The sequence below is a fragment of the Pseudomonas sp. OTU750018 genome (assembly GCF_011636575.1).
In the GTDB taxonomy this organism is placed as follows: domain Bacteria; phylum Pseudomonadota; class Gammaproteobacteria; order Pseudomonadales; family Pseudomonadaceae; genus Aquipseudomonas; species Aquipseudomonas peli.
This window is the reverse complement of record NZ_JAAPAU010000001.1, coordinates 392,341-449,694: the sequence shown is the minus strand read 5'-3', so window position 1 is coordinate 449,694 and position 57,354 is coordinate 392,341. Positions and strand designations below refer to the sequence as shown.

Genomic DNA, 57,354 nt, shown 5'->3' with positions numbered 1-57,354 from the left:
GGCAGAGTCTGGTTTGCCGTTGCAGTTGGTGATCGAGGAAACCCCGCTGGGCACCGGTGGTGCTGTGCTGAACGCCTTACTTCAAGTGCCGCCTGATGGGCGTTATCTGGTGCTTAACGCGGACACTTTCCTTGATCCCTACGCGTATCGCCTTGCACTGGACAGCGAGCGAGACGTTCTGGTCGGCGTGCAGGTCGAGGATCGCTCGCGCTATGGCAGTTTGGATTGCTCTGCGCTGGGCGAAGTACTTGGTTTCGAGGAAAAAGGTCAGGCGGGACCTGGTTTGATCAATGCCGGCGTCTATGGTTTTACGGCTGGCGCGCTAGAGAATATGCCTGTCACAAGTTGTTCTATGGAGCATGACCTACTGCCGTCACTTATGCGTCAGCACAGGCTGTATGTATGTGAGTACAGCGGAGCGTTCGTGGACATAGGTACACCTGATTCTCTGGATGCGTTCAAGTCTAAATTGCGCGGGAGTGCCGTCTGATGAGCGTGCTGGTCAAGGAACTCACGATCGACATGCAGCAGACGATTCTTGATGCCATCAAATGCATTGAGTCCGGGAATCTGCAGATCGCCTTTGTCGTTGCCGCGGATATGCGTCTGCTCGGTGTTGTGACCAATGGCGATGTACGCCGTTACCTGTTGCAGGGTGGCTTGACCAATCAGCCCGTCACAGCCTGTATGAACCGTGAGTTTCGTAGCGTATCGGTTACCACCCCGCGTGAAGACTTGTTGAAAGCGTTCGATCTCGGGCATAACGCTTTGCCAGGTCTGGATGCCGAAGGGCGCCTTGTTGAGGTCTACACCCGCCAGATGGCAGCCAGCGCAGAGGTGCCTGTACTGGCACGTGCGCGTGCTCCGGTGCGGATGAGTTTTTGTGGTGGCGGTGCTGATCTGACCTACTTTTTTATCGACCACCCAGCTGCTGTGCTCAGCTGCACAGTGGGGCTCTACGCTCACGCAACCCTGGTCCCCCGTGACGATAGACAGATCCATATTTTTTCCGAAGATCTGGGGCGTGAAGAACACTTCAATTCGCTGCCAGCACTGCTGTCGACTGCAGAGAAGAGCTTGCTGGCAACCATCGTTTCGGTGATCAAGCCCAAGTACGGTTTTGATCTGTACCTGCGTTCAGACTTTCCAGTGGGGTCTGGATTGGGAGGGTCTTCTGCGGCCACCATCGCTAGCATCGCGGCGTTCAATGAGTTGCGCCAGGATCGTTGGAACACTTATGAGATTGCCGAACTCGCTTTCCAGGCCGAGCGCCTGTGCTTCGGCATTGCCGGTGGTTGGCAGGATCAGTACGCCTCAGCCTTTGGTGGCTTCAACCTGATTGAGTTCGAGAACCAGCGCAACCTGGTTCACCCGATTCGCTTGGAAGAAGCTATCCGCAATGAGCTGGAGTCATGCCTGGTGCTGTGTGACACCGGTATTTCCCATGACTCGGGGCGTTTGCATGAGCTGCAACGTGAAGAGATAGAGGCCGAGTCGTCACAAACTGAGCTGCTCAGCGCCAGTGTGGCGCTATGTCGACGTATGCACCGTTACCTGATGCGTGGCGAGCTGCGTGATTTTGGCCTGTGTCTCGATGAAGCCTGGCAGTTGAAGAAGCGCTTCTCCTCTGCGATCAGCCATGGTCGTCTGGATGCGATCTACGCCGCGGCGCTAGCGGCCGGCGCATTGGGCGGCAAGTTGCTTGGCGCGGGTGGGGGAGGCTTCTTTCTGTTCTACGTACAGCCACAGTATCGGCAGCGGGTTGTGCATGCAGTGCGTGCACTGGGCTGTCAGACCCAGAACTTCCGCTTTGAATCCAGCGGCGTAACTTCATGGCGAACAAAAATCCAATGACTCCTATTTTTCTTGACGGTATTGCGCTGGGCGGCGAGCGCGTCTTTGTGATTGCCGAGGCCGGAAACAATCACAATGGTTCGCTGGCGCTGGCCAAGCGCCTGGTGGATGCAGCGCTCGATGCAGGAGCCGACTGCGTCAAGTTCCAGCTGCGCAACCGTGAGGCGCTGTACCGGCGCAAGGCTGATGGCTCGAGGGCCGAAGACCTCGGCGTAGAGTACATCCAGGACCTGCTGGACAAGGTTGAGCTGAGCGTCGAAGAGCATCGTGAGGTGCGTGAGTACTGTAAACAGAAGGGCATCATTTATCTGTGCACACCCTGGGATGAGCCCAGTGTCGACGTGTTGGCGGATTTTGATGTCGCCGCCCTGAAGATCGCCTCGGCCGATCTGTGTAACCCCTACCTGATTGCCAAGGCCGCAAGCCTGGGCAAACCCCTGATTCTGTCTACCGGCATGTCCTTTGAGCACGAAATCGTTCGGGCCATTGAGCAGTTGAATGCGCTTGGTACGCCATTCGCGCTGCTGCATTGCAACAGCGCCTATCCGGCCCCCGAGTCCGATATCCAGCTTGGCTACTTACGCCGGCTGCAGGAACTGCATGATCTGGTTGGCTACTCCGGCCATGAGCGTGGCATCGCCATTACCCTCGGCGCAGTTGCCCTGGGCGCCAAGCTGGTGGAGCGGCACATCACCCTGGATAGGGGGATGGAAGGGCCGGATCACCTCGCCAGCCTGGAGCCGAGCGAGTTTCGCCAACTGGTCGACGGCATCCGTCAGCTGGAACTGGCATTGCCCTGGCAAGGCCCGGGTCGCCATGCCAGCCAGGGCGAGTTGCTCAATCGCGAGAATCTCGGCAAGAGCGTGATCGCTGCATGCGACATCGCCCGTGGCACGGTCATGGAAGCGTCGATGCTGCGCATCGCCAGCCCTGGCCAGGGTCTGCCGCCGTATCGTTTGCCGGAGCTACTGGGCAAGCCGGCCGGGCGCGATATCGCTCTGGGGGATTTTCTCTTCGATAGCGACCTGAACGAGCAGGCTCAGGAGCAGCGGCTGGCGTTCGACCTGCCGATTCGCTGGGGTGTGCCGGTGCGCTATCACGACTTCCGAGATTACCGTCGGCGGATCAGCCCGGACCTGTTCGAGTTCCACCTGTCCTACCGCGACCTCAGCCTCAAGCCGCAGCCGTTTCTCGCCGAGGTCGACTGTTCGCGCCTGGTGGTGCATGCGCCGGAGTTATTCGAGAACAGCGAGCTGCTGGATCTGGCGTCGGATGATCCTGCGTATCGCCAGCGCTCGATCGACAATCTGCGGCGGGTGGTGGACGCCACGCTGGAAATCGGCGAATTCTTCCCCAATGCAGATGCGCGTTTGATCGTGGCCAACATCGGTGGTTTTTCCGCTGACGAGCCGCGCCCGCTGGCCATGCGCCCGGAACTCTACGAGCGCTTCCACGAGGCCTGCCGTCAGGTGGATTTCGCCGGCACCGAGCTGATTCCGCAGAACATGGCGCCGTTCCCCTGGCACTTCGGTGGTCAGCGTCATCAGAACATCTTCATGATGCCCGAGGAACTGGCCGCTCAGGCGCGTGACCATGGTCTGCGCCTGTGTCTGGACCTGTCGCACCTGCAGATGACCTGTTTCCACTTCGGCCTCGACTTCCAGCAAGCGCTGGCCCTGTTGCTGCCGCATTCCGCGCACCTGCACGTGGCCGATGCCAAGGGCACCAACGGTGAGGGCGTGCTGATGGGCACCGGCGACATCGATTGGCCGGCCACTTGGGCGCAGATTCGCCAGCACCCGCAGGTCAGCTTCATTCCCGAGGTTTGGCAGGGGCATAAGGATCATGGCGCAGGATTCTGGTCGGCTTTGCGTTACCTGCAATCATTGCGAGGCAGCAGCCATGTATAGCGAAACATTTATTCAGCGCCTTGATCGTTTGCTGGCCGAGCCACTCGATGAAGTGCGTGAGCGCCAGACGCAAGCCCTGGATCGCTTGCTGGGCGGGCTGGATCAGCCATTCATCCTTTTCGGTGCCGGCAACCTGGGGCGCAAGGCGTTGGCCGTACTGCAGGCAATGGGCGTCAAGCCAGAGGCCTTTATCGACAACAACCCCGTGCTGTGGGGGACGCAGATCGAGCAGGTGCCGGTGTTTGCACCAGCAGCGCTGGCCCAGCAATGGCAGGGGCCACTGCCAGGTGTAATCGCAACTATCTGGTGTGGCGAGGCGAGCGACCGTATGGTCGACCGACTGGACCCGCTACGCGCTCTAGGGTTCGAGCGCATCGCTCTGTTCGGCCATCTGGCCTGGCGTTACCCGCAAAGCTTCCTGCCGCATTACTCCCTGGATTTGCCAGAGAAGGTGCTGGCCGATGCCGAGCGCATTCGTACGGCATTTGGTCTGCTGGGGGACGATGAGTCACGACAGTTGTTTATCGATCACGTCGAATGGCGGCTGTTTCTCGATTACGACCTATTACCGCCAGCTGCGCCACAGTCGATCTATTTCGACCGCTATTTCAGCAACGAGAACGTCGACGAGGTGGTCTACGACATCGGTGCCTTCAACGGTGACTCGGTGTTGGGCTATCTGGAAAGTGGTCGCCCCTTTCGCGAAATTCACTCGTTTGAGCCTTCGTCGAGCAACTACCAGGCACTGGTCAAGACTTTGCAGCGTCTGCAAGGGCACGGCAGCTTTCAGGCTCACCAAATGGCGGTAGGCGATGCTTGTGGCGAGGTGCTGATCGAGGCTCAGGGCGGTCCGGCCGCGCGCGTGGGCAGTGGTAGCGAGCGGGTCACGGTGACCACACTGGATACGCTTTGCGGACGCATCGTACCGCCCACATTCATCAAAATCGATATCGAAGGTTTCGAGCCGCAATGTCTCGAAGGGGGACGCAAGCTGATCAGTGAGCGACAGCCGCTGATTGCGGTGTGCGTCTACCACGAGCAGAACCACCTATGGACGATCTTGCTGCAACTTCACGCCTATCAACCTGGCTACCACTTCCGTCTTGGCCCGCATCTGGCCGAGGGCTGGGATCTGGTGCTCTATGCCGTTCCCCATAACCGACTTCCCCTGCATTCCGCTGCCGAGTAATTCCCATGCGCGTTGCCGATTACATCTTCGAATTCATCGCCAACCAGGGCGTCGGGCATGTGTTCTTCCTGCCGGGTGGCGGGGCCATGCACCTCAACAACGCCTTGCTGCGTCAACCACGTCTGACTGCCGTGAGCATGCTCCACGAGCAGGGCGCCGCGATCGCCGCCGAAGGCTATGCGCGTACCAGCGGTAAATTCGGTGCCTGCCTGGTCACTTCCGGCCCCGGCGCGACCAATGCCATAACCGGCCTGGCTGGTGCCTGGTTCGAGTCGACACCGGCGCTGTTCGTTTCCGGACAGGTCAAGCGTGCCGACCTCAAGGGTGACAGCGGCCTGCGTCAGCTCGGCACCCAGGAGCTGGATATCGTCAGTGTGGTCACGCCACTGACCAAGTATGCGGTGTGCCTGCTCGATCCGCTGCGGGTGCGCTATGAGCTGGAGAAGGCGCTGCACTTGATGCTCAACGGGCGCAAGGGCCCGGTATGGCTCGATGTGCCGCTGGATGTGCAGGCTACCGAGATCGCGCCGGAGCAGTTGGTCGGCTTTACCCCTGAAGCGGATGAACAGTCGCCAGTGCCGGACGAAGCCGCCGTGCACAGACTGGTGCAACGCCTGCGTCAGGCCAAACGCCCTGTGCTGCTAGTGGGCAATGGCGTGCATGCTGCCGGCGGCGAAATCGCCATGCGCGAGCTGATCGAGACGCTGGGACTGCCGACGCTGACCACCTGGATCGGCGCGGATCTGCTCGAATACGAACACCCACTTTACGTCGGCCGCTGTGGCACTGTGGCGCAGCGTGGCGCCAATTTCAGCGTGCAGAACGCCGACCTGGTTTTGGCCATCGGTTGCCGCATGGATTTTTCCATTACCGGCTTCAATCGCAGCCACTTCGCGCGTCAGGCCGAGATCGTGGTGGTGGACATTGATCCGGCAGAAATTGCCAAACTGGGCGACATGCCTGACGAGCGCTTCGTCTGCGATGCGCGCGTGTTCATGCAGCAACTTCTTGCCGCCAACGGCTCGCAGGCGCTGGATTGCCAGAGCTGGCGCGATCGTTGCCAGGCTTGGAAGGCTGCATACCCGGTCGTGTTGCCCGAGTACCGCAAGCCCAGCGACTATGTGAACACCTACGTGTTCAGCGAAACTCTGTCTGAGGCCATGGCCGAAGGCGATCAGATTATCCCCGGCAGTTCCGGCGCCGCATTGGACACCTTCTGGCTGTCGGTGCGCCTCAAGCGCGGTCAGCGCGCGGTGGCGACTGGTGGGCTGGGCTCGATGGGCTATGGCCTGCCGGCCTCCATTGGCGGCTGCCTGGGCAGCGGCAGTAGACGCACCATCTCGGTGGATGGCGACGGCGGTTTCGTGATGAACATCCAGGAGCTGGAGGTGGTGCGCCGCCTGCGCCTGCCAATCAAATACTTCGTGCTCAACAACAATGGCTATGCCTCGATCCGCGCTTCGCAGGGTGGCTACTTCAAGCAGACCATCGGTTGCGACCCGGACTCCGGGCTGACCCTGCCGGACATTTCCGCCCTGGCTGCAGCCTTCGGCCTGCCGGTACGGCGCATCGACGGCAAGGCCAACCTGCGTCAGGCCATTGATGAGGCACTGGCGCTGGAAGGCCCGGTACTGTGCGAGGTGATGGTCGAGTCCGACCAGGCCATCGGCCCGCGCATCACCTCGAAGATCGGCCAGAACGGCGCCATGGTTTCCAGCCCGCTGGAAGACCTCTTCCCCTTCTTGGAACGCGACGAGTTGCGCGCCAACATGCTGATTCCGTTGGTGGACGACTGAAGATGAGTGATTACCTGAGCCAATACGCCGACGCCGGTCTTTACACCATGCAGGGCCGCCTGGGCGCGCCGGAGGCGGGGCGCTTCCAGTCCTTCCCGCGTCAGGGCTGGCGCCTGGAAATCGCTCGCGCCGCCGAGATCGGCCTGCGCGGTATCGAATGGATTTATGACCTATTCGGCGAAGGCGCCAACCCGCTGGAAACGGCCGAAGGGCGTGAGGAGCTCCGTGGCTTGCTCGCCCAGCACGGGGTCGCCGTGGTGTCGATCTGCGCCGACTATTTCATGGATCGTCCGCTGTTGCGTTGCAGTCAGGCCGAGAACGCCGAACTGCTCGAGCGCCTGCACTGGCTGCTGAGCATCTGCCCGGAAATGGGTGTGGGGCGCGTGGTATTGCCTTTCGTCGACGCTTCGCGCATCCGTGATGAGACTGAGCGCGATCAGGTGGTGGCTGATCTGCGCCAGGTGTTGCCGCAGGCCGAGCGCCATGGCGTTGAACTGCACCTGGAAACCGACTTGGCGCCGCAGGCGTTTCGTGAGCTGCTCGACCTGCTCGATCACCCGCTGGTCAAGGTCAACTACGATGCTGGCAACAGCGCCTCGCTGGGCTATCGCCCGGCGGATGAATTCGCTGCCTATGGCGCGCGCGTCGGCAGCGTGCACATCAAGGATCGCCGCCTGGGTGCCACGACCGTACCGTTGGGGCAGGGCGATACCGACTTTCCCAGCTTGCGCGAGCAACTGATCCAGTACGACTACCGCGGCGACTTCGTCCTGCAGGTCGCCCGTGGCGAGGCCGGTGACGAACCGCGCTGGCTCGCCAGCATGGCAGCGCTGGCGGCCGACTGGCTGCGCGGTACAGCCCTCAACGAGAGAAAGACATCGTGAAGATTCTGTTCTGTGGCCTGGGCGGCATTGGTCAGCGCCACTTGCGCAACCTGCGTCAACTGCTCGGTGATGAGCTGCAGGTGCATGCCTATCGTGTGCGTGGTCAGCGCATCAAGCTGCGCGACAACCTGACCGTCGACGAAGGCGCCGACCTCGAACGCGACTATGCCATCGTCGTGCATCACGACCTGGCCGGGGCGCTGGCCGAAAAGCCGGCTGCCGCCTTCATCTGTAACCCTAATTCGCTGCATGTTCCGGTGGCGCTCGAGTGCGTGCGAGCGGGGGTGCCGGTATTCATGGAAAAACCGCTGGCCAGCGATCTTGCCGGCATCGACCAGTTGCTGGCCGAGGTGGAGCAGCGCCGTCTGCCGTTCCATGTCGGCTACAACTTCCGCTTCCACCCCGGTTTACAGCGCCTCAAGGCGCTGCTCGAGAGCGGTTTCTTCGGTCGTCTGCTGAGCGTGCGTTCGGAGATCGGCGAGTACCTGCCTAACTGGCACCGCTATGAGGACTACCGGCAGATGTACGCTGCGCGCGCCGATCAGGGCGGCGGTGTGGTTCTGTCGCAGATTCACGAAATGGACCTGATCTACTGGTTCTTCGGCCTGCCGCGCAGCATCGTCACCCATGGCGGCCAGCTCAGCCACCTGGATATCGACGTCGAGGACACCGCCTCGTCACTGATGCGCTGTGACAACGCCATGGGCAGCTTCCCCATCCTGCTGCATCAGGATTACCTGCAGCGCCCGCCGGTGCGCTGCTTCAAGATCGTCGGCGACGCCGGCTACGCCGAGATCGACCTGCTGGCCAACCGCTTGCGGGTTTACGGCGCCGAGGGCGAGTTGAGCGAGGAAAACGACTTCCCCGGTTTCGTGCGCAACGATATGTTCTTGGCTCAGGCGCGGCATTTCCTCGAATGCGTGAACGGCTCGGCTACTCCGCAGGTGAGCCTGCACGATGGCCTGCAGAGCCTGCGCCTGGCGTTGGCTGCTTTGCGCTCGCTTAAGGAGGGCAGGGAAGTGGCGCTGAGCGAGGTGAACGTGCATGGCTAGCGTAGAAAGCCTGTTCCGTCTGGACGGTCGCGTGGCCGTCATTACGGGTGGTGCCGGCCTGCTGGGGTACCAGCATGCCGCGACCATCGCCGGGCTTGGCGGCATCCCGGTGCTGCTGGATATCAACGCCGAAGCCCTGGCCGCTAATGCCGCTAGGCTGGCCGAAGAAACTGGCTGCCAGGCTCCGAGCTACGTGGTCGACATCACCGAGCTGCAGGCACTTGAGACCGTTGGGCAGCAGCTCTTGGCCGAGTATGGGCGGGTGGACATCCTGATCAACAATGCCGCACGCAACCCCAAGGTGGAGAGTGCCGGCGATAAGGACTTCTCCCGTCTGGAGCACTTCCCCTGGGAGCAATGGCAACTCGACCTCAACGTCGGGCTGGGTGGTGCATTTAACTGCGCCAAGGTCTTCGGTGCGCAGATGGCGCGGCAGGGGCGTGGGGTGATCGTCAATATCGCCTCCGACCTGGGCGTCATCGCGCCGGATCAACGGCTGTACCGGGTGGATGGACGTGAGGCCGAGCAGCAGCCGGTCAAGCCGGTGACTTACTCGGTGGTCAAACATGGACTGATTGGTTTGACCAAGTACCTGGCCACCTACTGGTGCGAACAGGGCGTGCGTTGCAATGCGCTCTCGCCTGGTGGCGTCTACGCCGGGCAGAACGATGTGTTCGTCAGCAAACTGACGCAACTGATCCCGCTGGGCCGCATGGCCGAGGCCGACGAGTACCGGGGCGCCATCGCCTTCCTCTGCTCCGATGCGTCCACCTACATGAACGGCGCCAATCTGGTGATGGATGGAGGACGTAGCACATGGTGAGTTGCGAGTTGATCGCCCGGCATTGCATTTGCTGTGGTGGCAATCAGCTGCAGCGTTCGCCAGCGGTGTTGATGCCCTTCGTCGCGCACCGGGTTTTTGGTCACGAGCCCGTGGAGATAACCGAGGAGTGGGGCTTGCGCGATTTACGACCGGGCATGGCCTATACCCTATGCAACTCTTTACAGTGCCAGCATTGCGGAGTGTTGTTTCTCGATTATCGCTTTACCGATGAGCAAATGGCGGCTCTATACCATGGCTATCGGGACGAGGCGTATACCCGCCAACGTGATCATTACGAGCCGGGTTATGCCGTTATTGCCAGCCACTATCATCAACGTGAGGCTTACATCGGTGATGTTGAGTCATGGCTGGCTCCGCACTTGCCCGAGCGCCCAATCGTGCTTGACTGGGGCGGCGGTAGTGGGTCGAACACGCCCTTTCTTCAGCAGAGCAACGCGTTATATGTTCACGATATTTCTTCGGTAGAGCTCATGCCGGGTGTTGAACGGATAAGCGCTTCGCAACTCGCTGCAGGGTGTTACGACTTGGTCGTCTGCAGTCAGGTACTGGAGCACGTACCGTTTCCATTGGCCTTGATCAAGCAGATTCTTCCCGCGTTGGATGAACAGACACTGGTTTATCTGGAAGTGCCGTATGAAGCTCTCATGCGTGGGCATCCAGGTAGCCTGGGCCTTGCCGCTCTCAAACGTCATTGGCATGAACATATCAATTTCTTCACCCCACAGGCTTTGCATTGCCTGCTCGAGAGTGCGGAATTGGTACTGGTCGATAGCCATTTGCTGACGGTGGAGCTGGGGTGGCGGCAAAGCCAGGTGATCGGTGTACTGGCGAGGCGCGCCTGAAATGCAAGAGTTAGCCTTTTCACCTGATTCGGCACAGATCCGTGCTGATCTGCAAAACATTCCTGAAACTCTCGGTCTGCACGAGGCGTTAGACGGTAAACACTTGCTGCTCACCGGCGCCACCGGGTTCTTTGGGCGGTGGTTATTGGCTCTCCTGGCGCAGCTCAATGGGCAGGGGATGCGGGTCGATGTCTCAGCGTTGTCGCGCAATCCGTCGCGCTTTCTCGCACTACAGCCGTATTTTCGTGACTTACCTTGGCTGCACTGGGAGCAGGGGGACGTGCGTGACCTGCAGATACCCATGCAAAGAGCGCCGGATATGATCTTGCATGCCGCAGCTGATACTTCCGCTGCGGCGCATGCACGCCCCTTGGAACTTTTCGATAGCATCATCGGCGGGGCACGGAGGGTGCTTGAGCTGGGGGCGCAAAGTGGCGTGGATCGCATTCTACTCATTGGTTCAGGCGCCCAGTACGGTGTCATGTCTGCTTCTCAGCTAGTGGGCGAGGACTATTCGGGGGCTTGTGAAAGCTCATGCGTCAGTAGTGCCTATGGCGAGGCCAAGCGTGCCCAGGAAGTACTGGGAGCGATTTATGCAAAGGATCATGGACTTGATGTAGTCATGGCACGTTGTTTCGCATTTTCTGGTCCGGGGCTGCCGCTCGATGGGCACTTTGCAATCGGCAATTTTGTCCGCGATGCATTGTGTGCCGATGCAATCGTTCTGAAGTCTGCTGGGCAGGCCGTGCGTAGCTACCTGCATGGAGCCGACTTGGCTTGCTGGCTATTGGTTCTATTGCTGCGCGGCCAGTCAGGGCAGGTCTATAACGTGGGTTCCGACCAGGCCATCAGCATCGCTGACCTGGCAAGGCGTGTGGTGGCCAGAATCGCGCCAGACAAGTCGATAAAGATTCTGGGCAATGCTGACACTTGCGGACGATCGTTCTACGTGCCTGATGTCAGTCGAGCACGTGGTCTGGGATTAGACGTGTGGACGTCGTTGGATGCGTCCATAGACAGCATGGCTGCATGGGCTCGAGCCCATGGTTATGGTGAATCGACCGTAGATTGATAAGCCTTGCCGGATGGCAGGGATATGAAGAGGTAAGCGTAATGGAGTGGGCAGGCATAGCAGGCGGACGGTGTCCTGGGGCGCCTTGGCGGATTGGCGTCGCTGGTAGCTCAGTGGGTGATCCACAGCGGATATCCCTGCTCAACGAAAAAGACTGGCAGAGGCTCAGTGAGCTATTGCCTTGGTCGCAATTGCGCGAATACGGCGATGCCAATGGTTTGTTGTTCGAGCCTTTGCAGGCCGTTGATACACAGGGCTTCGACGCTTTGTTACAGGTCGTGCTCACTCGTGAATCTGAACCGAAAGTCTGTTTCGAGTCGCCGCTACGTCGTTACCTGTTGTTGCTGGATGCCGGACAGCGCTGTGAAGCAGTTTATGAGCACCACTTTGCACGCATCTTCATGCCGGGCTGCAACCCCCTCAGCGACGAGCGCCAGATTTGTCTGAACCCGTCTATTGAGATGGCTGAGCAGCCCGCGTCGCGTCCATTCGCTACCGAACAGGTAGCCGTTTATGGCCGAGAGGGCATAGATGATGTCAGCAAAGCGCATTTCGCCTATTGCGAGGGCGCTGAGCGCGTCTCGGGCTGGCTGTCCGATTGTTGGCTGGATTGTTTGCGTAATGGCATGGTGCCTGTGCACGTGGCGGACTGGCCGGTGCCTGTCTGGATCCCGGAAAACAGCTATGTGGACGGCAGGCGCTTTCCTGATCGCGATACGCTTGAGTTGTTTCTCGACACCATGGCGCCTGAGGATTATCGCGCGATGGTGGAGGCGATGCGGCACTTTTGGGCGAGTTCGGATAGCTATCCATACTCCATTGACGCCTGGATCAATGCTCTGACGGCGGCTGTTGCCGCTGATGCGATTCAGGTCAGGGGAGGCACTCCATTGATCAGTGTCATCATCCCTTCATACAACTATGGACGTTTCGTTGGGCAGACCGTCGCTTCGGTTTTGTCTCAGGGCGTCCAGTCTCTAGAGGTTCTGGTCCTGGATAACGCCTCCTCAGACGAGACATCCGAGGTGATGAAGTCTTTTGCGACTGATCCGCGAGTTCGCTTCATGCGCAACCGTCGGAATATTGGCCCGAGTCACAATGTACTCAATGGGATGCGTATTGCGACCGGGCAATTCATGACAGTACTCATGGCCGATGACATATTGCTCAGCGGTCATTTTCTTCGATTGTTGCCGTTGTTGCAGGAACACCCTGAGTCTGCGCTTGGCTACGCGCCTGTAAATTACATCGACGACCAGGCCGCACCATTGGCTTCGCCACGCCATCCGGGGCACCGGCTCACGGATTATGTGGGTGACCGAAACGAAGTCGCTGATTTATTGGTATACGACAACTACATCACGCCTTCTGCCACCATCATTAGGCGTCAGGCGTTGTTGTCAGGCTGGTCTTGGAATCCCAGGCTGAAGGGAGCCGGTGACTGGGATATGGCCGTACAGCTAGCGGAGCGTAACCCGGATTTCATATTCACTCATATTCCGGGTGTTGGGTATCGTGTCCACTCCGAACAACATTCCACGGAGTTTTATGCCTCCACCGCTCCACTCGAAGACCACATTCTCATTGTCGAGGGTGTATTCGAGCGCGGCGCCGAACGTCAGTTAAGCGGGCGAGAACTGGATGTCGCGGCGCATCTTCGCGGACGGCTTGGCCAGTACCCCAATGAAAAGCATTCGCCGTTGGGTGCGCGCGTGCAGTCTCTGTGTGTGCGGCTCGAAGCACTGGCCGCGCTTGGCGAGCGCGCTCTGTTCTCCATCATCCTCACCACCTACAACCGCCCCGATCTGCTCAAGGACGCCTTGGCCAGTGTCGGCAGCCAGACCCTGCGCGATTTTGAAGTCATCCTGATCAACGATAATGGGGAGCCGGTTGAGCACCTGCTGGCGGTCTACGACTTCCCCATCACCTATATCCGTCAGGGGCGCAATCAGGGCCTATCGGCCGCGCGTAACGCCGGTCTCAAACAGGCGCGCGGACGCTATGTCGTCTATCTCGACGACGACGATATATACCTGCCCAATCACCTGACCGTGCTGGCTGAGGCCTTTGAACAGCATCCGGGCAGCGTTATCTATACCGGCGTCGAGTACGTTAACGAAAAGCTAGAGAACGGCCAGCGCATCGAACTAGGCCGTGGCCAGCCGTTCAAGCACGAGGTGTTTGATCGCGACCGTCTGTTTACGCAGAACTACATCCCGGTCAATACCTGGGCGCACCCGCGCAGCATGCTAGGTGAAGTCGGCGAATTTGATACTGGGCTGGCTGCGTTCGAAGACTGGGACATGCTCCTTCGTCTGGCCACGCGCTACCCCTTTGTCCATGTGCCGGTTGTGACCAGTGAAGTACATACGCGTGAGCAGAGTACTAGTGACGATCACATGCTGGGCCGGGAGCGGAAGAACTTCCCGGCGCTTTATCAACTGCTATATCAGCGTTATCCCGGCTCTGGCAGTGAGGTATTGACGCATGAACGTGGGGATATGCTGCAGCGTCTGGGCGTATCGGTTGAAGTACGCCCCAAAATACCTACTCTGCAGCGTTGGCTGTCGGAGCGTATTCCGACCGAGACGGAAAATCGCCTGATTAATGAATACCTTCAGGATCAAAATGGCGGCCCGCTAATCGGCATCATCGTGCTTGATCTTGAAGGGCAATCGCCGCCTTTGATGCAAACCCTAAAGAGCCTGATCGGCGAGCGCTGCCTGTATGCCACTCTGAAGATCGTGGTACTGACCAGTAGCGCTGATGTACCGAAAACCTCTGCGGCGGATAAGTTGCACTTCGTTCGACTGAGCGATGAAACCCTGGCGTCTCAGATTAACCGCGTAGTGAATGAGAGCGATTTTGCCTGGTTCATGCTGGCCCACGCCGGCGATGAGTTCACCCCCAGTGGCCTGATGGTCGCCGGGCTCGAGCTGGCGGCAAACCCGGAGTGCCGTGCAATTTATGGTGACCAATTGCAGCGCTTGCCTGATGGCAGCCTGGGTGGCGCCTTTCTGCCAGGGTTCAACCTCGATCTACTGCTCAGTTTCCCGCTGGTCATGGCGCGTCATTGGCTGTATCGCCGAGATATGTTCCTCGCTGCCGGTGCCTTCGACGCCGAGTTTCCCGAGGCATTTGAGTTCGAGCTGTTGACCCGGCTCATCGAGCAGGAAGGGTTGGTTGGTCTCGGGCATGTCGATGAACCACTGCTGATCACGGATGCGCCTGCGCTGCAGGATAACCCGGATGAGCGGCGCGTTATTGAGCGTCATCTAGCTCAGCGTGGCTATCAGGCTCGGGTTGTTCCGGGGTTGCCTGCGCGTTATCGCATTGATTACGGCCATTCGAATACACCGCTGGTATCGATCATTATTGCGGTCGACACGTCCCTTGTCTGTCTACAGCGTTGCCTGGACAGTGTGCTCGAGAAAACCCGCTACGGGCATTACGAGATCCTGTTCGGCGCCCATCAAGCGATGGATGCGGATACTCAGGTGTGGCTGCAGGGTATTGCTGATCTGGCAGATGCCCGGCTCCGGGTTGTTGCAGCTGCGGATATTACCCAGGCCCAGCATCAGGCTGCCCTGGCAGCTCAAGGCGAGTACTTGCTGTTGTTGTCTGGTGAGGCGGTCGCGGTGAGTGACAGTTGGCTGGACGAGTTGCTCAATCATGCGCAGCGTCCTGAAGTCGGTGTCGTCGGCGGCAAACTGCTGAGCGGTGATGGGCGTATTGATCAAGCTGGCTTGCTGCTCGGGCTGCGCGGTCCTGCAGGTCGTGCTTTTGCCGGTGAGGCAATGGACAGCGCGGGTTACCTCCAGCGTCTGCAGGTCGATCAGAACTACAGCGCCGTCAGCGATGCCTGCCTGATGGTCCGCGCTGAGATCTATCATCAAGTCGGCGGGTTGGATACCACGCTGAGTGCCTACCGTGATGTCGATTTCTGCCTTCGGGTGCGTTCAGCGGGTTACCTGACCGTATGGGCTGCTCATGCGGTGTTAATGCATGACCATGTATACCAAGAGGCTGACGTGGCTGAGCAGGATGCTCTCTACGAGCGTCACCTGCCCGATATTGCACGTGATCCTGCTTACAACCGTAATCTGGCGCTAAGCGGGCGCGGTTTTGATTTAGAAGCTGACGCCGGTTTGACCTGGCGTCCACTAAGTTGGCGCCCACTGCCAGTGGTACTGGCGCATCCGGCGGACCCCTTTGGCTGCGGTAACTACCGTGTGATCAAACCGTTCTCGGCGCTTAAAGAGCACGGAATGGTTGATGGCATGATGTCTATTGGGCTGTTGCAGGTGCCGGATCTGGAACGTCTTGATCCTGACGTGATTGTGCTGCAACGACAAATAGGTGATGAGCGGCTGGATGCGATGCGGCGGATCAAAAAGTTCTCGCGCGCTTTCACCATTTATGAGTTGGACGATTACCTGCCCAACCTGCCACTCAAAAGCGTGCATCGTCCGCAGATGCCAAAAGACATACTTAAGTCGCTGCGCAAGGGGCTGAGCTTTGTTGACCGCTTCACGGTATCCACTGCGCCGTTGGCTGAGGCCTTTGCCGGCTTGCATGGGGACATTCGGGTGGTTGAGAACCGCTTGCCGGTGGATTGGTGGAGCGGGCTCTCATCCAAGCGGCAACGCGGCAGGAAACCTCGCGTTGGTTGGGCGGGTGGTGTCAGTCATACCGGTGATCTTGAACTGATCACTGACGTGGTCAAAGAGCTGGCAGGTGAAGTCGAATGGGTGTTTATGGGGATGTGCCCGGACCGAATTCGCCCTTATGTACAGGAGTTGCATGCCGGCGTTGCAATTGATCTGTACCCAGCCGCATTGGCCCGGCTGGATCTGGATCTGGCTTTGGCACCAGTCGAGCAGAACCTGTTCAACGAATGCAAAAGCAACCTGCGTCTTCTTGAGTACGGCGCGTGTGGTTTCCCGGTGGTTTGCAGTGACTTGGTGTGCTACCAGGGCGCATTGCCGGTAACTCGGGTGAAAAACCGTTTCAAGGATTGGGTCGACGCCATTCGTATGCACATCAGTGATCTGGAGGCGAGTGCCAGGATGGGCGATGAGCTACGTCGTCAGGTACAGGATGGCTGGATGCTGGATAGGGCAAATATTGAGGCTTGGAGAGCTTCATGGTTGCCCGATTGATGCCGACAACATGTTGTCGGTTTGTGTGATGCATTAATAAAGCTGTTTTGGTGTGTGAAAAAATTTGGTATTTGCCGTCGGGATGTCGGCAGATACCAAATTTTTCTCGGTGTTGCCACTTAAGTAATTGTTCTATCTGCGGAAAAAAAAATAGAACGAGTTGCTAAAGCTGTTCCTAAGGCCGCCGATATAAAGATCGAATGCGAACTTTATGGGGCGTCTGAGCAAAGCAGGCCCGAAGCTCGCAGGCTCAGACAAACTCAGTAGCACGGTCCTTTGGAGGCAAACACCATGGCCCTTACAGTCAACACAAACGTAGCGTCACTCAACACCCAGCGTAACCTCAACAGCTCATCCAAAGGCCTGGACACTTCGCTGCAGCGCCTGTCCACTGGCTTCCGCATCAACAGCGCCAAGGATGACGCCGCCGGCTTGCAGATTTCCAACCGTCTGACCAGCCAGATCAACGGTCTGAACGTTGCGACCCGTAACTCCAACGACGGCATCTCCCTGGCGCAAACCGCTGAAGGTGCACTGCAGCAGTCGACTGGCATTCTGCAACGTATTCGTGACTTGGCTCTGCAGTCGGCCAACGGTTCCAACGGTGCTACCGAACGTGCCGCTCTGCAAGGCGAAGTGTCGCAGTTGCAACAAGAACTGAACCGTATTTCTGAAACCACCAGCTTCGGTGGTCGCAAGATTCTTGATGGTTCTTTCGGTTCGCAAAGCTTCCAGGTGGGTGCAAACGCCTACGAAACAATCAGCGTTTCGATCGGTTCTGCAGCCACTGATCGTATCGGTATCAACCGCTTTACCACTGATGGTGCAGCCGCAGCTGCTACTGCGTCGGGTGCTGCGTTCAGCGCCACCTCGGGTAGTGCCTACGGTGATGCGTCCTTCAATATCAACTCCAAACTGTCCGACGGTGATGTAGCCATTGCTGGTACAGCCAGCGGCTCGGCGAGTGAAGTGGCTCGTGCCATCAACGCTAAGAGCGACGAAACCGGCGTAACTGCCAACGCTCGTACCGTTGCCACATTGGGTGGTATCACTGCTTCGGGTACTGTTTCCTTCGACCTGTCTGGCCTGACCAGTAAGTCGCTTGAAACTGACTCAGCTACTGTTTCTGCCGTTGTAAACGATCTGACCGACCTGTCTTCCCTGGCCGATGCGATCAACCGTGAAACCGGTAAAACGGGCATCTCGGCTGTTTCCAAAGGCAGCACCATCGAGCTGGTCAGCTCCCGTGGCGATGCGATCAGCATCAGCAACTACGCGGGTTCAGGCGGTGCGAGCCTGACGACTAAGAGTTTTGACGGTGAGACCGATGTAGGTACTGCAGCTACCATTGCTGTTGGTGGCGGCGCGCGGGCTGACGGTCAAGTTCAGCTTGAAGCAGCTGATGCCTTCAGTGTGAACGGTCTGAGTGGTGGTTTGGGCGCTGATGGTTTCAGTGAGCTGGATGCGGTCAACACCATCGACATCAGTACAGCGACGGGTGCTCAGGATGCGCTGGGTATCATCAACGGTGCGATCTCTAACATCGATAGCCAGCGTGCCCAGCTTGGTGCTGTTCAGAACCGTTTCGAGAACACCATCTCGAACCTGCAGAACATTTCTGAGAACTCCTCTGCAGCTCGCAGCCGGATTCGTGACACTGACTTCGCTGCTGAAACTTCGGAACTGACCAAAAATCAGATCCTGCAGCAGGCTGGTACTGCGATCTTGGCCCAGGCTAACCAGTTGCCACAGGCTGTGCTCAGCCTGCTCGGCTAAGGGTAAACGCGCTAGACTGCGGGGAGAAGGGCTTAGCTCTTCTCCCCGTTCCCTCATTCTGAGGAGAAAGTTATGGACATTAGTTCAATTCAGGTTTCGTCGGCATCCACCGCTGTTGCTTCTAAAGCAGAGCGTACGCCCAGTCCATCTGCCAAGGTTGGTGCCGATGGTGTTGAGCGTAAGCCTTCTGAAGACGCTACAACTGGAAGCGCTACACAGTTAGAGAGCGGCCCTGCGGCTTCTCGTGAAGAGGTTGAAGCGGCAGTTGCGACGATTCAGGACTTTGTCCAATCAGTTCGTCGCAGTCTCAATTTCTCCCTTGAAGAAGGTAGTGGGCGTGTCGTGGTTAAAGTGACCGATGCAGGGTCGGGTGATGTGATCCGGCAAATCCCTTCTGAAGAAGCGCTGCAGTTGGCAGAGAATCTTTCGGAGGTCCGTAGTTTGTTATTCAAAGCTGAGGCCTAGCCAACAAGGTTGGCACAGCTTTTGACTGTTAACGCTTATGTAGCGTGATTGCAGTCATTATTTTGGCGAGGTGAAGCATGGTCGGGATTACGGGCATTGGCTCAGGAATCAAAATCGACGAAATCGTCACAGCGTTGGTCAATGCCGAAAGAGCACCCAAGACCAACCAGCTGGACCGTCTCGAGAAAACCACCGTTGCACGCATCTCAGCCATGGGCTCGCTGACCAGCGCGCTCAATACCTTCAAAACTGCCGTCGACTCGCTGAATAAGCCTTCATTATTCGAGTCGCGAACGGCGAGTTCCTCCAATACCAGCGCTCTTAAAGTTACCGCATCTACTACCGCCCCTGCAGGCAATTACAACGTGCAGGTCAAGCAGTTGGCGACCAGCAGCAAGGTAGCGTTGCAGTCGGTCACGGGTGGTAATACCGCTACATTCAACAGCGGTTCACTGACTATTTCTACGGGCAGTTCTAGCTTCGGTGTCAACATTACCTCTGGCAATAACACCCTGGCGGGTATGCGCGATGCAATCAACGAGGCGGGTAAAAGCAGTGGTGTGAGTGCAACCATCATCACGGATGATTCGGGCTCGCGGCTGGTGCTGAACTCAACCAAAAGTGGTGCAGGCAATGATATTCAGGTCGTAGCCAGCGAAGACAATGTCACCACTGGAGCCAACGCGTTGACCTCTCAGGCGTTTGCTCCGACGGTCGACCCCGGCAATGCCGATGCCTTCCTTAAACCTAATTCCACTACGGGTGCTGGTGGTGTGATCACCAAGGCTCAGTCGGCCAAGATATCGATTGATGGTTTGGAGCTGGTGCGCAATACCAACCGCATTGAAGACGCTCTAGAAGGGGTGACGCTGGATCTGACTGCAGCGCAGAGCGCCACTGATTTAGCCGATGGTAAAACCATCAGTGTCACTGTTGGCGTCGATAAAGGCGCAGTGAAAAGCAACCTGCAAAAGTTTGTCGACGCTTATAACGCGTTGATCAGTACAACGTCGCAATTGACTGCTGTCGTTCCAGTCGATGGCGGTAAGCCGGTAACCGGCCCTCTGCTCGGTGATTCGTCCATACGAAATGTGTTGTCCAGCCTGCGTAACGAAATGGTCAATATCACCGGCGAAGGCGGTGTTAAAGCGCTTGGAGGTTTGGGCATTACCTCTGATTGGAAAACCGGTCAGCTCAAGATTGATGACACGACGTTAACCAAGCAGCTGGATAGTAATTTCGATCAAGTGGCCGGTTATCTTGCCGGTGACAATGGCCTGATGGGGCGTCTATCCAACTCTGTTGGCGCTTATGTGGGCGCTACAGGTGTACTTAAGCAACGTACTGATGCGTTGCAAGTCACCAAGCTTGGTGTCGATGAGCAGCGCAAAGCATTGGCTGTTCGAGTCGAGAGTCTGCAAACGCGTCTTTATGCCCAATACAACGCTATGGATTCCCTTGTAGGGCGTCTGCAGAAAACCAGCGAGAGCCTGGCCAACCAACTTGCCAGCCTGCCAGGCTTCGTTAAAAAGGATTAGTAATGAGCAAGAAACCGATCGACACCTATAAACAGGTCAATACCAGTCATGATGTTTCGCCCTATCGCACCGTTCAGTTGTTGCTTGAGGGGGCACTGCAGCGCGTGATGTTGGCTAAGCATGCGCAGGTTGAGGGCGATGCCGAGATTCGCGGTATGGCTGTTGGCAGCACCATCACTATCCTGGGTGTATTGCAGGCCAGCTTGGACAAAGAGCTGGGTGGTGAGATTGCCGAGAACTTGGATTCACTCTACGACTATATGACGCGTCGTTTGGCGGGCGTAGCAGTCGACAGTACGCCGCGTACGCTGGATGAGGTTCAGGCGCTGCTTGAGCAAATCAAGAGCGCATGGGACGCCATCGGTCCAGAGGTTGAGCCAGCTGTAGGAAACTGATTTCGTTGCTAAAGCTTTGTTCTGCAGCGCCGATACCCAAGGTATTCAGTAAACAGAACAGCGAGAACAACGATGAACGCTATGGCGGCTCTCAAGCAGTATCAAACCGTCAACACTCAGGCTCAGGCTGTTGAAGCCAGCCCACATCGCTTGATTCAGATGTTGATGGAAGGTGGGCTGACGCGTTTGGCGCAAGCGCGTGGTGCGATGGAGCGCAACCAGGTCGCCCTCAAGGGCGAGCTGATCAGCAAGGCCATTGGTATTATTGGCGGCTTGCGTGAAGGTCTTAACCATGAGCAAGGCGGTGAAGTCGCTGCCAATCTCGATAGTCTGTACGAATACATGGCCACACGCTTGGTGGATGCCAATGTGCAGAATGAGATCGCGCCGCTTGATGAAGTTGCAGGCCTGCTGCGTAATGTAAAAGCTGGCTGGGATGCTATCGCTGAGTGATGCTGTTTCCCGCCTGAGGAATTGTTTATGAGTTCATCCGTGCAGCGTCTTGAAGAAACCGGTAGCGCATTGCGCACTGCGTTGGCCAGTCAGGATTGGGCCGCCATTGGCGAGTTAGACCTACAGTGCCGCCTGGCTGTTGACGAAGCGATGGTTGAATCTGCGAACGATGAAGAAACCCTGCGTGCGCGCATGCAGGAGTTGCTGGATCTTTATCGCGAGCTGGTGAATGTGTGCCAAGCCGAACAGCAGCGCTTGGCCCATGAGCTCGTTCAGCTGAACCAGTCGCAACAAGGTGCCAAGGTCTATCAGCTATTTGGTTGATTGGCTGTCTTCGGTCGATGCTGTCCAGTATCGACCTTCTGGTAACGCTTCATCTTCTCTACATTTCCCCTATGTTGTTGCTCACGCTGAGTTTGCTTGGCGAGTCCAATAAAAAAGCACGCCATTAAATTGACTATTAACAAAAAATTGACTTAACTACTGGCCAATTGCCGGCGCTGGGTTGAGCGATGTTTGTGCGGCGGGCGCGTTTTTCACTCCAGGATCAGTAAATAAATTATGTGGCGTGAAACCAAAATCCTCCTGATTGACGATAACAGCGAGCGCCGTCGCGACTTGACGGTGATCTTGAATTTTCTCGGTGAAGATCATCTGGCGTGTGACAGTCAAAACTGGCGTCAATGCGTCGCGGAATTGGGGTCTAGTCGTGAAGTACTCAGCGTCTTGCTTGGTGAAGTGAAAGCCAAAGGTGGCGTGCTAGAGATGCTGAAACAGCTGGCCGTCTGGGATGAGTTCCTGCCGACGCTGCTGATTAACGATCAGGTCGCTGCCGAGTGGCCAGAAGAACAGCGCCGCTGCGTACTGGCGACGCTGGAAATGCCGATGAGCTACAACAAGCTACTCGACTCGTTGCACCGCGCCCAGGTTTACCGCGAGATGTACGACCAGGCTCGTGAGCGTGGCCGTCAGCGTGAGACCAACCTGTTCCGCAGCTTGGTTGGTACCAGTCGGGCCATCCAGCAAGTGCGACAGATGATGCAGCAGGTGGCCGATACCGAGGCCAGCGTGCTGATCCTTGGCGAATCGGGCACGGGCAAGGAAGTGGTCGCGCGTAACTTGCATTACCACTCCAAGCGTCGGGAAGCGCCTTTTGTACCGGTTAACTGCGGTGCAATTCCTGCCGAGTTGCTTGAGAGCGAACTGTTCGGTCACGAGAAGGGCGCATTCACCGGTGCTATCACCAGCCGTGCCGGGCGCTTTGAGCTGGCCAATGGCGGCACCTTGTTCCTCGATGAAATCGGTGACATGCCGCTGCCGATGCAGGTGAAGCTGCTGCGCGTATTGCAGGAGCGCACTTTCGAGCGCGTCGGCAGCAACAAGACCCAGAGCGCCGATGTGCGGATCATTGCGGCCACGCACAAGAACCTCGAGAAAATGATCGAGGACGGCAGCTTCCGTGAGGACCTGTATTACCGCCTCAACGTCTTCCCGATCGAGATGGCCCCGCTGCGTGAGCGTATCGAGGACATCCCGCTGCTGATGAATGAGCTCATCTCGCGCATGGAGTTCGAGAAGCGCGGCTCCATCCGCTTCAACTCGGCGGCTATTATGTCGCTGTGCCGGCATGACTGGGCGGGTAACGTGCGCGAGCTCGCCAACCTGGTCGAGCGCATGGCGATCATGCATCCCTATGGCGTGATTGGCGTGGGCGAGCTGCCGAAGAAATTTCGCCATGTCGACGATGAAGACGAGAACATGGTGGCCAGCTTGCGTGATGAGCTGGATGAGCGCGCGACTATCCTGGCCGGTCTGCCGGGTGTGGATTCGATGGCCATGCTGCCGCCGGAAGGCCTGGATCTGAAGGATTACCTGGGCAACCTTGAGCAGGGCTTGATTCAACAGGCGCTCGACGATGCCAGTGGTGTGGTGGCGCGTGCTGCCGAGCGTTTACGTATTCGGCGCACCACCCTGGTCGAGAAAATGCGCAAGTACGGCATGAGCCGACGTGATGATGAGGGGCTGGACGACTGACCTTTCTGCGTCAGGCAATCGTCAGTGACTTGGCGCAGTCCCCCTAATAAAGCCGAAGGTTTGACGAAACCTTCGGCTTTGTTTTTTATAGTATTGATTTAAAAGGATATTTTTTCAGGCACGGGTATTGCTAACTCTCTTGCAACTGACTGTCTTATGACGGCTCGCTGCGCGAGAGAGAACCATGAACGCTAACGCCCAACGCCCTGAAGAGTCCGAAGCGCCCGCTCCCGTGGAGCAGGCCAGCCGTGCCGGGCTCGAACAGGCTTTTGCCTTGTTCAACCAGATGTCGACTCAGCTCAGCACCAGCTACAGCATGCTGGAGGCGCGGGTAACTGAGCTTAAGGGCCAGTTGGCGCTGGTAAGTGCTCAGCGTATGCAAGAGCTGGCCGAGAAAGAGCGTCTGGCTCATCGCCTGCAGAGCCTGCTGGATCTGCTGCCCGGCGGGGTGATCGTGATCGATGGCCAGGGCGTGGTGCGTGAAGCCAACCCGGTGGCGCGTAACCTGCTCGGCCAACCGCTGGTGGGCATGCTTTGGCGCCAGGTTATCGCGCGTAACTTTGCCCCGCGCGAGGATGACGGTCACGAAATCTCCCTGAAGGATGGCCGGCGTTTGTCGATTGCCACCCGTTCCTTGCATGCCGAGCCTGGTCAGCTGGTGCTATTAACCGACCTGACAGAAACCCGGCGCTTGCAGGATCAGCTGTCTCGCCACGAGCGTCTGTCTGCCCTTGGCCGCATGGTTGCCTCTCTGGCGCATCAGATTCGTACGCCCCTCTCTGCCGCATTGCTCTATGCCAGTCATCTGACTGAACAGGTACTGCCGGTTGAGCAGCAGCAGCGTTTTGCTGGCCGCCTGAAAGAGCGTCTGCATGAGCTGGAGCATCAGGTGCGTGACATGCTGATCTTCGCCCGTGGCGAACTGCCGTTGCCGGATCGCTTGGCGCCCAAGGCACTGTTCGAGGCTCTGCGCAGCGCCGCCGAACCCCACGTGTTGGATATGCAGGTGCGCTGGCAGTGCGACAGCCGCGCGGGCGAGCTGCTGTGCAACCGCGACACTTTGGTTGGCACCGTGCTCAATTTGATCGAAAACGCGATTCAGGCCGGCGGCCGTGAGGCGCGCTTGAAGATTCATCTGTATCAGCGCGGCGAAACGCTGCGCCTGTGCATCAGCGACAACGGTCCTGGCATCGACAGCGCTACGCTGGCGCGGCTTGGCGAACCCTTCTTTACCACCAAAACCACCGGCACCGGGCTTGGCCTGGCCGTGGTCAAGGCAGTGGCGCGTGCCCATCAAGGCGATGTGCAGCTGCGTTCGCGGCCGGGGCGTGGCACCTGCGCCATTCTCACCCTGCCGCTGCTTGGTGCTACGCACCCTTTGATTCAGGAGTAACCATCCATGGCGAGCAAAATTCTACTGGTCGAAGATGACCGCGCGTTGCGCGAAGCCCTGGCCGATACCCTGGCGCTGGGTGGGCATGATTACCGCGCGGTGGATTGCGCCGAAGCGGCGCTGCTGGCGATCGCCGAAGAACCTTTCGGCCTGGTGGTCAGCGACGTAAACATGCCCGGCATGGATGGCCATCAGTTGCTCGCGCAGATTCGTCAGCGTCAGCCGCAACTGCCGGTGCTGCTGATGACTGCGTTTGGCGCGGTGGAGCGGGCGGTGGATGCCATGCGCCAGGGCGCAGCGGATTACCTGGTCAAACCCTTTGAGCCAAAGGCGTTACTGACGCTGGTGGATCGGCATGCACTGGGGCGTATTTCTGTCAGCGAGCAGGATGGTCCCGTTGCCGAAGAACCGGCCAGCGTGCAACTGCTGGCGTTGGCCACACGGGTGGCGCAAAGCGATTCCACGGTGTTGATCACGGGCGAATCCGGTACGGGTAAAGAGGTGCTGGCGCGTTTTATCCACCAGCAATCGCCACGCGGCAACAAACCCTTCATTGCGATCAATTGCGCAGCGATTCCGGACAACATGCTCGAGGCCACGCTGTTTGGTCACGAGAAGGGCGCCTTTACCGGCGCCATTGCCTGCGCGCCAGGCAAGTTTGAGTTGGCCGAGGGCGGCACCATTCTGCTCGACGAGATTTCCGAGATGCCACTGGGTCTGCAGGCCAAGTTGCTGCGCGTGCTGCAAGAGCGCGAGGTGGAGCGGGTTGGCGCGCGTAAGCCGATCACCCTGGACATCCGCGTGCTGGCCACCAGTAACCGTGACCTGGCCGCAGAAGTGGCGGCGGGGCGTTTCCGTGAAGACCTTTACTATCGCCTGTCGGTCTTTCCGCTGGCCTGGCGACCTCTGCGTGAGCGGCCGGCGGATATCGTGCCGCTGGCTGAGCGTCTGCTGGCCAAGTACGTTAAGAAAATGAACCACGCGCCGATTCGGCTTTCCCCGCAGGCGCAGGTGAGCCTGATGAGTCATAGTTGGCCGGGCAATGTGCGCGAGCTAGATAACGCCATCCAGCGTGCGTTGATTCTGCAGCAAGGCGGTCTGATTCAGCCGCAGGACCTCTGTCTGCTGGCGCCGATTGGTTCGGCCGTTACGCCGCCCGCGCAACCGCTGTTGTCGGTGGTGGTCAATAGCTCACCTGCGCAGCAGGACACCTCGCCGGCTGAAGCTGGCGCATTGGGCGATGATCTGCGTCGGCATGAATTTCAGATGATCATCGATACCCTGCGTGCCGAGCGTGGTCGTCGCAAGGAAGCCGCTGAGCGCCTGGGCATCAGCCCACGTACCTTGCGCTACAAGCTGGCGCAGATGCGTGATGCCGGGATGGATGTGGAAGGTTATTTGTTTGCCAGCTGAGCCGCTGTGGATGGGCTCTAAGCGCTGTACTTGAATCGGGGTAGGCCGTACATCGGACTACCCCGTTTGCGTTGGCAGATCAGTCTTTCCACGGTTCTGGCGCGCCCAGTAGGCGGCCCATTGCGCCGTACAGCCCCAGCTCCTTGAGCACTGCCAGCTCGCCCTCGGTTTCCACCATTTCGGCAATCAACGGCAGGTCAATGCTGTTGGTGGCGCGGAACACCGCTTCGATAAACATGCGTTTGTCGCTTTCCTGATCGATGGCGCGGATGTAGGTGCCGTCGAGTTTCAGGTAGGCCAGGCCCAGGTGGGTCAGGTTACCGATCAGGCTGAAACGTCCGCCGAAGTGCTGCAGGCCGAGGCTAAAGCCGGTGTCGCGGATGCCCTGACTAAGCGCTTCCAGCTCGGCCGCAGGCGGCAGGTGACGCTCGTCCACTTCCAGGGTCAGCAGGCTGGCCTGCTGCGGGTGCTGTCTGAGTATTTCGAACATGCGCTTGAGTGTTTCACTGTCACGCAGGGTCGCGGCCGACAGGCTCAAGGCCAGCGGCGCTGCATGCTGGCCGAGGTGCGCCAGGCTGTGTTCAAGCATGGCCAGGTCAAAACGCGCGGTCCAACCCAGGCGTTCAATCCATGGTAGGAAGCGACCGGCGGCAATCGCTTCACCTTGCGGGTCAAGCAGGCGCGCCAGCACCTTATGGTGCAGCAGCTGATTACGGTCGGCACATTGCGTGACCGGCTGGAAATACAGCTGCAGCTTGCGCTTGTTGAGTGCTTCGTCGATCCAGATGCGCCAGTCGTGCAATCCCTGAGTCGGTTGTGCGTTGTAATCATCCAGACGTACCCAGTCGCGGCTCGGATCGTTCTGCGCTTGCGCCAGGGCCTGATCAGCGCGGCTGATGACTTGGCCGGGTTCTTCGCCTGGGCGGAAGGCGGCAATGCCCATGTGCGCTACCGGTGTGCAGTCGCTGGCACCGGTCTGGCGCAGGCTTTCCAGGCCTGCATGCAGTTCGCCGGCCAGCAGATCGGCCTCTTCACGGCCAATGCCCGGTGCCAGCAAGCTGAATTCGCCTCCGCGGCTGCGTGAGGCCAACCAACTGGCGCGCTGAGGCTGATGAAGCAGGCGTTTGAGCAGCTCACCGATGGCAGCAATCAACGCGTCCGTTTGCTGGCCACCGAAGCGTTGGTTCAGCCCACTGAGATCATTGACGCGCAACAGAACGAGATAGCCATCGGCATTCTGGTCGTTGACGACCAGCTGATGGGCCAGGCGTATATCGAACAGGCGGCGATTGGCCAGGCCGGTGATGCTGTCCTGATAGGCCTCTTCACGCAGTTTTTCACTGCGCGCGGCTTCTTCGGCGAACAGAGTTTTTAGTTTTTCCACCATCTGGTTCATGGCGGTGACGACGCGTTTGAGCTCGGGTGTGCGCGGTACTTTGGGCAGGGTAAGAAACTCACGACGGGAAATGGCTTGGGCTTGCTGCACCATGTTGTCCAGCGGGCGCAGTTGGGTGCGCAGTAACCAGCCTCCGAGTACGGCGCTAACCAAACCACAGAGCAGCAGCCAGAGTAGGCTGCCAATAGCGCTGTCCCAGAGTTTAGCCAGGGCAAATTGCGGGTGGCTGAGGACTTCAACCCGTGCGGCCTGTTCCCAGCCGCGCATGATCAGCGCATCACCGCCCTGGGGCTGTAGGTTAACCAGCTCGCTGAACCAGACCGGAACGGTGTCGGCGCTGGCCTCGTCGCTGCGTCGCTCGACAATCACCTCACCGCCAGGGATGCGCACCACGCGGATGCTGGTGAAGTAGCCGCTGTCGAAGATCGAGCTGACCATCAGCTCGATCATCGCCGGGTCATCCACGTGCGGGGTCATCGACAGGCCCAGCGCGGTCGCGGCGTCCTGGGCATGGGAGCGCAGCTGGCTGAGCAATTGCTCACGCGAGCTTTCCACCCCGGCGATAAAGCTGCCGGTAAAGGCCACTACCAGGAACAGGCAGATGGCGAGAAATAGCTGCTTGAGTAGAGACATAGGTTCCTCCTAGCCTTCGCCGATGGCGAAGCCCTCCGTGCGCATTTTTTTCAAGATGTCCTGCCAGCGTGAGAGCTTCTTGGAATCGCTCTTTCTGCTGGTGGAACCCGGTAGATAGAGGCCTTCGGCGTTGAATGCATAGACCGGCAGCAGGTCTTTACGTTGCGAGGCGGGTTTTATTTCATTGATCAGATTGTCCAGCACCAGTGGTTCGGCACCGGGGCTGGCGTAGTAGGTCAGGACCATATGCGCCTGGTTGTAATTGAGCGCCTTGACGTAGGTGATGCGCAGTTTGTCGCTGGGGATACCGAGGCGGCGCAGGGTGAAGTATTTGGCGATGGAATAGTCTTCGCAGTCGCCTTCACCCTTGACCAGCATCTCGATGGGCGTGGCCCAGTAATCGTTCTGTTTCCACAGGCGGATATCGTCGGTAAAGCGGATCTGCCGATTGAAGAAGCGGTTGACCTCGGTGAGCTTATCTCTTTCGCTGCTGCTGCCACTGGCCATGATTTGCGCTTCCCAGGCCTGGATACGCTGCTTGGCGGCACCGAGGTTGCCATACCGGGTTTCAGCATTTTTAAGGATGACGGCAAAATCCCAGTTGGCCAGGGCGCTGGCCAAGCCAAACAAGAGTGCACTGCAGCCTAACGCGGCTCGCTTGAGCGGTATCAGCTTTAGTGGAAGGTACTGACGGGCTGGCATGTAACGCGCCTCGACCAGAGATCAGGCAAGTCTAGGTGCAGCCTGTGCTTTTTGCCGCTTAGAACCTGAATCTGTGCTGAGCGCTGTCGGCGATGGCAGAAGTGCGGGCTTAGGGTTTGATCCGGGTTTTCTGCTTGAGTATGTACAAGCTGACCACGACCGCGCTGGTCAGCATAAAAGCCCGGGCCCAGAACAACGGCACCAGGTAGCACGACAGGCCGATGCTCAGCCACATCAGGCCTATGGCGTAGACCTTACCTTTGAGTGGAATACCCTGGCCTTCGAGGTAATCAACGATCCATGGGCCAAGCTGGCGGTGATTGACCAGCCACAGGTAGAAGCGCTTCGAGCTGCGCATAAAGCACGCTGCCGCCAACAGCAGAAAAGGCGTGGTGGGCAGTACTGGGAGGAAGATGCCGATAACACCCAGTGCCACGCTCAGCCAGCCGATGGCCAGCAGAACGTAGCGAATAACGGGGTTGCGCTGCTCTTGAACAGGCGGCACCGGAATCTCACGCGCCATGGCGCGTGCTTAGTGGTGGCGAGGCTTCAGAAGAGCCGGCTTTTCTTCCGGCGCATGGCATAGCAGGAACAGTGCGGTCAGCAGCTCAGGGATCTGCTCGACCATGCTGTCGACCAGGTCGCGGTCACGGGCGATCTCGGCGAATTCAGGTTGCTCGTCGAACAGGCCTGAACCGACCATGATCGGCAGCAGCAGCTCGCTGACTTCATCTTCGGCGTCGTCGAACCATACCGCTTCACGCAGGAACACCCCTTCCATAAAGCCGATGCACCAGCCGCGCAGGTCGGAATCGTCTGGCTCTTCGCCCAGGTCGAGGTCGCACGGTACGTCGGGCTCATCGTCGCTGGCCAGTTGGCGGGCGATATGGCTTTGCAGCTGAATCAGGGTCGCTTCGATCTCTTCACGTTCGGCATCACTGCGGTAATGCGGCGCCTCGGAGAACAGCGCGTCAATCCACTCGCGCTCAGGCACCGGCTCTGGGCAGATCGACAACGCGGTCAGGTAACCGTGGGCGGCGATGTAGTCCAGTGCCTCTTCATGCAGCTCATCGGCATCGAGGAAGGCTTGCAGGCGGGAGAGTTGCTCGGCGAAGGACATCGGGGGCTACCTTGAAGGAGTAAACGAGGCTGAATTCTAGTCTAGAGCGGCCAGTGCAGCCATAGGCGCGGCCATGGCGGGTGAAAATCGGATCAAACGCCAGCATGCCTGCGCGTGCCCAAGCGGCACTTGCGTATAATGCGCGGCTTGTTTCGGAGACCCTTCATGCTCGAACACGCGCAACGCATCCTTAAAGACGTCTTTGGCTACGACAGTTTTCGTGGCCGTCAGGGTGCCATTATCGAGCGCGTGGCCAGCGGTGGTGATGCCCTGGTACTGATGCCCACCGGTGGCGGCAAGTCGCTGTGCTTCCAGGTGCCGGCCCTATTGCGCGATGGCCTGGCTGTGGTGGTGTCGCCGCTGATTGCGTTGATGGATGATCAGGTCGCCACCCTTGATGAGCTGGGCGTGGCCGCGGTGGCGCTGAACTCGACCTTGAGCGCCGATGAGCAGCGCGAGATCGCCGAGCGAATCAAGCGCGGCGAAATCAAGATGCTTTACCTGGCTCCCGAGCGGCTGGTGCAGCCGCGCATGCTGAGCTTTCTGCAGAACCTCGACATTGCCCTATTCGCCATCGACGAGGCGCATTGCGTGTCGCAGTGGGGGCATGATTTCCGCCCCGAATACCTGCAGCTGGGCCAGTTGGCCGAGCTGTTCCCTCACGTGCCGCGCATTGCTCTGACGGCCACGGCCGACATGCGCACCCGTGAGGAAATCGTTCAGCGCCTGCACCTGCAGAATGCCGAGCGTTTCCTGTCGAGCTTCGACCGGCCGAACATCTTCTACCGCATCGTGCCCAAGGAGCAGCCACGCAAGCAGCTGCTGAGCTTTTTGACTGCGCGCAAGGGCGATGCTGGCATCGTGTATTGCCTGTCGCGCAAGAAGGTCGAGGAAGTGGCCACGTTCCTCTCTGAGCAAGGCTTCCCTGCATTGCCTTATCACGCCGGCTTGGCCAACGAGTTGCGCGCCTTTCACCAGAAGCGCTTTCTCAATGAGGAAGGGCTGATCATGGTGGCGACCATCGCCTTCGGCATGGGCATCGATAAACCCAACGTGCGCTTTGTCGCCCACCTTGATCTGCCGAAATCCCTAGAAGCTTATTATCAGGAAACCGGTCGCGCCGGCCGTGATGGCCTGCCCGCAGATGCCTGGATGGCTTACGGCCTGCAGGATGTGATCTTCCTCAAGCAGATGCTCAACAACTCCGAAGGCGACGAGCGGCATAAGCGCGTCGAGCAGCACAAGCTCGATGCCATGCTGGCGCTGTGCGAGGAAACCCGCTGTCGGCGCCAGGCGCTGCTGGCTTATTTCGACGAAGACATGCCGCAGCCCTGCGGCCATTGCGACAACTGCATCGACGGTGTGCAGACCTGGGATGCCACCGAGCCGGCGCGTCAGGCGCTGTCGGCGATCTACCGCACCGGCCAGCGTTACGGTGTGGGTCATCTGGTTGATGTATTGCTCGGGCGTGATAACGAGAAAATTCGCACCGTGGGTCATCAGCATTTGGCCGTATTTGGTATCGGTAAGGCGCTGACCGAGGGGGAGTGGCGTTCGCTGTTTCGTCAGTTGGTGGCGCGCGGTTTGGCGGATGTTGATTTGGACGGTTTTGGTGGGCTGCGTCTTTCTGACAGTTGCCGGCCTTTGCTCAAGGGAGAGGTCAGCCTGCAGCTACGCCGTGATCTGAAACCCCAGCAAAGCGCCAAGGCCTCAAGCAGTGCAGCTAGCCAGCTGGTGCGTGGTGAGGAGCGCGGCCAGTGGGAAGCGCTGCGCGCCTTGCGCCGCAAACTGGCAGAAGAGCATGGCGTGCCGCCTTATGTGATATTCCCGGATGCCACCTTGCTGGAGATGCTGCGTAGCCAGCCCAGCACTCTGGCTGAAATGGCGCGGGTCAGTGGCGTCGGTGCGCGCAAGTTGGAACGCTATGGTGAGGCCTTCCTGGCTGTGCTCGGTGCGGATGATGAAGCACCGCGTGCAGTGGTCGACTTGCGCCACGAGCTGGTCAGCCTGGCCCGCGCCGGCATGACCCCCGCGCAGATTGCCAGCCAGCTGAGTTGCAGCGAGAAGAATGTTTACGGTCTGCTGGCCGAAGCCATTGGTCGGCAGCAGCTGTCCTTAGAACAGGCGCTGGATGTGCCTGAGGGATTGCTCGGCGAAATTCAGGATGCCTTCCTCGATGGCGAAGGTGAGTTGCCACCGGTAGCGGCGATCAGTGAGCAGTTTGCCGGACGGGTAGAGCTGGGCATCCTGCACTGCGTACGTGCTGCCTTGCAGGCCGAATTCGAGGCCTGACACGCCTCGCGTGGCTGTTATCCCCGCGGATGGTTCGGCTTGTGGCACCCGGTATGAGCGGCTAAGGTGGTTTCAGCCACTCAGCTGCAGAGGTTCCGGTGCCGCTTTCCCATGCCTGGCTAGACGATGTTCGCCCCAGCCCCTATGCCGATCAGCTCGCCTTGGGTTTTCGACTGCTGCGTTTCTCTCGGCCGCTGGAGCAGGAGTACCGCAACTATGTGCGTGACGACACCTTCGATCTCAAGCGTATTGCCCTGGTTGTGGGCATTTTGGTGTGGCTGGCGTTTGCCGCGTTCGATTTCGTCCTGATTCGGGCGCCCGAGGTGTGGTGGATGCTGGCCATCCGTCTCGCCGTCTTACTGTTGCTGTGCCTGTTTGGTGTATTGCTGATTCAGCGCAAGCATGTTCATTTGCTGCAACCGCTTAGCTGGGTCAGCCTGCTTGCACTTGGCGCGGCAGCATCGTTGGTGGTGGGCATTGCCCATCGAGTGGACTCCAGTTACCCCTATGAAGGGTTGCTGTTGGTCTGTATGGCCGCCTACTTTCTGGCTGGGTTACGCCTGATCGAGGCGTTGTGCTGCTCTTTGCTGGTGCTGTTGGTATACGTCTGTGTCGAGCTACTGGTCGCCGATTTACCCATGCCTCGGTTGATCAATAACACCCTGTTTTTACTGTTTGGCAACTTGATGGGCGCGGTAGGGTGTTACTTGCTGGAGTTCAAGTCGCGCGAGCATTTTCTGATCAGCCGGTTGATGCGCGTACTGGCCGATCACGACAGCCTGACCGGCTTGCACAACCGCCGCAGTTTCAACCGCCAGTTCGAGCGCCTCTGGCGTCAGGCGCAGCGCGAACAGCGCAGCCTGGCGCTGTTGCTCTGCGATGTTGATCACTTCAAAGCCTACAACGACCACTACGGTCACCAAGCCGGCGACAACGTGTTGCAGCGCATAGGCAGCCTGCTGCAGGACGCGGCACGGCGTCCACTGGACATTGCTGTGCGTCTGGGCGGTGAGGAGTTTGCCGTGTTGCTTTACGACATCGGTGAAGCCGAAGCGCGGCATCACGCCGAAGCCCTGCGTCAGACTCTGCAGACCTTGAACATCCAACATGCCGGCTCGGATACGGCAAGCATGCTGACCATGTCGATTGGTATTTCCTGTATCCAGCCTGCCGCTGGGGGGGCGTTGGCGCAGCTCTATGAGCATGCAGATCGCGCACTTTATGAAGCCAAGGCTTTTGGCCGCAATCAGGTCGTGGCCTGAGAGTCTGGGCTTGAGGTGGCCGATTTTGCCGCTGCGCTTGGCGCCTGCGGTGAATGCTCGGAGCAAAGTCGCGGTGCTAGCATCGCTGAGGTTTTTTTCTTGAGTGATTGCTCCGATGGATCGACTGATTCAGGCCGACGGCCAGCCGCATTACGGCATCTTTCCCGCCGCGCCGGGGCTGATCAACTACCGCGATTTTGATTTCCGCTCGCCTATGGGGCGCAAGTTGGGTGCGTTAGCCAAATGGCGGCGTTTTCATCAATTCCAGTATTTCGGCCTGATCAGCGATGAGCTGATTGGCGGCTGCGCGCTGGCCAACCTCAGCCTGTTGGGCGTGGGATTTGTCTATCTGTTCCACCCGGCCAGCGGGCGCATGATCGAGCGTCAGTTCAAGCTGCCGCTGGGCTTTGGCAGCCAGTTCTCGCAGACCCCAGATCAGGGCGTGTGCGAGGTGCGTAGCGGCGGCAATCTGCTGCGCTTGGAGAACAGCTCCGTATCGAAGGAAAAGCGTCTGCTGGTGGAACTGGATGACGGCACTCGCATCGACGCCTGTTTCTCTGAGGCAGAACCTGCTTTTCAGCCGATGTGCATCAACACGCCGACGGCGGTCAATGGCTGGGTCTATGCACAGAAAGTGGCGGGGGTACGCTGCACCGGGCAAGTGCGCAGTGCGCTGGGGGATTTCGACCTGGCGCAGATCGGCGCATTTGCCCACCACGACTGGTCGGCCGGTTATATGCGCCCGGAGACCCATTGGAACTGGGCCTGCTTATCCGGTCCGGCCGGGGAGCAGCGGGTCGGGCTTAACCTGTCCTGCGGGGTCAATGAAAGTAGCTTTACCGAGAACTGCTTCTGGCTGGATGGCGAGCTGCTCAAGGTCGATACCGTGCGCTTTGCCTTTGATCGTGATCAGCCGCTGCAGCCTTGGTTGATCAACTCCTATGACGGCCAGGTGGAGCTGCGCTTCGAGGGACGTGGCCTGCACAAGGAGCGATTGAACGTAGGGCTGCTGGCGAGCAACTTCAAACAGATATTTGGCCAGTTCACCGGCGTACTGCGCCCGACTGGCCGGCCCGAAGTGCGCATCGACAACCTCTGGGGCTTTGTTGAAGATCAGTATGTAAAGTGGTGAAACGGTTGTAAGCCTTCTGCAGGCTTGCCTCATGAAAAGGGTTATGGTTAGCTGGCTAATAATTAGTTTTTTATAGTTAAGAGCCGTTGTCCATGTCGCATACCGATCAACACCGTTTTGCCATGCAAGTTGCCCAGCTTTCCCGTGCCTGGCGCGCCGAATTGGATCGCCGCCTGGTCGGCCTGGGGCTTTCCCAGGCCCGCTGGCTGGTGCTGCTGCATCTGGGGCGCTTTGCCGAATTGCCGACCCAGCGCGAGTTGGCGCAGAGCGTCGGTGTCGAAGGGCCGACCTTGGCGCGTCTGCTTGACAGTCTGGAAGCCCAAGGCCTGGTCAGCCGCCAGGCGGTGCCCGAAGACCGCCGCGCGAAGAAGATTGCCCTCAGCCCGCAGGCCCGCCCACTGATTGAAAAGATCGAAGCGATCTCTGCGCAACTGCGCCAGGAAGTGTTCGCTGGCATTGATGAAGACGAATTGCGCCGCTGCCAGAAGGTTCATGCCCAGGTGTTGAGTAACCTGGAAAAACGCTGATGCGTGACGACCTGCAGGCCCTGCAGCAACGTTTCGGTCCGCGCTACCCGCAGTGGCTGCTAGCGTTGCTGATGGTCGGCAGCATGGCCATGGTCTTGGCCTCTACCAGTATCAACGTCGCCTTGCCGGCAATCATGGCGGACTTCGCCATTGGCCGGCCGCTGGCGCAGTGGCTGTCCACCGGTTTTCTCGCGGCCATGACCGCTGGCCTGCTGCTGGCCGCCTGGGCGCAGGCGCGCTTTGGTGCGCGGCGTACGGCGCAGTTTGGTCTGCTGCTGTTTATCCTCAGTTCACTGGTGGCGTTGGTGGCTCATGCCGCTTGGCAGCTGATTGCCTTGCGCATTGTGCAGGGTCTCTGTGCGGGTATTGTGCAGCCGCTGGCGATGGTGCTGATTTTTCGGGTGTTCGCCGATGGCGGCCGCGGCATGGCGCTGGGCATATATGGCCTGGGGGTGATGCTGGCGCCGTCGCTGGGGCCGGGAATCGGCGGTTACCTGGTCGATCATTTCGGTTGGCCGTCGATTTTCTGGATGCCGCTGCCGATGTGCCTGCTGGCCGTGCTCGCTGGGCAGTGGTTGTTGCCCAGTGAACGTGCGGCCAGCACCCCGCGTCTGGATATTCAGGCCTTTGCCTGGCTGTGTGTGGCGATATTTGCAGCGTTGGGCTTTCTTGCCGAGGCGCAGCGTTTTGCCTGGACTGCGCCGAGGGTCTGGTTACCGGGTTGCCTCGCACTGCTGGCCGGTATGGCGTTTATCCTGCGCAGCCGGCGCGCTGCTCAGCCGCTGTTGCCGCTTGCCTTGTGGCGGCATGCCGGGTTCCGCAGTGCCAGTTGGGTCGCCTTGACCCTGGGGTTGGGCTTGTACGGTTCCACTTACCTGATTCCGCTGTATTTGCAGACCGTTGAAGGCTTCAGCGCCGGACGCTCGGGTCTGCTGCTGTTGCCGGCGGGAATCTTGATGGGCATGGCGTCCTTTCTCGGCGGCTGGCTCAGTGATCGGCTGTCTGCGGCAGTGCTGCTGAGTGGCGGGCTGTTGATCTTTGCCTTGTCGGCGGCGGGGATGGCTTGGGTTGAGCAGGGCGCCTCATTTATTCAACTGTGTTTCTGGGCCTGTGTCGGGCGTATTGGTCTGGGCGTGTTGCTGCCGGCCTTGAGTACCGGTTCGCTGGATATCCTCAGCCCTGAGGAACTGGCTCAAGGCGCTGGCGCCATCACCTTCGTGCGTCAGCTCGGCGGCGCGTTCGGGGTCAACCTGCTGACCTTCTTTCTGGAGTGGCGGCACAGCGCGGAAGGCGGCGATCATTTAGCGGAGATGCTCGCCTTCAAGCAGAGTTTCTGGTTGGTGGCTGGCGTCTTCGCGATCACGGTTTTGTCGGCCTGGGGCGTCAAATCGACCAGGCGCTGACAGCTAAACGGTTGTGTGACGGAGTTGTCGTTTTCTTGGCTAAACGCCTATGCTTGCATCTGTAATGGCTTTTTGCCGAGCGGCGTCGGTTATTCGTCTATTCAGTGCGCCGTATTTATGGCCATGCACCAGCCGGGTTAAACACGGAACGTACTTCCCAAGGCAACATTTGCCGATTCCTACTCTGTCGCAAGCGCTGGAAGCGCACGTCCCGGACGTGAAGTGGCGAGGGATTAGGGGGCGGAGTCACGGGAGCGTTTTTTATGGCAAAGGTTCGTCAGTTACTACTAGGTTTGGCGTCAAGTTCAGCATTGTATTCAGGCTTAGTCCCTGCACTCGGCTTGGGCGAAATCACCTTGCATTCGACGCTTAGTCAGCCGCTGGATGCCGAAATCGAATTGTTTGATGTGGGCGATCTGACCGCTGAAGACATGCGCGTGCGCCTGGCGCCTGCCGAAGTGTTCAGCCGTTCCGGCGTCGACCGTCTGTATTTCTTTAATGACCTGCGTTTTACCCCGTTGTTGCGGGGCGGCAAGAGTGTGATTCGCGTGGTATCGACGCAGCCGGTGCGTGAGCCTTACCTGAATTTTATTGTTGAAGTGGCCAGGCCCACCGGCCAGTTGTACCGCGAGTACACCGTATTGCTTGACCCACCCAGCTCTGCGGCTTACCGCAGCCTAGCGGCGTCTGCTGCATCTACATTACCTGTATCAGCACCGACTGTGACTCGTGCCGAGGCTGTTGAGCCTACACGGCCAGCGGTATTGCCCGCCGCGGAGCAGGGAAATCGCTACAGCGTGATCAGCGGCGACAGCTTGTGGAAGATTGCCGAGCGTCTGGCCGCTGAGACAGGGCAGGTAACACCTCAGTCGCTGATGCGTGATCTGCACGCGCTTAATCCGCAAGCCTTCATCAACGGTGATATCAATCGCCTGCGTGCCGGTGCGCAATTGTTCTTGCCCGATAGTGTTGCGGGTGTGCCGTCTGCAGTGGTCGAGCCGGCAGTAGCGGCAACTGCTGCGCCCGAGACTGTGGCTGCGCCTAGTGCTCAGCTGCCGGTCGACCCGCCAGCCGAGCTGCTGATTCAGGAACAGGCTCGCGTCGAGCAGGAGCTGGCCAGCCAGATTAGTGAGACCCTGCAATTGCAACAGAGCCTGGCGCAGCTGGGCCTGCAGGTTCAGCAGCTGCAGGAACAGATGGAAGCGCGTGATCAGCAGATTGCTGGCTTGCAAGCCGAGTTGGCCGCGCGTCGTGCGAGCGCTGAAGCAAGTGCCGCGCCTGTGCCTGCTCCGGTCGCGGTAACCGCACCGGTTACGGCGGAATCAGGTAGCAACTGGCTGGCGATTATTGCCGGTCTACTGGCGCTGTTACTGGCCGGTGTCGTGGGGCTGTTCTGGCGCAGCAGAAAACCCGTTGAACCAGCCCCTGTTGCGGTCGCCACTGCCGTGATGCCGGTCATGCAGACAGTGCCCAGTGCTGCTCCATCGGCAGCTGTCACGCCGGCCGCTGCAGTAGCGCTCAATATGCGCGAGGTGCCGCGTGGTGGGCCGGTATGGCCAGCAGCGGGTGAGGATGCGCTGCAAAGTGCCAACGTGTATATCGCTTATGGCCGCCTGAATGAGGCCGCCAGCACGTTGCGCAAGGCCTGGGAGGCTCAGCCGCAGCGCAGTGATATCGGTTTCCGCTTGCTGGAAGTTTTGGCGTTGTTGGGGGATGCCCAAGGTTTTATCGACCATGAAGCCGTGGTGCGGGCATCCGGCTTTACTCCGGCGCGAATCGACGAGTTGAAGGCGCGGCATGCCGAGCTGTTCAGCGCGCCGTCGGCCAGATTGCTGGACGATGTGGTGCTGGAGCTGGATGAGGTCGAGGCGCAGCCGTTGGTGGATGCTGCCAATGATGGCCAGCTCAATCTGGACGATATGTCGCTGGATGCCGACTGGGATTTGGTCAGCCCCTTTGCCCCAACTGCGCCGAACAAAGTGGCGGACAAGACCGGCAGCACTACTGCGGCCAAGCGTAAGACTTCGGATATCTTCGAACTGTCCAGCAGCCGTGATGCCCGCAGCCCGTTTGCCGAGTCCATGCTGGTGGAAGAAACATCCAATGACGGTTGGGGTGGTGACGTCCTTGATGTGGAACTGCTGGATGATTTTGATGAGCTGGCCAGCAACCGCGAAAACCTGTCCAAACTGAACATGGCCCTGGCCTATATCGAGCAGGGCAGCCTGGACAGCGCCTGCCAGATCCTCAATGAAGTAATCAACGAAGGCGATGAGGAGCAGAAGCAGGAGGCGCGTCAGCTGCTGGCTAAAATCGCCTGATTCAGAACGCTGTTGCTCAACGCCCGCTAGCTTGCGCTACGCGGGCGTTTTTCTTCTGCTGACGTATGGCAGCTGCGCGTTATCATCGGTTTTTCATCCGTCGTGAGCCTGCCAATGTCCAACCCCAAAGCCGAAGTAGTTATTACCTATTGCACGCAATGCCAGTGGCTGCTGCGCGCTGCCTGGCTAGCGCAGGAACTGCTGTCGACGTTTACCGATGATTTATCCAGGGTTTGCCTGGAGCCCGGTACAGGCGGGGTGTTTCGCATCACCTGTGATGGTGTGCAGATCTGGGAGCGAAAGGCCGATGGCGGTTTTCCCGAGGCCAAGGTGCTCAAGCAGCGCTTGCGCGATCAGATCGATCTGGCGCGGGATCTGGGTCATAACGACCGCAGTCATTGATCACTTGGCCATCCGCGCCCCGCGCCGATAGAAAAATCGCGCTGACAATCAGCAGCCCGCCAGCCAGCATGCGCAGTGTCGGCACTTCGCTGAACAACAGCCAGGCGAAGGCAATGCCGTAGATCGGCTCCAGGGCGAAAATCACCGCCGTGGTGCGTGCCTTGAGTACCCGTAGGCTGGCGACGAACAGGCTGTGCGCCAGGCCCGTGCAGAAGATCCCAAGCATGGCCATCCATAACCAGTCCTGAGCCTGCACGCTGGGTAGCGTCGGCCAGGCCAGCGGCAGGAATACCAGCAGCACGGCGAGGTTCTGGTACAGCGCCGCCTGCACTGGCTCGATGCCACGGGTGCTGGCGCGGTTGAGCAGCGACAGCAGGGCGAATAGAAGGCCGGAAAGTACTGCCCAGAGCAGGCCGCTGGTGGCCTGGCTGCTCAGGTCGAAATGCGGGGTAACCAGCACCAGACCCAGGCACACCAGCGCCACCATGGCGTATTCGACCGGTCGCGTGCGTTCTTTGAACAGCAGTCCCTCCAGCAGCACGGTAAAGGCCGGGAAGCTGGCAAAGCCGAGGGTGGCGATGGCCACGCCGGAGATATGTACGGACTCGAAAAAACTCCACCAGTGACCGCCCAGCAGCAAGCCGCCGAGGACTAGCAGGCCGGTCTGGCGTAAGCCAAGGCGGACCAGACGCGCGTTGCTGATCAGCTTGGCGAACAGCAACAGGGCCGCCACGGCGAACACGGCGCGGCCGGCGGAGATCATCTGTGGCGTGGTATTGGCCAGCTTGCCGAAGATGCCCGATAGGCCAAACAGCAGGGCGCCTAGATGAATCGCCAACAGTGCATTGCGTTGATTCATGCCAGGCGTGCACCGTTGGGTAGCGGTTTGTCGAAGCCGGCCAGCACGACCTTGTTATCGGCGTCATAGACGCCAGTCACCAGCACTTCGGAGCGCACGCTGGCGATGCGCTTGGCGGCGAAGTTGCACACGCACAGCACTTGGCGGCCGACTAGCTGCTCGCAGCTGTAATGGGCGGTGAGCTGGGCGCTGGAGTTCTTGATGCCCAGCTCGCCGAGATCCACTTCCAGCACATAGGCGGGTTTGTTGGCTTTTTCATTAGGTCGGGCGGTGCGAATGGTGCCGACGCGCAGCTCCACTTTTTCAAAGTCCTGCCATTCGATGTTTTGCATAGGCGACTCCTCGATTCTGCCGGGCAGTCTAGGTGCCTATCTGCGCCGTTGTCTGTCGCGGGAATCGTGGGTTTTGTCGCCAGGCTCTCACAAGAGAGTGCCTGCAAATTAGTCGGTGCGGCGCAGTTGCCGAGGCGTAACGCCGAGATGCCGTGACAGGGCGGCGCTAAAGGCACTTTGCGAGCTGTAGCCGACCCGCGCAGCAATCTCGCCAATTGCCAGGTTGCTACCTTGGAGCAGTTGACGTGCCAGCTGCAGGCGACGGCTGCGTACGTAATCCATCGGTGTTTGCCCGGTCTCGGCGAGAAAGCGCGCATGAAAACGTGCTGCCGACAGGCCGGCCAGGCGCGCCAAATCGGCCACCTGCAAGGGGTGCGCGGCATGCTGGTCGATATGCGCATCCAGCGCCGCCAGCGGCAGGCGACTGGCTGCGTGGGCAGAAGTCTCGCCATTGGCCAGGCTGGCCAAGAGCAGAGCTGCGCCTTGCTGGGCAATGACCGGGTCATTGATTGGGCTGGCGGCCAGCCAGCTGACCAACTGGCTCTGCGCAGGGTTGAGGCTGACGGCGGCAGGTTTGTCCAGCAGGCGGCGAGTGGCATCCACGTGCTGGCCCAGCTGTTGTTGCAGCCAGCTGTCTGCGGGTACGTCGAGCACCAGGCAATGACTGCCGTCTTTGCTACCGCAGGCGTGCTGCGCAGCGCTAGGTACCACGGCCAGGGTCTGGTGTTTAACCTGGCTGCTTTGGCCTGCCACCTCAAACTCCAGCAGGCCGCTCAAGCCAAACACTAGCTGCGCATGGTCATGGCTGTGGCTGAGCAGTTCATGGCTGTAGTGACGCAGCGAGAGCAGCGAGGACATGGTGGGCTCCTTGTTCGGCTAGCCAGTTTATACCCTTTAGAGGTTGTCACCGAATTGCCACGGCGCTGTCATGCGTCTTTCACTCCGTCTGCGCAGACTCGAGCAAACCCAGCCGGAGGTCGTCCATGACCAGCGCTCAGCTCGCCAAGCCCAGCCGCAAGCAACGTGTCCGTACCCTGTGGATTTCCGACGTGCACCTGGGCACCCGGGATTGTCAGGCTGAACATTTGGCGGCGTTTCTCAAACGCTACCAGACTGACAAGATCTACCTGGTCGGTGACATCATCGACGGCTGGAAGCTGCGCAGCGGGGTGTACTGGCCGCAGTCGCACAGCAACGTGATCCGCCGCCTGCTGACCATGAGTAAGCGTGGCACCGAGGTGGTTTACGTCACCGGCAACCATGACGAATTTCTGCGCCGCTATTCCAGCCTGATGCTCGGCAATATCCAGTTGGTCGACGAGGCCGAGCACTTCACTGCCGATGGTCGCCGGCTGCTGGTGATTCACGGTGACCAGTTCGACGTGATCACCCGTTACCACCGCTGGTTGGCCTTTCTTGGCGACTCGGCCTATGGCTTTACCCTGACCCTCAACCGCTGGCTGAATTTCTGGCGCAGCCGTTATGGCTACGGTTACTGGTCGCTGTCGGCGTACCTCAAGCACAAGGTCAAGAGCGCGGTGAATTTCATCAGCGACTTCGAAGAAGCCATCGTCCATGAATGCGCCAAACGTGGCTTCAATGGCGTGATCTGTGGGCATATCCATCATGCCGAAATCCGCCCGATGGGTGATGTCGAGTACATGAATTGCGGCGATTGGGTGGAGTCCTGCACGGCCTTGATCGAGCATCTGGATGGCAGCATCGAGTTGTATCGCCTGGCCGATGATCAGGCGCGCCAGCTGCAAGCAGCTCCAGTTGCGGCTGCAGAGCCCGCTCTGTGAGGATTCTGATCGTCTCCGACGCTTGGACACCCCAGGTCAATGGTGTGGTCACCAGTTTGCAGGCGTTGATCAGCGAATTGCGGAGTCTTGGCCATCAGGTCAAGCTGCTGTCACCGTCGGACTTTCGCGCGCTGCCGTGCCCCAGTTACCCGGAAATTCCCTTGGTGTGGAACCTCTGGCAGGTTGGTCCGACGATCCGCGCGTTTCAGCCGGACTGCGTGCACCTGGCGACTGAAGGGCCATTGGGTTGGGCAGCGCGGCGCTGGCTGAGCACGCGCGGTCTGGCCTTCTCCAGTGCTATTCATACGCGCTTTCCCGAATACGTGCACACCCGCTGGCCCTTGATCCCATTGGGTTGGGGCTATGCCTTTCTGCGTGCTTTTCACCGGCCGAGTCAGGCCGTGCTGGTGACCACCGAGCGCATGCGTGACGAGTTTTCCAGTTGGGGCTTCAAGCGCCTGGTGCTGTGGTGCAAGGGCGTCGATACACGGCTGTTTCGTCCAGCCAAAACGCTACCAAGCCTTGCCGAACCAGTGTTTTTGTATGTTGGGCGGATCGCCCCGGAGAAGAATATCGAGGCGTTTCTGGCCCTCGATCTGCCGGGGCAAAAGCTGGTGGTCGGCGATGGCCCGCAGCGCGAGGCATTGCAGGCGACTTATCCGCAGGTGAATTTTCTCGGCTACCAGCATGGCCAGGCCTTGGCTGAGGCGTTTCAGGCCGCCAGCGTACTGGTATTCCCCTCGCGTACCGATACCTATGGTTTGGTGATGCTCGAGGCTTTGGCCTGCGGTACGCCAGTAGCAGCGTTTCCGGTGGCCGGGCCGCTGGATGTGCTGCAAGAGGGCGTCAGCGGGGTCATGCTTGATGACTTGCGCGCGGCCTGTCTGGCGGCCTTGAGCTTGGATCGGGGGCGTTGCGCCGAGTTGGCTGCGCGACAATCCTGGCGGGCGTCAGCACTGGAGTTTCTGGCGCAGCAGCCGCTGCTGGATGGTGAGTTGTGTATGCCTGTTGTGCAGGACTCACACGCAGCGGGGCATAAGCAGGCGCTTACATGATCACCTTGTCACGCAGCTTGTCGGCTGCCTGACTCAGGGCCTGGATGACCTTTTCCTTGTCGAAATTCTGGATGCCGTTGGTGTCCAGGTACATGGAGAAGCCTGGCAGTTCGTGTTCGACGTAACTGGATGTGGCGCCCAAGTCGCGGCGGAAATCCACCACCTGATAGATCTGCACCGGGCGGGTAAAGCCCTTGACGGTGATCTGGCCCTTGTCGCGGCACATGATCACGTCCTTGATCAGTGAATAGGTTTCGTGGGAGATCAGGATCTCACCGGATTCAGCAGCGCTTTCCAGGCGGCTGGCGAGGTTCACGTCGCGGCCGATGATGGTGTAGTCCATGCGTGTATCGGCGCCGAAGTTACCCACCGTGCAGTAACCGGTGTTCAGCCCCATGCGGATTTCCAGCGGTTTGGTGATGCCCTGCGCACGCCATTGCTGGCGCAGTACCTTCATATGCTTGCGCATGGCGATGGCCATGGAAACGGCATTCACCGCATCTTTCTTGGCGCCTTTGCTGCTCGGGTCGCCGAAAAATACCATCACGCAGTCGCCAACGAACTTGTCGATCGTGCCGCCGTATTTCAGGCAGATCTTCGACATCTCGTTGAGGTAGGTGTTGAGCAGGTCGGTCAGGGCTTCCGCTTCCAGTTCCTCTGACAGCTCGGTGAAGCCTTTGATGTCGGAGAAGAATACCGTGAGCTTTTTACGTTGGGTCTCCAGGCGCACGCTCTTCTTGCCAGTGAAGATCGACTCCCACACCTGCGGTGACAGGTACTTGGCGAGGTTACGTGCCAACCGGGCAGCTTTTTCCTGTTCGCGGCTGATTTCGCTGCGCACCTGCGCCAGGCGCAGGCCCTGCTGGTGGACAAAATAGGCGGTGATACAGATGTACAGGGTGGTGAAGGCAATGCTGACCAGTGCCACCAGCGCCGGGGTGTGCACGTTGGGCTTGGCCTCAATTATGGCCAGGGTAAAAACGGCACTGCTTAGGGCGATCAGGGCAGCCAGACCGAGGTAACGCAGGCCGCCGATGACCAGGGCACTGAACGTCATGATCAGTAGCGCCATTAAACTGGGTACCACTGAGAAACCCAGCAGGGCAATCGCGCCACCGCAGTGCAAGGCATCAATAAATAGCAGGCTGAGCATCGTGCGCTGCGGGTGATCACGCTTGAAGCGCAGGCTCAGGTGGTGCGCCAGGTGCGGGTAAAGCAGGGCGTAGGGCACCATCCAGAGAATGTCGTAGCTGAAATGTTGGGTGTAGGTGCCGGCGGCAATGCTGGCTGCGATGGCGATATAGGCCAGTACGCGCGAGTAGTACTCACGCAGCGGTGGTGCCGGCAGTGCGGAAATTCGGGGGGCGCTTTTGACATTCATCCGATGGGACAATCCCTGCTGCTCGTCTGGCACCTCTGCTGGGTGCCTGGGTGCCTGGGTGGCGCGCCGTGCAGGCTGCGCGAAATAAGCCAGGGATCATAACCAAGCCCACCGCAACCGCCAAGCGCGGCGGCTGAACGGCAGGGCTGCGTGGGTCAGTGGTCGCGCGCAGTGAGTGCCTAAAACTTGATGCGTCCGGTAAAGGCATCCTTGAGCATGACCCAGTCACCCATCAGCGAGTAGAACGGGTAGTCAAAGGTGGCGGGGCGGTTTTTTTCGAAAACGAAATGGCCGACCCAGGCGAAGCCATAGCCCAGCAACGGGATGGCCAGCAGCCACAGCCACTGCTGAGTGACCAGCGCATAGCCCAACACGCAGAGCACCAACAGGCTCCCAACGTAATGCAGTCGGCGGCAGGTAGCATTGCTGTGTTCCTGCAGGTAATAGGGGTAAAACTCGGCGAAGCTGCTGAAGCGTTCGTGGGTTTCAGTACTCATCGGGGGCTCCTCTTATTCTTTTGAGCGTCACCCAGCTTGCAGCTGTGGCGGCTTACTAGCAGTCTAGGTCGACTGACGCGCTGGGCCACTGACATTAGGTGCCAGTTTAGTATCCTTCTGTCGCCCCCTAGATTCCCTTATAAGAACAACTCATGAGCGAACGTACCACTTCATCCAGTTGGGCCTCGGGCATTGTCGCGGCCCTGGAGCTTGGCGGGGTTGATTGCCGCAGCCTGTTTGCCCAGTTGGGGCTCGACTATGCAGCCCTGACCGATCCCAACGCGCGGTTTGCCCAAGATGCGATGACCCGGCTCTGGCACATGGCCGTGGAGGCCTCGGGCAATCCGGCCATTGGCCTGAATATGGCGAAGATCTTGCGACCATCGTCCTTCAATGTGGTTGGGTATGCGGTGATGAGCAGTCGCAACCTGCAGGAAGGCTTTGCCCGGCTGGTGCGTTATCAGCGGATTATTGGCGAAGGGGCCGACCTCAGCTTTCATCCCACCCCGGAAGGCTATGAGATGCTGCTGGCGATTCATGGTGACCGGCTACCCTCGGCGCGGCAAAGTGCCGAGGCCTCGCTGGCGCACTCCCTAGCGTTTTGCCGTTGGCTGACGGGCAAGCCGCTGCGCCCGCGGCGGGTGAGCTTTATCGGGCCGGCGCCGGAGGACATGGCGCCCTATGAGGAAGTGTTCCAGTGTCCGCTGAAATTCAATGCCGAGCATTACGCCTTGCTGTTCGAGCGCGCAGACCTAGATGCTCCGCTGCCGTCAGCCAATGAGGCGCTGGCACAGCTGCATGACCGCTTTGCCGGCGATTACCTGGCGCGTTTTTCCGGTACACGGGTGACCCATCAGGTGCGTCAGGTGCTATGTCGTCTGTTGCCTCAGGGCGAACCCAAGCGTGAGGCGGTGGCGCAGGCGCTGTTGCTGTCTGAGCGTACGTTGCAGCGGCGCTTGCAGGATGAAGGCACCAGCTACCAGCACCTGCTCGACGATACGCGCCGTGAGTTAGCCGGCCAGTACCTGGGGCAGGCTAACCTGACCCTACTGGAAATTTCCTACCTGCTGGGTTTCTCTGATCCGAGCAACTTCTTCCGCGCTTTCCGTCGCTGGTTTGACAGTACGCCGGGCGAGTACCGCGCGCGGCTGTAGCGACGCGCTTAGTGTCGCCAGAAGGCCGGCAGCATCAGCACCAACACGGTGAGGATTTCCAGGCGGCCGAGCAGCATGCCGAAGGTCAGCAGCCATTTGGCGGTGTCCGGAAGGCTGGAGAAATTACCCGCCGGGCCAATGATCGGGCCCATGCCCGGGCCGACGCCGGAGACGGTGCTGGCCGCGCCACTGAGTGCGGTGATCCAGTCCAGGCCGCAGAGCGTCAGGCCCAATGCCAGCACGGCGATGGTGATGGTGAAGAAGAACGAGAAGGTCAGAATCGAGCGGACAATGTCTTCATCTAGATGGTGGCGGTTGTACTGCTGCTTGATCACCGCGCGCGGATGAATCAGTTGCATCAGGTTGGCCCGGAGCAGCACGTAGGCTACCTGAAAACGGAAGATCTTCAGGCCGCCGGCAGTTGAGCCCGAACACCCCCCGATAAACCCCAAGTAGAAGAACAGCATGCCGGCAAAACCGCCCCACAGTGTGTAGTCACCCAGGGCAAAGCCGGTGGTGGTCATGATCGAGGTGGTGTTGAACGCCACGTGGCGAATGGCTTCGAGCCAGTGCAGCTCGGTGCTGATGTAATACCACGTGCCGAGTAGCAGCCAGGTGCTCAGCAGAATGCCGATAAAGCCCCGCACCTGCTGGTCGCGGATCAGGGCTTTGTAATTGCCGCGCAGCATTGAGGCAAACAGCACGAACGGCACACTGCCGAGAATCATCAGTACGATGGTCACCCAGTGCACGGCGGGCTCGGTCCATTTCCCCAGGGACTGATCAGAGGTGGAAAACCCGCCGGTCGCGATGGCTGACATGGTGTGGTTGATCGCATCGAATACGCCCATGCCAGCGGTCCAGAGTGCCAGGCAGCCGATGAGGCTGATGCCCAGGTAAGCGGCGATCATGTATTTGGCGACCATATGCGAGCGCGGCATGATTTTTTCGGAGCGGTCCGAGGATTCAGTCTGGAACAGGCGCATGCCGCCGATGCGCAGCATGGGCAGAATCGCCACGGCCATGGCGATAAAGCCAATCCCGCCGAGCCAGTGCAGCAGAGAACGCCAGATCAGAATCCCCGGTGACATGCTGTCCAGCCCCGTGAGGACCGTGGCGCCGGTGGCGGTGATGCCCGACATGCTCTCGAATACTGCGTCGGTCACGCCCAGGTGTTGGGAAAACATGAACGGCAGTGCGGCGAACAGCCCCACCAAAATCCAGCTGGACACCGTCAGTAAGTACATGTCGCGTGGGCGCAGCTGCACGTCTTTGGGCCGACCCTGGGCAATCATTGCGATACCCGCTATGCATGTGATCAGGCTGGACCAGAGAAACGCATTGAGCTCATCAGGCCGCGCAAACAATACGAGGGTCAACATGGGGACTGCCATGCTGATCGCCAGGGTCAGAAGAAAGATGCCATTGATAAACGCGATAATCCGCAGGGTCGGCCAAGCCATTTAAGCGTGTTCCATTCCATGAGTAGCAGGAGTCTAGGTGATCGGGCTGGCTTTTCGCTCGGTCGATTTCACTCAATGGCGCCAGAATGCTCGCGTGACCAGAACCAGTACGGTGAGGATTTCCAGTCGACCGAGCAGCATGCCGATGGTCAGCAGCCATTTGGCCGCATCCGGCAAGGTCGAAAAATTACCTGCCGGGCCGATGATTGGCCCTAGTCCCGGGCCCACGTTACAGACGGCTGTCGCGGCACCGGTTAGCGCGGTTACCCAGTCCAGGCCAAGCAGAGTCAGGCCGAGTGCGATCACGCCGATGGTGATGGTGAAGAAAAACGAAAAGGTGATCAGCGAGCGGACAATCTCTTCATCAAGATTGTGGTTGTTGTACTGCTGCTTGATTACTGCGCGTGGGTGCACCAGTTGCTGCAGGTTGGCCCGCAGCAGCACATAGGCCACCTGAAAGCGAAAGATCTTCAGGCCGCCGGAGGTGGAACCCGAACAGCCGCCGACAAAGGTCAGGTAGAAGAACAGTAGCACGGCGAAACTGCCCCAGGTGGTGTAATCGCCCAGGGCATAGCCGGTGGTGGTGACCACCGAGGTGACGTTCACCGCAACGATGCGAAACGCATCCAGCCAGCTGTTATCCGAGTGCAGCCACAGCCAGGTACCGAACACCAGCCAGGTGGCCACGAGAAAGCCGAGAAAGCCGCGTACCTGGTGGTCCTTGAACAGCGCTTTGCGGTTGCCGCGAAGTGTGGCGACATACAGGGTAAAGGGCAGGCCGCCGAAGATCATCAATACCACTGCCACCCAGTGCACGGCCGGTTGGCTCCAGTTGGCCAGGGATGAATCCGAGGTCGAGTAGCCGCCGGTGGAGATCGAGGTCATTGCATGATTGATCGCATCGAAGGGCGTCATGCCCGCCAGCCAAAAGCCGAGAAAGCCGATCAGGGTAAGGCTCAGGTAGATAAACAGAATGTATTTGGCCGCCATATGCGAGCGTGGCATGACCTTCTCGCCCCAGTCGGAGGATTCTGTCTGGAACAGGCGCATGCCACCAACCCGCAGCAACGGCAGAATCGCCACCGCCATGCCGATAAAGCCGATACCGCCCAGCCACTGCAGCATCGAGCGCCAGATCAACAGGCCCGGTGATGCCTTATCCAATCCAACCAGAATGGTTGAGCCGGTGGTGGTAACGCCGGACATGGTTTCGAAGAAGGCATCGGTGTAGCTGATGTGCTGAATCAGCACCATCGGTAGGGCGGCGAAGATGCACACCACCAGCCAGCTACCGGTGGTTAGCAGGTACATGTCGCGCGGGCGCAGATGCGCTTCTTTCGGTCGCCCAGGGAGGACCATGGCAATGCCTGCAACTGCGGTTACCAGGCTGGACCAGAGAAAGGCGTTGAGGTCGTCGGTGCGTGAATACAGCAGCAGCGTCAACATGGGGATGAGCATGCTGACGGCCAGAGTGATCAGGAAGATGCCGAGAATAAAAGCAATGATGCGCAGTGTCGGCAATGACATGGAGTCGGCTCGGGCTCTGTAGGGCAAAGGGTCGTCATTCTACGCGCGCTGCAGCCGCTGTACAGCAGTCGTAATGGGTGCTTTACAAGCGCTTGGCGCTGCATAGAATAGCCACCAGGTGCCGGCCCTTGCCGGTTTCTGAGCCCTCCAAATCATGTCCGATAGTAATCCTTGTCTTAGCTGTGGCGCCTGCTGCGCGCATTTTCGTGTGTCTTTTTTCTGGGGGGAGTGCCAATCGGCCGGTGGTTTGATGCCGGACGATCAGGTTGTGCTGATCACCCCGCACCGTGTTGCCATGCGTGGCACGGAAAGCAAACCCACGCGTTGTAACGCCCTGCTGGGGGAAGTTGGCCAGGGGGTGCGCTGTACGCTGTATGAACAGCGCTCCAGCACCTGCCGCGAATTTGAGGCCTCCTGGGCCAATGGCGAGCACAATCCGCATTGCGATGCGGCGCGCAGTGCGCACGGCTTGCCGCCGTTAATGCCGCCGGTGTTGCCGAGCGTTTCTCCCGAGCGGGTGGCCTGAGAATCTGTGCGGATTGCCCCTCAGCTGCGCGCAGGCACTAGAATGGTCGACTGTTTCAATTGCCGAGGTGGCTGATGGACGCTCTTGATGCGTTGCTAAACCGTGTTTCTGCGCCGCGCCTGATGGCGCCTGCCCCTGATGCTGCTCAGCGTGAGCTGCTGTTTCGTGCCGCCTTGCGCGCGCCCGATCACGGTCAGCTCAAACCCTGGCGCTTCCTCACAGTGGAAGGCGAAGCGCTTGTGCAACTGGGTGAGCTGTTTGCCCGTGCATTACCTGCTGATGCCAGCCCTGAAGCCTTGACCAAAGCGCGTGCCATGCCACTGCGTGCGCCGTTGCTGGTGGTGGTGATTGCCCGCGTACAAGCCAGCCCTAAAGTCCCAGAGCAGGAGCAAGTGCTGGCCGCCGGCTGCGCTGCCCACGGGATTCTGCTGGCTGCCCATGCGCAAGGTATTGGTGCGGTCTGGCGCACCGGTGATATGGCCTACAACCCGCAGGTCGCCGCTGGCCTGGGTCTGAGCGCGGATGAGCAGGTTATTGCCTACCTCTACCTGGGTACGCCGGAGCGCGAGTTGCGTGCGGTGCCGCAGGTTCAGGTCGATGATTTTGTCACGGCCTGGTCAGCGCCTGATTCGGCAGAGTAAGCGGTAGGCGCAGGGTGGCGATAAAGCCGCCTTGCGCATGATTACTCAGCTCCAGTTGCCCGCCATGCCGCTCCGCCGCGCGGCGCGCGATGGCAAGCCCGAGGCCATGACCACTACTGGTTTGGCCGGGCGCGCGGAAGAAGGGTTCGCCAAGTCGCGTCAGCAGTTCAGGCGCAACGCCGGGGCCATGGTCACGTACGCTCAGGCATAGTTGCTCGGCGTTTCGGCTGGCCGTCAGTTCAATAGTCTGGCCTACCGGGTTAAAGCGCAGGGCATTGCGCAGCAGGTTATCCAGCGCGCGTTGCAGCATGTCCGGCCAACCGTTGAGCTGCAGGTCGCTTTCCAGCTGAATCTCGATTGTTTGCTCGGGCGCATCCAGGCGCGCATCGTCCTGCAGTTTGTGCAGCAGCTCACCCAGGTTGATTGGCTGCGCGGCGCCCGGTTCGGCGTCGAGGCGGGCGAGGGTGAGAATTTCACTGATCAGCGCTTCCAGGCGGTCACACTCCTGGCTCAGGCGTGGCCAGTACTTTTCCCGTTCCACTGCATCGGCGCGCTCGGTCAGCGCCAGGGCGATACGCAGGCGGGCCAGGGGGGAGCGCAACTCATGTGACACGTCGCGCAGCAGCTGGCGCTGACTGCTGATCAAACCTTGAACACGCTCGCCCATGCGGTTGAAGTCAGCCGCCAGTACGCCGAGTTCATCACGTCGCTCGGCCAGTTTGGCCAGGCTGTTCTGCTGGTAGGCGGTTTGCCCCAGATCATGCACTGCGCCGCGCAAGCGATTCAGTGGGCGGGTGATAGACAGCGTCAGCCATAGGCTGAAGAGGGTCAGCACCAACATGGCGATGCCCAGCGCGCTCAACGGCCAGAGCAGGCTGTCGCGCTGCCAGGCGGCAACTTCTGGAATCGGGATGCGGTAAATAAACAAGTAGGTTTCGCCGCTGTGTGGGCTTGTGTAATCGACACTCAAACGGCGCCAGGGCAGGCGCTTTTCATTGCGGTGACGGGCTTCAAAAGCCGCCGCACGCGGCGGGAAGGTGCCTTGAACGACCGGCTGGCCGCTGTCATCGAGGACCTGCACATCGATGCGGAACTTGCGTTTGCGTTGTTCGAGCAAATTTTGGGCTGCGCGCGGGCCTTTCATTTCATAGCGTTGCGTCCATGTCTCGGCGAGGTCGTCCATGCCGGGGTGCTGGCTGAGCAGCCAGGCATCCTGATTGAGCATGCGCCCAAGCAACATGGACAGCCCGGCAACCAGGGCAATGGCCAGCCAGAAGCTGGCAAAAATGCGCCAGAACAGTGACCGCACGGTAGCTCCTTAGTGATGCAGTAGTAGAAATGCTAACGCCCACCCGGCTGGAAAACCGGGTGGGCGTAGCGGCAACAATGCCTGGATCAGTTCTTTTTCGCTTGGTCTGCCTGCCAAGCCTTGAATGCCTGGTGCTCGGCGCGGCGCTCTTCCATCTTTTTCTGGTGCTCGTCGAAGGCTTTCTGCTGCTCGGGCTTGAGCAGGGCGCGGATGGCGCTGTGCTGTTTGTCCTTGGCTGCCTTCAATTCGTCCTGCATGGCTTTCTGTTCCGCCGCCGGCAGCTTGTCCAGGTAGCGCTTGGTGATCTCATGGCGACCTTGCATCTGCTCGCCCATCAGCTTACGGATTTCGCGGTGCTGCTCTTTGCTCAGGTCGAGTTCTTTAAACATCCGGGAGCCATGTTCGCCATGATGGCCGCCGCCGTGCCGTGGACCGTCTTCAGGCATGGCCATGGCCAGGGTTGGGAGCGTCAGGGCGAGCAGTACTGCGGTCAGAGTTTTACGCATGGTGTGTCTCCTTGTCTGAAACCGGTAAACACCGGATGAGCCCAGTCTAGGGCGGTCAAGGTCAAGGGCGGTCAGGGCAAGGTAAAGCTTAGGTAAAGAGCGCGGCGCAGCTGATTTACACAACTACGGCTCAGACGCTGTAGTAGTAACCGCGGCTACGCAGCGCCAAAATTCGCTGGCGGCCGTCGGCATGCGGGCCGAGTTTTTTGCGCAGGTTACTGACGTGCATATCCAGGCTGCGGTCATACAGAGTCAGTTTGCGGCCGAGGGCCAGTTGCGCCAGTTCCTGTTTATCCACCGGTTCGCCCGGCTGTTGCAGCAAGGCTTCGAGGATGCGGCTTTCCGAGAGCGTCAGCAGCACTTCTTGTTCGCCCAGGGTCACGGTGCCGCGGGCCTGACTGTAATGCAGGTCACCCAGGTCGAGTGGGCTGCTGGGTGTGGCCGGCAGGCTGCGGCGTAACACTGCGCGCAGGCGCGCGGTGAGTTCGCGGGGGTCGCAAGGTTTGGCCAGGTAATCGTCGGCGCCCAGTTCAAGACCGAGAATCCGGTCCAGCGGTTCGCCGCGCGCCGAGAGCATCAGCACCGGCAGCTCCGGATGGTCGCTGCGTAACTGCTTGAGCAGCTCCAGGCCGCTGCCATCGGGCAGCATCACATCCAGCACCACGGCATCCGGGCTGTGTTTGGCGAGGGCATTGCGCGCGCTGTGACCATCATGGCAGGCACTGACCTGAAAGCCTTCCTGGGTCAGCCAGCTGGTCAGCAGTTCGCAGAGTTCGACGTCGTCGTCGATTAACAGCAGATCACTCATGGGTCAGTTAAGCCACTCGCTGCGTGAGCGACGGCCACGGCGTAGCAGGGCGCCGATGATCACCCCGAGTAAGCCGGCCCCGGCGCCCGTGGCAAACCACATCTGCTGCTCACTGATCAGCGGTTGCGGGGCGCTGGCGATGGCTTTTTTCAGCTGCAGCTTGAGGCGCTGGTTTTCCTGGCGCAGGCGCTGCAGCTGCACGGTGTCACGTTCGTTGCTGCTGGTCTGCAGTTCAGTCGCGAGGGCTTCGCGTTGCTCTTCGCTGAGCGCCAGTCGCTGCTCCAGTTCATCAATCTGCGTCTGCGCTGAAGTGGCTTCTGCCAATGGCAGCGGAGGGCTTTCCTCAGCCTGAGTGACGGCTGGCAAGCACAGGGTCAAGAGCAGAAACAGCGGGCCTGGACGCATCGGAACTCCTATCTTTGTAATTGTTGTTATGGGTTATTCAGCGGGAGGTTGGCTCAAGGCAAGACCAATTTGAAGGGTTTTACCAGCACCGAGGCGTACACCCCAGCGGCGCGGTAAGGATCGGCTTCGGCCCACTGTTGTGCGGCTTGCAGTGACTCGAACTCGGCGACGATCAAGCTGCCGGAAAACCCCGCAGGGCCTGGATCATTGCTGTCGACGGCGGGGTGCGGTCCGGCGAGGATCAGGCGACCCTCGTTTTTCAGCTGCTCCAGGCGCGCAAGGTGCGCCGGACGGGCATTCAAGCGGTTTTCCAGGGAGTTCTGCACATCGGTGGCAATGATCGCGTAGAGCATTTCAATCCTTAATAAGGTCGTCGGCGCAGGCCGCTGCTTGGGGAGAAAAGCAGCCCGGTCAGGCAAAGTCGAGGAAATATTGGTGCAAGCCAGCAAGAATCTGCATCTGGCGGCATAATATCAAACATAAATGACTCGGAATGCGCCCCCTATGGATGTTGATTTGCATTGCCACAGCACCGCTTCAGATGGCGCACTCGCGCCCGCTGTGGTGGTGGCGCGGGCGTTTGAGCGCGGTGTGCGTGTGCTGGCGTTGACCGATCACGACACCCTTGATGGCCTCGATGAAGCAGGCGCAGCGGCGCAGGCATTGGGCATGCAGTTGATCAACGGTATCGAGCTGTCCTGCACCTGGGGCGGCGCGACCATTCATGTGCTGGGCTACGCCTTTAATCGCGATGCGCCGGCGTTACAGCAGGCAATTGCCGAATTGCACGATGGGCGCTGGCTGCGCGCTGCGGAAATCAGTAAGCGTCTGGAAGCCAAAGGTATGCCGGGGGCACTGGAAGGTGCGCGTGCTCTGCAGCAGGAGTTGGGCGACAGTGGCAATGCTCCGGCACGCCCGCATTTTGCCGACTTTCTGGTGCGCAGTGGGTACGTCAAGGACCGTGCTGAAGCGTTCCGCAAGTGGTTGGGTTCAGGCAAGTTGGGGGATGTGAAACAGCATTGGCCGGAGCTGGCGCAAACTGTGGATACGTTGCGCCGAGCAGGTGCCTGGGTCAGCCTGGCGCATCCCTGGCAGTACGACTTTACTCGCAGTAAACGGCGTAAGTTAATTGCCGATTTTGTCGGAGCGGGTGGGCATTCATTGGAAGTGGTCAACGGCATGCAGCCCGCTGATCAGGTGGGCAGTCTAGCGATTCTGGCGAGGGAGTTCGGCATGTTCGTCACCGCTGGCAGTGATTTCCATGCGCCTGGCCAGTGGTCTGAACTGGGCGTTTACCGCCCGGTGCCCGAGGATCTACCGCCCTTATGGGCACGGTTCCAACATGTCCAGCAGCCTACTGCACTTTGACCCGGGGCCTAGCGTGAGCCAATTCTTCCAGATTCATCCGGAAAACCCGCAAGCACGGTTGATCAAACAGGCCGTGGAAATCATCCGCAATGGCGGTGTGGTGGTCTATCCGACCGACTCTTCCTATGCAGTCGGCTGCCATATTGGCGACAAGAACGCCGTGGAGCGTATTCGTCGCCTGCGCCAACTGGATGACAAGCATAACTTCACCCTGGTATGCCGCGACCTGTCGCAGCTCAGTACCTTTGCCAAGGTTGATACTGCAGCCTTCCGCCTGCTCAAGAGTCATACGCCCGGGCCTTACACGTTTATTCTCAATGCCACACGTGAAGTCCCGCGCATGCTGCTGCATGCCAAACGCCGCACCATTGGCCTGCGTGTGCCTAATCATCCGATTGCCATGGCCTTGCTGGCCGAGCTGGATGAGGCATTGATGAGCGTGACCTTGATTTTGCCGGGCGAAACGCTGCCGATGAGTGATCCTTACGAAATGCGTCAGATGCTTGAGCATCAGGTCGATCTGATCATCGATGGCGGCTTCGGCGGCCTGGAAGCCTCCACTGTGGTCAGCTTGCTCAACGATGAGCCCGAGGTGTTTCGAGTAGGGTGCGGTGATCCGTCGCCTTTTACGAATGGCAACTGATCCTGGCTATAATCGGGTTCCTTTGAGTTTTCAGGTAATCCGTTTTGAGTCTTGTTGACGCTGAACGCCGCGTGCTGTCTGGCATGCGCCCAAGTGGCTTGCTGCACTTGGGGCACTACCAAGGTGTGCTGAAGAACTGGGTGAAGCTGCAACACACCTATGAATGCTTCTTCTGCATCGTTGACCTGCACGCCCTGACCACTGATTACGACGATGTCGGTCCACTGTCGCAGCGCGTCATGGACATGGCGGTGGACTGGTTGGCTGCCGGCGTGAGCCCCAGCTCAGCGACGCTGTTTATCCAGTCGCAAGTCCCTGAACACGCTGAATTACACCTGCTACTGTCGATGATCTGCCCGCTCAGTTGGCTGGAACGCGTGCCCTCCTATAAAGAACAGCAGGAGCAGCTGAACGGCAAGGACCTGAGCACCTTCGGCTTTCTCGGTTACCCCTTGCTGCAGGCGGCTGACATCCTGCTATACCGCGCAGGCGTGGTGCCGGTCGGCAGCGATCAGCTGGCGCATATCGAGTTTGCCCGCGATGTGGCGCGGCGCTTCAACCACTTGTATGGCCGCGAGCCGGGCTTTGAGGAAAAGGCCGAGGCGGCGATCATCAAGCTCGGCAAGAAAGCCGCGACGCTCTACAACAACCTGCGCAGGGCCTATCAGGAACAGGGCGACGCTGAGGCGCTGGAAACCGCGCGAGCGCTGCTCAAGGATCAGCAGAGCATCACCCTGGGCGATAAAGAGCGCCTTTACGGCTACCTGGAAGGTGGCGGCAAGATTCTGCTGATCGAACCGCAGGCCATGCTGGGTGATTCGCCCAAGCTGCTTGGGCTTGATGGCGGCAAGATGTCCAAATCCAATAACAATGCGATTTTCCTGCGTGACAGCGGTTCGGCGATCGAGGAGAAGATCCGCCGCATGCCGACTGATCCGGCGCGGGTGCATCGTGATGATCCGGGTAGCCCGGCGAATTGCCCGGTGTGGTCGCTGCATCAGCTGTATTCCAGCAATGAAACCTGCGACTGGGCACAGCAAGGCTGTCGCAGCGCCGGCATCGGCTGCCTGGAGTGCAAGGCACCCTTGGTCGAAGCGCTGCAGCAGGAACTGCAACCTCTGCAGGCGCGTGCTGCGGATTATCAGGACAACCCTGATCTGGTCCGGCAGATTCTCGCCGACGGCGCTGAGCGCGCGCGCTCTGAAGCGCGCGAAACCCTCACCGAAGTGCGCCTGGCCCTTGGCCTGAATTACCGCTGAACCTGACGCTGTATCTAACTTTGAGAATGACCATGTCCAGCGTGCCAGCCCAGGAACATACCGAGAGCCATCCCCAGGATCAGGCCAATGCCCAGCAGGAGCTGCCATTTGCCCTGGTGTATGGCCAGGCGGTCACTGAAATGCCGCTCGATCTGTACATCCCGCCGGATGCGCTGGAAGTGTTTCTCGAAGCCTTCGAAGGGCCGTTGGACCTGCTGCTTTACTTGATCCGCAAGCAGAACATCGACGTGCTGGATATCCCGGTGGCGGAAATCACCCGCCAGTACATGGGCTACGTCGAGTTGATGCAGTCGGTGCGTCTGGAGCTGGCTGCCGAGTACCTGGTGATGGCGGCCATGCTCGCCGAGATCAAGTCACGCATGCTGTTGCCGCGCTCCAGTGAGGCGGAAGCGGAGGAAGACGACCCGCGCGCCGAGCTGATCCGCCGTCTGCAGGAATACGAGCGTTACAAGGCTGCCGCGGAAGGTATCGACGGCCTTAGCCGGGTTGGCCGTGACGTTACCGTGCCGCGTCTGGACGCGCCCGAAGCGCGGGCG

General features: G+C 59.5%; 52 protein-coding genes (2 of these 52 cut by a window edge). 36 read left to right on the top strand and 16 right to left on the bottom strand.

Going from position 1 to position 57,354, the window contains the following annotated elements; all coding sequences use genetic code 11:
• From HCI85_RS02260 to HCI85_RS02165, 20 genes are all read left to right on the top strand, one after another.
• Positions 1-490: the 3' portion of a sugar phosphate nucleotidyltransferase gene (locus tag HCI85_RS02260; protein WP_167141554.1), read on the top strand. It extends 203 nt beyond the left edge of the window; 490 of the gene's 693 nt are visible here — the last part of the coding sequence; its start codon lies off the left edge, out of view; it ends in the stop codon at positions 488-490.
• Positions 490-1,854, top strand: a complete 1,365-nt coding sequence (locus HCI85_RS02255; RefSeq protein ID WP_167141551.1) for a GHMP family kinase ATP-binding protein — start codon at positions 490-492, stop codon at positions 1,852-1,854. Before HCI85_RS02260 ends, HCI85_RS02255 begins: the two co-directional genes overlap by 1 nt.
• Positions 1,851-3,764, top strand: coding sequence for an N-acetylneuraminate synthase family protein (locus HCI85_RS02250; protein WP_167141549.1), 1,914 nt, complete (start codon positions 1,851-1,853; stop codon positions 3,762-3,764). Before HCI85_RS02255 ends, HCI85_RS02250 begins: the two co-directional genes overlap by 4 nt.
• Entirely contained in the window at positions 3,757-4,953 is a 1,197-nt protein-coding gene (locus HCI85_RS02245) for an FkbM family methyltransferase (protein ID WP_167141547.1), read from the top strand. Before HCI85_RS02250 ends, HCI85_RS02245 begins: the two co-directional genes overlap by 8 nt.
• A gap of 5 nt (positions 4,954-4,958) precedes the next feature.
• Positions 4,959-6,749: a thiamine pyrophosphate-binding protein gene (locus tag HCI85_RS02240; RefSeq protein ID WP_167141545.1), complete on the top strand. Its 1,791-nt coding sequence runs from the start codon at positions 4,959-4,961 to the stop codon at positions 6,747-6,749.
• Between the two features lie 2 nt (positions 6,750-6,751).
• Positions 6,752-7,633, top strand: a complete 882-nt coding sequence (locus tag HCI85_RS02235; RefSeq protein ID WP_167141543.1) for a sugar phosphate isomerase/epimerase family protein — start codon at positions 6,752-6,754, stop codon at positions 7,631-7,633.
• Positions 7,630-8,685, top strand: a complete 1,056-nt coding sequence (locus HCI85_RS02230) for a Gfo/Idh/MocA family protein (RefSeq protein WP_167141541.1) — start codon at positions 7,630-7,632, stop codon at positions 8,683-8,685. Before HCI85_RS02235 ends, HCI85_RS02230 begins: the two co-directional genes overlap by 4 nt.
• Positions 8,678-9,508 carry an SDR family oxidoreductase gene (locus HCI85_RS02225; protein WP_167141539.1) on the top strand — a complete coding sequence of 277 codons (831 nt, stop codon included), beginning with the start codon at positions 8,678-8,680 and terminating at the stop codon, positions 9,506-9,508. Before HCI85_RS02230 ends, HCI85_RS02225 begins: the two co-directional genes overlap by 8 nt.
• A complete protein-coding gene (locus tag HCI85_RS02220) occupies positions 9,502-10,371 on the top strand; it encodes a class I SAM-dependent methyltransferase (protein WP_160085048.1) in 870 nt (289 codons plus the stop codon). The genes HCI85_RS02225 and HCI85_RS02220 overlap by 7 nt, the downstream gene beginning before the upstream one ends.
• Before the next feature lies 1 nt (position 10,372).
• Positions 10,373-11,443, top strand: coding sequence for an NAD-dependent epimerase/dehydratase family protein (locus tag HCI85_RS02215; RefSeq protein WP_160085047.1), 1,071 nt, complete (start codon positions 10,373-10,375; stop codon positions 11,441-11,443).
• A 113-nt stretch (positions 11,444-11,556) separates the two neighbouring features.
• Entirely contained in the window at positions 11,557-16,605 is a 5,049-nt protein-coding gene (locus HCI85_RS02210; RefSeq protein ID WP_241693714.1) for a glycosyltransferase, read from the top strand.
• Positions 16,606-16,896: 291 nt separating this feature from the next.
• Complete coding sequence (locus HCI85_RS02205; protein ID WP_160085045.1) at positions 16,897-18,381, top strand: flagellin; 1,485 nt, start codon at positions 16,897-16,899, stop codon at positions 18,379-18,381.
• Positions 18,382-18,453: 72 nt separating this feature from the next.
• Positions 18,454-18,846 carry a flagellar protein FlaG gene (locus HCI85_RS02200; RefSeq protein WP_160085044.1) on the top strand — a complete coding sequence of 131 codons (393 nt, stop codon included), beginning with the start codon at positions 18,454-18,456 and terminating at the stop codon, positions 18,844-18,846.
• A 77-nt stretch (positions 18,847-18,923) separates the two neighbouring features.
• On the top strand, positions 18,924-20,384 hold the full coding sequence (fliD, locus tag HCI85_RS02195; RefSeq protein ID WP_160085043.1) for a flagellar filament capping protein FliD: 1,461 nt from the start codon (positions 18,924-18,926) through the stop codon (positions 20,382-20,384).
• A gap of 2 nt (positions 20,385-20,386) precedes the next feature.
• Positions 20,387-20,779 carry a flagellar export chaperone FliS gene (gene fliS / locus HCI85_RS02190; protein WP_090248247.1) on the top strand — a complete coding sequence of 131 codons (393 nt, stop codon included), beginning with the start codon at positions 20,387-20,389 and terminating at the stop codon, positions 20,777-20,779.
• A 72-nt stretch (positions 20,780-20,851) separates the two neighbouring features.
• Entirely contained in the window at positions 20,852-21,232 is a 381-nt protein-coding gene (gene fliS / locus HCI85_RS02185; protein WP_160085042.1) for a flagellar export chaperone FliS, read from the top strand.
• Between the two features lie 27 nt (positions 21,233-21,259).
• Entirely contained in the window at positions 21,260-21,556 is a 297-nt protein-coding gene (fliT, locus tag HCI85_RS02180) for a flagellar protein FliT (protein ID WP_090248244.1), read from the top strand.
• A gap of 237 nt (positions 21,557-21,793) precedes the next feature.
• On the top strand, positions 21,794-23,266 hold the full coding sequence (locus HCI85_RS02175) for a sigma-54 dependent transcriptional regulator (protein ID WP_090248242.1): 1,473 nt from the start codon (positions 21,794-21,796) through the stop codon (positions 23,264-23,266).
• Between the two features lie 184 nt (positions 23,267-23,450).
• Entirely contained in the window at positions 23,451-24,659 is a 1,209-nt protein-coding gene (locus tag HCI85_RS02170) for a sensor histidine kinase (RefSeq protein ID WP_160085040.1), read from the top strand.
• 6 nt (positions 24,660-24,665) lie between these two features.
• Positions 24,666-26,072, top strand: a complete 1,407-nt coding sequence (locus HCI85_RS02165; RefSeq protein ID WP_167141535.1) for a sigma-54-dependent transcriptional regulator — start codon at positions 24,666-24,668, stop codon at positions 26,070-26,072.
• 79 nt (positions 26,073-26,151) lie between these two features.
• On the opposite strand, the gene lapD is transcribed toward HCI85_RS02165, so the two are convergent.
• From lapD to HCI85_RS02145, 4 genes are all read right to left on the bottom strand, one after another.
• Complete coding sequence (lapD, locus tag HCI85_RS02160) at positions 26,152-28,101, bottom strand: cyclic di-GMP receptor LapD (RefSeq protein ID WP_167141533.1); 1,950 nt, start codon at positions 28,099-28,101, stop codon at positions 26,152-26,154.
• A gap of 9 nt (positions 28,102-28,110) precedes the next feature.
• Positions 28,111-28,803 carry a cysteine protease LapG gene (gene lapG, locus HCI85_RS02155; protein ID WP_167141531.1) on the bottom strand — a complete coding sequence of 231 codons (693 nt, stop codon included), beginning with the start codon at positions 28,801-28,803 and terminating at the stop codon, positions 28,111-28,113.
• 109 nt (positions 28,804-28,912) lie between these two features.
• Positions 28,913-29,326: a YbaN family protein gene (locus HCI85_RS02150; RefSeq protein WP_167141529.1), complete on the bottom strand. Its 414-nt coding sequence runs from the start codon at positions 29,324-29,326 to the stop codon at positions 28,913-28,915.
• A 9-nt stretch (positions 29,327-29,335) separates the two neighbouring features.
• Complete coding sequence (locus HCI85_RS02145) at positions 29,336-29,923, bottom strand: UPF0149 family protein (protein WP_090248233.1); 588 nt, start codon at positions 29,921-29,923, stop codon at positions 29,336-29,338.
• Positions 29,924-30,088: 165 nt separating this feature from the next.
• On the opposite strand from HCI85_RS02145, the gene recQ reads away from it, so the two are divergent.
• The 7 genes from recQ to HCI85_RS02110 all read left to right on the top strand — a co-directional run bounded on the left by recQ (position 30,089) and on the right by HCI85_RS02110 (position 39,262).
• Positions 30,089-32,215: a DNA helicase RecQ gene (gene recQ / locus HCI85_RS02140; protein ID WP_167141527.1), complete on the top strand. Its 2,127-nt coding sequence runs from the start codon at positions 30,089-30,091 to the stop codon at positions 32,213-32,215.
• A 98-nt stretch (positions 32,216-32,313) separates the two neighbouring features.
• Positions 32,314-33,477: a GGDEF domain-containing protein gene (locus HCI85_RS02135; protein WP_167141525.1), complete on the top strand. Its 1,164-nt coding sequence runs from the start codon at positions 32,314-32,316 to the stop codon at positions 33,475-33,477.
• Positions 33,478-33,592: 115 nt separating this feature from the next.
• The gene (locus HCI85_RS02130) at positions 33,593-34,609 is read left to right on the top strand and encodes a DUF2804 domain-containing protein (protein WP_167141523.1); all 1,017 of its coding nucleotides are present in this window, start codon (positions 33,593-33,595) and stop codon (positions 34,607-34,609) included.
• Positions 34,610-34,701: 92 nt separating this feature from the next.
• Complete coding sequence (locus HCI85_RS02125; RefSeq protein ID WP_090248226.1) at positions 34,702-35,136, top strand: MarR family transcriptional regulator; 435 nt, start codon at positions 34,702-34,704, stop codon at positions 35,134-35,136.
• A complete protein-coding gene (locus HCI85_RS02120; RefSeq protein WP_167141521.1) occupies positions 35,136-36,539 on the top strand; it encodes a DHA2 family efflux MFS transporter permease subunit in 1,404 nt (467 codons plus the stop codon). The genes HCI85_RS02125 and HCI85_RS02120 overlap by 1 nt, the downstream gene beginning before the upstream one ends.
• Before the next feature lie 263 nt (positions 36,540-36,802).
• The gene (locus HCI85_RS02115) at positions 36,803-38,860 is read left to right on the top strand and encodes a FimV family protein (RefSeq protein WP_167141519.1); all 2,058 of its coding nucleotides are present in this window, start codon (positions 36,803-36,805) and stop codon (positions 38,858-38,860) included.
• Between the two features lie 114 nt (positions 38,861-38,974).
• Complete coding sequence (locus tag HCI85_RS02110; RefSeq protein ID WP_167141517.1) at positions 38,975-39,262, top strand: SelT/SelW/SelH family protein; 288 nt, start codon at positions 38,975-38,977, stop codon at positions 39,260-39,262.
• Here HCI85_RS02110 and HCI85_RS02105 read toward each other — a convergent pair.
• From HCI85_RS02105 to HCI85_RS02095, 3 genes are all read right to left on the bottom strand, one after another.
• Positions 39,195-40,121: a DMT family transporter gene (locus tag HCI85_RS02105; RefSeq protein ID WP_167141515.1), complete on the bottom strand. Its 927-nt coding sequence runs from the start codon at positions 40,119-40,121 to the stop codon at positions 39,195-39,197. The genes HCI85_RS02110 and HCI85_RS02105 overlap by 68 nt on opposite strands.
• Positions 40,118-40,453 carry a tRNA-binding protein gene (locus HCI85_RS02100; RefSeq protein ID WP_167141513.1) on the bottom strand — a complete coding sequence of 112 codons (336 nt, stop codon included), beginning with the start codon at positions 40,451-40,453 and terminating at the stop codon, positions 40,118-40,120. The genes HCI85_RS02105 and HCI85_RS02100 overlap by 4 nt, the downstream gene beginning before the upstream one ends.
• A 108-nt stretch (positions 40,454-40,561) precedes the next feature.
• Positions 40,562-41,311: an AraC family transcriptional regulator gene (locus HCI85_RS02095; RefSeq protein WP_167141511.1), complete on the bottom strand. Its 750-nt coding sequence runs from the start codon at positions 41,309-41,311 to the stop codon at positions 40,562-40,564.
• A gap of 125 nt (positions 41,312-41,436) precedes the next feature.
• On the opposite strand from HCI85_RS02095, the gene HCI85_RS02090 reads away from it, so the two are divergent.
• Together HCI85_RS02090 and HCI85_RS02085 are read left to right on the top strand one after the other, a co-directional pair.
• Entirely contained in the window at positions 41,437-42,255 is an 819-nt protein-coding gene (locus tag HCI85_RS02090) for a UDP-2,3-diacylglucosamine diphosphatase (protein WP_090248215.1), read from the top strand.
• Positions 42,252-43,310 (top strand): glycosyltransferase family 4 protein, encoded by a 1,059-nt coding sequence (locus HCI85_RS02085; RefSeq protein ID WP_167141509.1) that lies wholly within the window; start codon positions 42,252-42,254, stop codon positions 43,308-43,310. Before HCI85_RS02090 ends, HCI85_RS02085 begins: the two co-directional genes overlap by 4 nt.
• Here the strand turns inward: HCI85_RS02085 and HCI85_RS02080 are convergent.
• Both HCI85_RS02080 and HCI85_RS02075 read right to left on the bottom strand, forming a co-directional pair.
• On the bottom strand, positions 43,303-44,691 hold the full coding sequence (locus tag HCI85_RS02080; protein ID WP_167141507.1) for an adenylate/guanylate cyclase domain-containing protein: 1,389 nt from the start codon (positions 44,689-44,691) through the stop codon (positions 43,303-43,305). The genes HCI85_RS02085 and HCI85_RS02080 overlap by 8 nt on opposite strands.
• A gap of 179 nt (positions 44,692-44,870) precedes the next feature.
• Positions 44,871-45,188, bottom strand: coding sequence for an Mpo1-like protein (locus tag HCI85_RS02075; protein WP_167141505.1), 318 nt, complete (start codon positions 45,186-45,188; stop codon positions 44,871-44,873).
• 152 nt (positions 45,189-45,340) lie between these two features.
• Between HCI85_RS02075 and HCI85_RS02070 the strand changes: the two genes are divergently transcribed.
• Positions 45,341-46,342, top strand: a complete 1,002-nt coding sequence (locus HCI85_RS02070) for an AraC family transcriptional regulator (protein WP_167141503.1) — start codon at positions 45,341-45,343, stop codon at positions 46,340-46,342.
• 8 nt (positions 46,343-46,350) lie between these two features.
• On the opposite strand, the gene HCI85_RS02065 is transcribed toward HCI85_RS02070, so the two are convergent.
• Together HCI85_RS02065 and HCI85_RS02060 are read right to left on the bottom strand one after the other, a co-directional pair.
• A complete protein-coding gene (locus HCI85_RS02065; RefSeq protein WP_167141501.1) occupies positions 46,351-47,805 on the bottom strand; it encodes a TrkH family potassium uptake protein in 1,455 nt (484 codons plus the stop codon).
• A 72-nt stretch (positions 47,806-47,877) separates the two neighbouring features.
• On the bottom strand, positions 47,878-49,332 hold the full coding sequence (locus HCI85_RS02060) for a TrkH family potassium uptake protein (protein WP_167141499.1): 1,455 nt from the start codon (positions 49,330-49,332) through the stop codon (positions 47,878-47,880).
• 154 nt (positions 49,333-49,486) lie between these two features.
• On the opposite strand from HCI85_RS02060, the gene HCI85_RS02055 reads away from it, so the two are divergent.
• Complete coding sequence (locus HCI85_RS02055; RefSeq protein ID WP_167141497.1) at positions 49,487-49,858, top strand: YkgJ family cysteine cluster protein; 372 nt, start codon at positions 49,487-49,489, stop codon at positions 49,856-49,858.
• Between the two features lie 74 nt (positions 49,859-49,932).
• The gene (locus tag HCI85_RS02050; RefSeq protein WP_160085022.1) at positions 49,933-50,499 is read left to right on the top strand and encodes a nitroreductase family protein; all 567 of its coding nucleotides are present in this window, start codon (positions 49,933-49,935) and stop codon (positions 50,497-50,499) included.
• On the opposite strand, the gene HCI85_RS02045 is transcribed toward HCI85_RS02050, so the two are convergent.
• The 5 genes from HCI85_RS02045 to HCI85_RS02025 all read right to left on the bottom strand — a co-directional run bounded on the left by HCI85_RS02045 (position 50,465) and on the right by HCI85_RS02025 (position 53,880).
• Positions 50,465-51,808 (bottom strand): sensor histidine kinase, encoded by a 1,344-nt coding sequence (locus HCI85_RS02045; RefSeq protein ID WP_167141494.1) that lies wholly within the window; start codon positions 51,806-51,808, stop codon positions 50,465-50,467. The two genes, HCI85_RS02050 and HCI85_RS02045, sit on opposite strands and share 35 nt — an antisense overlap.
• Positions 51,809-51,894: 86 nt before the next feature.
• A complete protein-coding gene (locus HCI85_RS02040; RefSeq protein ID WP_167141492.1) occupies positions 51,895-52,314 on the bottom strand; it encodes a Spy/CpxP family protein refolding chaperone in 420 nt (139 codons plus the stop codon).
• Between the two features lie 130 nt (positions 52,315-52,444).
• Positions 52,445-53,122 carry a response regulator transcription factor gene (locus tag HCI85_RS02035; RefSeq protein ID WP_167141490.1) on the bottom strand — a complete coding sequence of 226 codons (678 nt, stop codon included), beginning with the start codon at positions 53,120-53,122 and terminating at the stop codon, positions 52,445-52,447.
• A 3-nt stretch (positions 53,123-53,125) separates the two neighbouring features.
• Complete coding sequence (locus HCI85_RS02030) at positions 53,126-53,527, bottom strand: translation initiation factor 2 (RefSeq protein ID WP_090248196.1); 402 nt, start codon at positions 53,525-53,527, stop codon at positions 53,126-53,128.
• Between the two features lie 53 nt (positions 53,528-53,580).
• A complete protein-coding gene (locus tag HCI85_RS02025; protein ID WP_167141487.1) occupies positions 53,581-53,880 on the bottom strand; it encodes a YciI family protein in 300 nt (99 codons plus the stop codon).
• 151 nt (positions 53,881-54,031) lie between these two features.
• On the opposite strand from HCI85_RS02025, the gene HCI85_RS02020 reads away from it, so the two are divergent.
• The 4 genes from HCI85_RS02020 to HCI85_RS02005 form a co-directional block, all read left to right on the top strand.
• Complete coding sequence (locus tag HCI85_RS02020; RefSeq protein WP_167141485.1) at positions 54,032-54,895, top strand: PHP domain-containing protein; 864 nt, start codon at positions 54,032-54,034, stop codon at positions 54,893-54,895.
• 13 nt (positions 54,896-54,908) lie between these two features.
• Positions 54,909-55,538 carry an L-threonylcarbamoyladenylate synthase gene (locus HCI85_RS02015; protein WP_090251107.1) on the top strand — a complete coding sequence of 210 codons (630 nt, stop codon included), beginning with the start codon at positions 54,909-54,911 and terminating at the stop codon, positions 55,536-55,538.
• Positions 55,539-55,582: 44 nt separating this feature from the next.
• Positions 55,583-56,797, top strand: coding sequence for a tryptophan--tRNA ligase (locus HCI85_RS02010; RefSeq protein WP_167141482.1), 1,215 nt, complete (start codon positions 55,583-55,585; stop codon positions 56,795-56,797).
• 173 nt (positions 56,798-56,970) lie between these two features.
• Positions 56,971-57,354: the 5' portion of a segregation and condensation protein A gene (locus tag HCI85_RS02005; protein WP_167144217.1), read on the top strand. The gene runs 315 nt beyond the window's last position; the window shows 384 of its 699 coding nt (coding positions 1-384); it begins with the start codon at positions 56,971-56,973; the stop codon falls past the right edge of the window.

Coding starts and splice junctions, on each gene's coding strand:
- HCI85_RS02145 (WP_090248233.1), bottom strand. CDS start 29,923: ATGTCCTTCGCCGAGCAACTCTCCCGCCTGCAAGCCTTCCTCGATGCC.
- HCI85_RS02150 (WP_167141529.1), bottom strand. CDS start 29,326: ATGGCGCGTGAGATTCCGGTGCCGCCTGTTCAAGAGCAGCGCAACCCC.
- HCI85_RS02090 (WP_090248215.1), top strand. CDS start 41,437: ATGACCAGCGCTCAGCTCGCCAAGCCCAGCCGCAAGCAACGTGTCCGT.
- HCI85_RS02215 (WP_160085047.1), top strand. CDS start 10,373: ATGCAAGAGTTAGCCTTTTCACCTGATTCGGCACAGATCCGTGCTGAT.
- HCI85_RS02220 (WP_160085048.1), top strand. CDS start 9,502: ATGGTGAGTTGCGAGTTGATCGCCCGGCATTGCATTTGCTGTGGTGGC.
- lapG (WP_167141531.1), bottom strand. CDS start 28,803: ATGCCAGCCCGTCAGTACCTTCCACTAAAGCTGATACCGCTCAAGCGA.
- fliT (WP_090248244.1), top strand. CDS start 21,260: ATGAGTTCATCCGTGCAGCGTCTTGAAGAAACCGGTAGCGCATTGCGC.
- HCI85_RS02205 (WP_160085045.1), top strand. CDS start 16,897: ATGGCCCTTACAGTCAACACAAACGTAGCGTCACTCAACACCCAGCGT.
- HCI85_RS02095 (WP_167141511.1), bottom strand. CDS start 41,311: ATGTCCTCGCTGCTCTCGCTGCGTCACTACAGCCATGAACTGCTCAGC.
- HCI85_RS02070 (WP_167141503.1), top strand. CDS start 45,341: ATGAGCGAACGTACCACTTCATCCAGTTGGGCCTCGGGCATTGTCGCG.
- HCI85_RS02065 (WP_167141501.1), bottom strand. CDS start 47,805: ATGGCTTGGCCGACCCTGCGGATTATCGCGTTTATCAATGGCATCTTT.
- HCI85_RS02235 (WP_167141543.1), top strand. CDS start 6,752: ATGAGTGATTACCTGAGCCAATACGCCGACGCCGGTCTTTACACCATG.
- HCI85_RS02025 (WP_167141487.1), bottom strand. CDS start 53,880: ATGCTCTACGCGATCATTGCCACCGATGTGCAGAACTCCCTGGAAAAC.
- HCI85_RS02250 (WP_167141549.1), top strand. CDS start 1,851: ATGACTCCTATTTTTCTTGACGGTATTGCGCTGGGCGGCGAGCGCGTC.
- fliS (WP_090248247.1), top strand. CDS start 20,387: ATGAGCAAGAAACCGATCGACACCTATAAACAGGTCAATACCAGTCAT.
- HCI85_RS02030 (WP_090248196.1), bottom strand. CDS start 53,527: ATGCGTCCAGGCCCGCTGTTTCTGCTCTTGACCCTGTGCTTGCCAGCC.
- HCI85_RS02170 (WP_160085040.1), top strand. CDS start 23,451: ATGAACGCTAACGCCCAACGCCCTGAAGAGTCCGAAGCGCCCGCTCCC.
- HCI85_RS02240 (WP_167141545.1), top strand. CDS start 4,959: ATGCGCGTTGCCGATTACATCTTCGAATTCATCGCCAACCAGGGCGTC.
- HCI85_RS02075 (WP_167141505.1), bottom strand. CDS start 45,188: ATGAGTACTGAAACCCACGAACGCTTCAGCAGCTTCGCCGAGTTTTAC.
- fliD (WP_160085043.1), top strand. CDS start 18,924: ATGGTCGGGATTACGGGCATTGGCTCAGGAATCAAAATCGACGAAATC.
- recQ (WP_167141527.1), top strand. CDS start 30,089: ATGCTCGAACACGCGCAACGCATCCTTAAAGACGTCTTTGGCTACGAC.
- HCI85_RS02035 (WP_167141490.1), bottom strand. CDS start 53,122: ATGAGTGATCTGCTGTTAATCGACGACGACGTCGAACTCTGCGAACTG.
- HCI85_RS02130 (WP_167141523.1), top strand. CDS start 33,593: ATGGATCGACTGATTCAGGCCGACGGCCAGCCGCATTACGGCATCTTT.
- HCI85_RS02040 (WP_167141492.1), bottom strand. CDS start 52,314: ATGCGTAAAACTCTGACCGCAGTACTGCTCGCCCTGACGCTCCCAACC.
- lapD (WP_167141533.1), bottom strand. CDS start 28,101: ATGTCTCTACTCAAGCAGCTATTTCTCGCCATCTGCCTGTTCCTGGTA.
- HCI85_RS02105 (WP_167141515.1), bottom strand. CDS start 40,121: ATGAATCAACGCAATGCACTGTTGGCGATTCATCTAGGCGCCCTGCTG.
- HCI85_RS02175 (WP_090248242.1), top strand. CDS start 21,794: ATGTGGCGTGAAACCAAAATCCTCCTGATTGACGATAACAGCGAGCGC.
- HCI85_RS02255 (WP_167141551.1), top strand. CDS start 490: ATGAGCGTGCTGGTCAAGGAACTCACGATCGACATGCAGCAGACGATT.
- HCI85_RS02050 (WP_160085022.1), top strand. CDS start 49,933: ATGGACGCTCTTGATGCGTTGCTAAACCGTGTTTCTGCGCCGCGCCTG.
- HCI85_RS02100 (WP_167141513.1), bottom strand. CDS start 40,453: ATGCAAAACATCGAATGGCAGGACTTTGAAAAAGTGGAGCTGCGCGTC.
- HCI85_RS02165 (WP_167141535.1), top strand. CDS start 24,666: ATGGCGAGCAAAATTCTACTGGTCGAAGATGACCGCGCGTTGCGCGAA.
- HCI85_RS02200 (WP_160085044.1), top strand. CDS start 18,454: ATGGACATTAGTTCAATTCAGGTTTCGTCGGCATCCACCGCTGTTGCT.
- HCI85_RS02125 (WP_090248226.1), top strand. CDS start 34,702: ATGTCGCATACCGATCAACACCGTTTTGCCATGCAAGTTGCCCAGCTT.
- HCI85_RS02110 (WP_167141517.1), top strand. CDS start 38,975: ATGTCCAACCCCAAAGCCGAAGTAGTTATTACCTATTGCACGCAATGC.
- HCI85_RS02225 (WP_167141539.1), top strand. CDS start 8,678: ATGGCTAGCGTAGAAAGCCTGTTCCGTCTGGACGGTCGCGTGGCCGTC.
- fliS (WP_160085042.1), top strand. CDS start 20,852: ATGAACGCTATGGCGGCTCTCAAGCAGTATCAAACCGTCAACACTCAG.
- HCI85_RS02245 (WP_167141547.1), top strand. CDS start 3,757: ATGTATAGCGAAACATTTATTCAGCGCCTTGATCGTTTGCTGGCCGAG.
- HCI85_RS02020 (WP_167141485.1), top strand. CDS start 54,032: ATGGATGTTGATTTGCATTGCCACAGCACCGCTTCAGATGGCGCACTC.
- HCI85_RS02060 (WP_167141499.1), bottom strand. CDS start 49,332: ATGTCATTGCCGACACTGCGCATCATTGCTTTTATTCTCGGCATCTTC.
- HCI85_RS02080 (WP_167141507.1), bottom strand. CDS start 44,691: ATGAATGTCAAAAGCGCCCCCCGAATTTCCGCACTGCCGGCACCACCG.
- HCI85_RS02120 (WP_167141521.1), top strand. CDS start 35,136: ATGCGTGACGACCTGCAGGCCCTGCAGCAACGTTTCGGTCCGCGCTAC.
- HCI85_RS02115 (WP_167141519.1), top strand. CDS start 36,803: ATGGCAAAGGTTCGTCAGTTACTACTAGGTTTGGCGTCAAGTTCAGCA.
- HCI85_RS02055 (WP_167141497.1), top strand. CDS start 49,487: ATGTCCGATAGTAATCCTTGTCTTAGCTGTGGCGCCTGCTGCGCGCAT.